The organism is Streptomyces sp. NPDC036822, from assembly GCF_055609145.1.
Window position 1 is genome coordinate 114909 of the sequence record NZ_JBVJPY010000008.1, and the last position, 57671, is coordinate 172579.

Annotated in this window: 33 protein-coding genes and 3 pseudogenes (2 of these 36 cut by a window edge); 16 read left to right on the forward strand and 20 right to left on the reverse strand. The window is 68.8% G+C overall.

Annotation, left to right across the window (positions count from 1 at the left end; genetic code table 11):
- Nucleotides 1–59: the beginning of a TIGR02677 family protein gene (locus ACZ68P_RS20170; RefSeq protein ID WP_471007920.1), read on the reverse strand. The gene continues 1504 nt to the left of window position 1, outside the view; the window shows 59 of its 1563 coding nt (coding positions 1–59); its start codon is at nucleotides 57–59; its stop codon lies off the left edge, out of view.
- Nucleotides 60–302: 243 nt separating this feature from the next.
- Here ACZ68P_RS20170 and pglW point away from each other — a divergent pair.
- Together pglW and pglX are read left to right on the forward strand one after the other, a co-directional pair.
- A pseudogene (gene pglW, locus ACZ68P_RS20175) lies at nucleotides 303–4947 on the forward strand (BREX system serine/threonine kinase PglW).
- Nucleotides 4944–8552 carry a BREX-2 system adenine-specific DNA-methyltransferase PglX gene (pglX, locus tag ACZ68P_RS20180; RefSeq protein WP_471007921.1) on the forward strand — a complete coding sequence of 1203 codons (3609 nt, stop codon included), beginning with the start codon at nucleotides 4944–4946 and terminating at the stop codon, nucleotides 8550–8552. Before pglW ends, pglX begins: the two are co-directional and overlap by 4 nt.
- A 70-nt stretch (nucleotides 8553–8622) precedes the next feature.
- Here pglX and ACZ68P_RS20185 read toward each other — a convergent pair whose 3' ends face one another.
- Together ACZ68P_RS20185 and ACZ68P_RS20190 are read right to left on the reverse strand one after the other, a co-directional pair.
- On the reverse strand, nucleotides 8623–8832 hold the full coding sequence (locus ACZ68P_RS20185; RefSeq protein WP_471007924.1) for a DUF397 domain-containing protein: 210 nt from the start codon (nucleotides 8830–8832) through the stop codon (nucleotides 8623–8625).
- Nucleotides 8814–9656, reverse strand: a complete 843-nt coding sequence (locus ACZ68P_RS20190) for a helix-turn-helix domain-containing protein (protein ID WP_471007927.1) — start codon at nucleotides 9654–9656, stop codon at nucleotides 8814–8816. Before ACZ68P_RS20190 ends, ACZ68P_RS20185 begins: the two co-directional genes overlap by 19 nt.
- A 188-nt stretch (nucleotides 9657–9844) precedes the next feature.
- Here ACZ68P_RS20190 and ACZ68P_RS20195 point away from each other — a divergent pair, with 188 nt between their 5' ends.
- From ACZ68P_RS20195 to pglZ, 4 genes are all read left to right on the forward strand, one after another.
- Nucleotides 9845–10075, forward strand: coding sequence for a hypothetical protein (locus ACZ68P_RS20195; protein ID WP_386561709.1), 231 nt, complete (start codon nucleotides 9845–9847; stop codon nucleotides 10073–10075).
- A complete protein-coding gene (locus ACZ68P_RS20200; protein WP_471007929.1) occupies nucleotides 10072–10314 on the forward strand; it encodes a hypothetical protein in 243 nt (80 codons plus the stop codon). Before ACZ68P_RS20195 ends, ACZ68P_RS20200 begins: the two co-directional genes overlap by 4 nt.
- A 181-nt stretch (nucleotides 10315–10495) precedes the next feature.
- Nucleotides 10496–14392, forward strand: a complete 3897-nt coding sequence (gene pglY, locus ACZ68P_RS20205) for a BREX-2 system ATPase PglY (protein WP_471007931.1) — start codon at nucleotides 10496–10498, stop codon at nucleotides 14390–14392.
- Nucleotides 14389–17283 (forward strand): BREX-2 system phosphatase PglZ, encoded by a 2895-nt coding sequence (gene pglZ, locus ACZ68P_RS20210; protein WP_471007933.1) that lies wholly within the window; start codon nucleotides 14389–14391, stop codon nucleotides 17281–17283. The genes pglY and pglZ overlap by 4 nt, the downstream gene beginning before the upstream one ends.
- A gap of 9 nt (nucleotides 17284–17292) precedes the next feature.
- Here the strand turns inward: pglZ and ACZ68P_RS20215 are convergent, their stop codons facing one another.
- Both ACZ68P_RS20215 and ACZ68P_RS20220 read right to left on the reverse strand, forming a co-directional pair.
- Nucleotides 17293–18339: a CBS domain-containing protein gene (locus ACZ68P_RS20215; RefSeq protein ID WP_471007935.1), complete on the reverse strand. Its 1047-nt coding sequence runs from the start codon at nucleotides 18337–18339 to the stop codon at nucleotides 17293–17295.
- Nucleotides 18336–20159, reverse strand: a complete 1824-nt coding sequence (locus ACZ68P_RS20220; protein WP_471007937.1) for a GmrSD restriction endonuclease domain-containing protein — start codon at nucleotides 20157–20159, stop codon at nucleotides 18336–18338. The genes ACZ68P_RS20215 and ACZ68P_RS20220 overlap by 4 nt, the downstream gene beginning before the upstream one ends.
- Nucleotides 20160–20308: 149 nt before the next feature.
- On the opposite strand from ACZ68P_RS20220, the gene brxD reads away from it, so the two are divergent.
- From brxD to ACZ68P_RS20240, 4 genes are all read left to right on the forward strand, one after another.
- Nucleotides 20309–21643 carry a BREX system ATP-binding protein BrxD gene (brxD, locus tag ACZ68P_RS20225; RefSeq protein ID WP_471007938.1) on the forward strand — a complete coding sequence of 445 codons (1335 nt, stop codon included), beginning with the start codon at nucleotides 20309–20311 and terminating at the stop codon, nucleotides 21641–21643.
- A complete protein-coding gene (locus tag ACZ68P_RS20230; RefSeq protein ID WP_471007940.1) occupies nucleotides 21643–23853 on the forward strand; it encodes a DEAD/DEAH box helicase in 2211 nt (736 codons plus the stop codon). Before brxD ends, ACZ68P_RS20230 begins: the two co-directional genes overlap by 1 nt.
- Nucleotides 23854–23999: 146 nt before the next feature.
- On the forward strand, nucleotides 24000–25871 hold the full coding sequence (locus ACZ68P_RS20235; RefSeq protein ID WP_471007943.1) for a DNA/RNA helicase domain-containing protein: 1872 nt from the start codon (nucleotides 24000–24002) through the stop codon (nucleotides 25869–25871).
- Nucleotides 25872–26138: 267 nt separating this feature from the next.
- Nucleotides 26139–26267, forward strand: a complete 129-nt coding sequence (locus tag ACZ68P_RS20240) for a DUF6408 family protein (RefSeq protein WP_222517947.1) — start codon at nucleotides 26139–26141, stop codon at nucleotides 26265–26267.
- 57 nt (nucleotides 26268–26324) lie between these two features.
- Here ACZ68P_RS20240 and ACZ68P_RS20245 read toward each other — a convergent pair whose 3' ends face one another.
- A complete protein-coding gene (locus tag ACZ68P_RS20245; RefSeq protein ID WP_471008230.1) occupies nucleotides 26325–28442 on the reverse strand; it encodes a DUF2075 domain-containing protein in 2118 nt (705 codons plus the stop codon).
- A gap of 212 nt (nucleotides 28443–28654) precedes the next feature.
- On the reverse strand, nucleotides 28655–28957 hold the full coding sequence (locus ACZ68P_RS20250; protein ID WP_471007945.1) for a hypothetical protein: 303 nt from the start codon (nucleotides 28955–28957) through the stop codon (nucleotides 28655–28657).
- Nucleotides 28958–29798: 841 nt separating this feature from the next.
- Between ACZ68P_RS20250 and ACZ68P_RS20255 the strand changes: the two genes are divergently transcribed.
- Nucleotides 29799–31130, forward strand: a complete 1332-nt coding sequence (locus tag ACZ68P_RS20255; RefSeq protein ID WP_471007947.1) for a DUF1254 domain-containing protein — start codon at nucleotides 29799–29801, stop codon at nucleotides 31128–31130.
- A gap of 90 nt (nucleotides 31131–31220) precedes the next feature.
- Here ACZ68P_RS20255 and ACZ68P_RS20260 read toward each other — a convergent pair whose 3' ends face one another.
- The 7 genes and pseudogenes from ACZ68P_RS20260 to ACZ68P_RS20290 form a co-directional block, all read right to left on the reverse strand.
- Nucleotides 31221–31865: a GAP family protein gene (locus ACZ68P_RS20260; RefSeq protein ID WP_471007950.1), complete on the reverse strand. Its 645-nt coding sequence runs from the start codon at nucleotides 31863–31865 to the stop codon at nucleotides 31221–31223.
- Between the two features lie 542 nt (nucleotides 31866–32407).
- A pseudogene (locus ACZ68P_RS20265) lies at nucleotides 32408–33618 on the reverse strand (PP2C family protein-serine/threonine phosphatase).
- A gap of 141 nt (nucleotides 33619–33759) precedes the next feature.
- Entirely contained in the window at nucleotides 33760–35565 is a 1806-nt protein-coding gene (uppS, locus tag ACZ68P_RS20270) for a polyprenyl diphosphate synthase (RefSeq protein WP_471007952.1), read from the reverse strand.
- 15 nt (nucleotides 35566–35580) lie between these two features.
- Nucleotides 35581–36435 carry an ABC transporter permease gene (locus tag ACZ68P_RS20275; RefSeq protein WP_471007953.1) on the reverse strand — a complete coding sequence of 285 codons (855 nt, stop codon included), beginning with the start codon at nucleotides 36433–36435 and terminating at the stop codon, nucleotides 35581–35583.
- Nucleotides 36432–37040, reverse strand: a complete 609-nt coding sequence (locus tag ACZ68P_RS20280) for an ABC transporter ATP-binding protein (protein WP_471007956.1) — start codon at nucleotides 37038–37040, stop codon at nucleotides 36432–36434. The genes ACZ68P_RS20275 and ACZ68P_RS20280 overlap by 4 nt, the downstream gene beginning before the upstream one ends.
- Nucleotides 37041–37479: 439 nt before the next feature.
- A complete protein-coding gene (locus tag ACZ68P_RS20285) occupies nucleotides 37480–38043 on the reverse strand; it encodes a GNAT family N-acetyltransferase (protein WP_471007958.1) in 564 nt (187 codons plus the stop codon).
- A 25-nt stretch (nucleotides 38044–38068) separates the two neighbouring features.
- Entirely contained in the window at nucleotides 38069–38980 is a 912-nt protein-coding gene (locus tag ACZ68P_RS20290; protein ID WP_471007960.1) for an alpha/beta fold hydrolase, read from the reverse strand.
- Between the two features lie 118 nt (nucleotides 38981–39098).
- On the opposite strand from ACZ68P_RS20290, the gene ACZ68P_RS20295 reads away from it, so the two are divergent.
- Entirely contained in the window at nucleotides 39099–39737 is a 639-nt protein-coding gene (locus ACZ68P_RS20295) for a TetR/AcrR family transcriptional regulator (protein ID WP_471007962.1), read from the forward strand.
- A gap of 761 nt (nucleotides 39738–40498) precedes the next feature.
- Here ACZ68P_RS20295 and ACZ68P_RS20300 read toward each other — a convergent pair.
- From ACZ68P_RS20300 to ACZ68P_RS20310, 3 genes are all read right to left on the reverse strand, one after another.
- Nucleotides 40499–43126 carry an RICIN domain-containing protein gene (locus ACZ68P_RS20300; protein WP_471007963.1) on the reverse strand — a complete coding sequence of 876 codons (2628 nt, stop codon included), beginning with the start codon at nucleotides 43124–43126 and terminating at the stop codon, nucleotides 40499–40501.
- A 39-nt stretch (nucleotides 43127–43165) separates the two neighbouring features.
- Entirely contained in the window at nucleotides 43166–45529 is a 2364-nt protein-coding gene (locus ACZ68P_RS20305) for a non-reducing end alpha-L-arabinofuranosidase family hydrolase (protein WP_471007965.1), read from the reverse strand.
- A 566-nt stretch (nucleotides 45530–46095) separates the two neighbouring features.
- Nucleotides 46096–47667: a sigma-70 family RNA polymerase sigma factor gene (locus ACZ68P_RS20310; protein WP_471007968.1), complete on the reverse strand. Its 1572-nt coding sequence runs from the start codon at nucleotides 47665–47667 to the stop codon at nucleotides 46096–46098.
- Between the two features lie 619 nt (nucleotides 47668–48286).
- Between ACZ68P_RS20310 and ACZ68P_RS20315 the strand changes: the two are divergent.
- Nucleotides 48287–48583: pseudogene (locus ACZ68P_RS20315) on the forward strand (hypothetical protein); the annotation flags it as partial.
- Nucleotides 48584–48965: 382 nt separating this feature from the next.
- Nucleotides 48966–52025 (forward strand): glycosyl hydrolase, encoded by a 3060-nt coding sequence (locus ACZ68P_RS20320; RefSeq protein WP_471007970.1) that lies wholly within the window; start codon nucleotides 48966–48968, stop codon nucleotides 52023–52025.
- 410 nt (nucleotides 52026–52435) lie between these two features.
- Here the strand turns inward: ACZ68P_RS20320 and ACZ68P_RS20325 are convergent, their stop codons facing one another.
- Both ACZ68P_RS20325 and ACZ68P_RS20330 read right to left on the reverse strand, forming a co-directional pair.
- A complete protein-coding gene (locus ACZ68P_RS20325; RefSeq protein WP_471007972.1) occupies nucleotides 52436–53764 on the reverse strand; it encodes a class I SAM-dependent RNA methyltransferase in 1329 nt (442 codons plus the stop codon).
- An 87-nt stretch (nucleotides 53765–53851) separates the two neighbouring features.
- Entirely contained in the window at nucleotides 53852–55900 is a 2049-nt protein-coding gene (locus ACZ68P_RS20330; RefSeq protein WP_471007975.1) for an APC family permease, read from the reverse strand.
- Nucleotides 55901–56135: 235 nt separating this feature from the next.
- On the opposite strand from ACZ68P_RS20330, the gene ACZ68P_RS20335 reads away from it, so the two are divergent.
- Complete coding sequence (locus ACZ68P_RS20335) at nucleotides 56136–56804, forward strand: potassium channel family protein (RefSeq protein WP_471007977.1); 669 nt, start codon at nucleotides 56136–56138, stop codon at nucleotides 56802–56804.
- Nucleotides 56804–57490 (forward strand): potassium channel family protein, encoded by a 687-nt coding sequence (locus tag ACZ68P_RS20340; protein WP_471007979.1) that lies wholly within the window; start codon nucleotides 56804–56806, stop codon nucleotides 57488–57490. The genes ACZ68P_RS20335 and ACZ68P_RS20340 overlap by 1 nt, the downstream gene beginning before the upstream one ends.
- A 159-nt stretch (nucleotides 57491–57649) precedes the next feature.
- On the opposite strand, the gene ACZ68P_RS20345 is transcribed toward ACZ68P_RS20340, so the two are convergent.
- On the reverse strand, nucleotides 57650–57671 hold the 3' end of the coding sequence (locus ACZ68P_RS20345; protein ID WP_471007980.1) for a DUF3159 domain-containing protein. The gene runs 722 nt beyond the window's last position; only the last 22 of its 744 coding nucleotides appear in the window; the start codon falls outside the window, past its right edge; it ends in the stop codon at nucleotides 57650–57652.

Here is a 57671-nt window from a genome sequence, read left to right on the forward strand (position 1 = left end):
TGCGCGAAGGGCCCGTAACCGTCCGGAGGGCCCTCCGGGCGGGAAGAAGTCATGTCCATCGCCTGCCATCCTCCCGGACCGTTCTCCATGATCGGCAGGGACTTGAGTACTTGACCGATTCGCACCGCTCTTGATCGCGCCTGCCCTGCACTCGCGGCATCCGCAACCCGGGCACTGCCCGCTTCGTCGCAGGTGCCCCGGATGTCAAGGCCCACCGTTAGGATCTCCCGAGAGCTTTGTCTACCGCCGGATGGCCGAGCCAATCAGCTCTTCAGCACGCAGCGACGAAGCGGGGGCGGCACATGCGGGAAGGCCGGTGGACCACGGTCACCGAGTCCGAGTACGAGCACGAGCACCGCGGCCTGGAAGCCATCCGCGAGAAGCTGCCGGACTCGGATCCCTGGCGGGCCTGGTCGAACTTCACCTTCACCGCGAACACCGGGCACGTCCGCGAGATCGATCTCCTCGTCATCGCCCCCGGCGGCGTCTGCATGATCGAGCTGAAGAACTGGCACGGCTCCGTGACCAGCGAGAACGGCACCTGGGTCCAGACCGCACCGAACGGTCGCCGCGTCCTGCACGGCAACCCGCTGCACCTCGTCAACAAGAAGGCCAAGGAGCTCGCCGGACTGCTCGGCCAGAACGGCAAGCGCGTCTGGGTCGCAGAAGCCGTCTGCTTCACGGACGACGGCCTGCGCATCCGACTGCCCGCCCATGACGAGAACGGCGTCTACACCGTCTCCGAACTGGTCGCGATGCTGCAGCAGCCCCCGCGTGACGAGCGCCGACGCATCACCGCCGTCGACTCCCGCGAGATCAAGGCCGCCCTGGAGCGGGTCGGCGTCCGCCCCAGCGATGCCAAGTACAAGGTCGGCCCGTACGAGCTGAAGCGGAAGGCCTTCGACTCCGGCGAGACGTGGGCCGACTACCTCGCCGAGCACACCGAGCTGCCCGAGGTCGCCCGCGTCCGCATCTACCTGCGCGAACGCGGTTCGGACACCTCGATCCGGCAGTCCGTGGAGAACGCCCGCCCGGCGCGAGGCCGCGGTCCTGCGCCGCTTCCGGCACCCCGGCGTCGTCCAGCTGAAGCAGTACGACCCGTCCGGGCACTCCTCCGGCCCCGCCCTGATCTTCGACTACCACCCGCACACCCTGCGTCTGGACGAGTACCTCCTCCAGTACGGCGAGAAGCTCGACATCCTCGGCCGCATGGCGCTCGTCCGGCAGCTCGCCGAGACGATGCGGTCCGCGCACTCCAGCCGCATCCACCACCGGGCGCTGGCCGCCCGCTCCGTCCACGTGCTGCCACGCAACCGGGGCCGCGAGGGTCAGGCCGTCGGCGAGGACGCGGCCTGGCTCTCCCCGCACCTGCAGATCTCCGACTGGCAGATCGCCACCCAGCGCAGCGGCACGGGCGGCTCCGGGGAGGGGATGACCCGGTTCGCTCCGACCGCGCTGTCCGCGATGCACCTGGCGGAGGGCTCCGACCCCTACCTTGCGCCCGAGCTGACCGCGCTCAACGCCGACCCGGTGTACCTCGACGTCTACGGCCTCGGCGTCCTCACCTACCTCCTCGTGACGGGCAAGGCACCGGCCGCGAGCCAGGCGGAGCTGCTCACGCGCCTCGAAGCCGGCGAGGGCCTGCGTCCCAGCTCGCTGGTGGACGGCCTCTCCGAGGACATCGACGACCTGGTCCAGGCGGCCACCGCCTACCGGCCCGGCCAGCGCCTCTCCAGCATCGACGAGTTCCTCGAGCTGCTGGAACTGGTCGAGGACTCCCTCACGACCCCCGCCGCGCCCCCGGTCCCGGAAGCCCCCGAGAAGGACCCGCTCGAAGCCGTCGCCGGCGACGTACTGGGCGGCCGCTGGCAGGTCCGCCGCCGCCTGGGCACCGGCTCGACCAGCCGCGCCTACCTCGTGTACGACCAGGACCACGTGGCGCGCAAGACGCGCCCGCTCGCCGTCCTCAAGGTGGCGCTCTCCGACAGCCGGGGCGAGATCCTCGCCCACGAGGCCGCGGTCATGGGGCGCCTGCGCGCCGACTCCCGCGTCATCCGGCTCGTGGAGCCGGAGCCGCTGAAGATCGCCGACCGCACGGTCCTCGTCCTGGAGTACGTGGGCGACGAGCGGGAGGAGACCGGCGAGGGCGAGGAATCCGGAACCCCCCGTACCCGCCGCCGCGAGGAGACGGTCGCCCGCCAGCTGCGCGAGAGCGGCCGGCTCCAGATCGACCAGCTGGAGGCGTACGGCGACTACCTCTTCGGCGCGGTCGACTTCCTGGAGGGCGAGAGCGTCTGGCACCGCGACATCAAGCCGGACAACATCGCCATCCGCATCCGCCCGAACCGCACCCGCGAGCTCGTCCTCATCGACTTCTCCCTGGCCGGATACCCGGCGAAGGACTACGAGGCCGGCACCGAGGGCTACCTCGACCCGTTCATCGGGACGCTGACCCGGACCGCCTACGACTCGCACGCCGAGCGGTACGCGGTCGCGGTCACACTGCACCAGATGGCCTCGGGCGAGCTGCCCAAGTGGGGCGACGGCTCGGTACTGCCCCGGATGACCGACCCGAAGAAGCACCCGCACCCCACCATCGCGAAGGACGCCTTCGAACCCGGGGTGCGCGACGGCCTGGTCGCCTTCTTCGAAAAGGCCCTGCACCGGGACGCCGCCCAGCGCTTCCCCGAACTGAAGCCGATGCGGGACGCCTGGAAGAAGATCTTCCTGGACGCCACGCAGACCGTCCCGTCCAGCCACCGCTCCCGGCACCCGGAGCCCTCCGAGACTCCGTCCGTCGACGCCGGCCAGGCCACCATCGCGGACGCCGAGCCGCTCACCGCGGAGCAGCAGCGCGAGCAGCTCGCGGCGGAGGTCACCCGCGACACCCACCTGTCGGCCGCCGGCCTCACCCCTGCCGCCGAGGCGTTCCTGTACGGGCTGGGCGTCACGACGGTCGGGGAGCTCCTCGACTACAGCCGCCGCAAGCTCCTCAACGCACCCGGCCTCGGCGCGAAGACCCGCAGCGAGGTCCAGCGTCGCCAGCGCGAGTGGGGCGACCGGCTACGCGAGACCCCGATCTCGCCGCTCACCCCGAGGGGCCGGGCCGAGGCCAAGGAGGAACTGGCCCAGCTGTCCGCCACCGAGTCGGCGCTGCTCGGCACCCTGGCCAGCAGAGACTCCGCCGGGGGCCTCACCGGCTCCGCGCTGCGCGCGGTCAGCCTGGACACGCTGGCCACGATCTTCGTACCGGAGCTCAACAACAACCGCTCGAACCACAACAAGGTCGAGACGGTACGCCTGCTCCTGCGTCTTCCCGACGCGCAGGGCGAGCTCCCCGACATCGGGGTCTGGCCCAAGCAGAAGGACGTCGCGGACGCGCTCGGCCTGTCGGCCGGCCGGATCCCGCAGCTCCTGAAGGAGGAGCGCAAGCGCTGGAAGAAGCACCCGGCGGTGCAGGCCCTCCGCGCCGAGATCATGGATCTCCTCTCCGACCTGGGACGGGTCGCCTCCGCCGCCGAGATCGCCGACGCCCTCGCCGTGCGGCGCGGTACGCAGCTGTCCGAGCGCGAGCAGCGACGCGCGCTGGCGCTGGCCGCCGTACGGGCCGTGGTGGAGGTGGAGCAACTGGAGCCCGAGGAAGCCGAGTTCCAGCACCAACCCAACCGCAAGGCCACCGAGGAGGCCCTGGGCGCGGGCCTGCTCGCCCTCGATGTCCGCGAGGACGATGCCCCGGACACCCCGACGGCGCCGGGCCTGCTCGACTACGCGACCCGCCTGGGGAAGACGGCCGACCGCCTGGCCAAGCTCGAAACCCTGCCGACGGCGACGACGGTACTGAGCGAGCTCGGCTCCCTCACCCCGCCGCCCGGCTCGGTGGAGTGGGACGAACGCCGCCTGGTGGAGCTGGCGGCCGCCGCTTCCCTCAACGCGGCGGCGACGCCCCGCCTGGAGATCTACCGGCGCGACCTGTCGCTGGTACGCGCCCTGCGGCTGACCCAGGCCGGTCTGGTCCGGCTCATCCCCGGCGTCCCCGAGGCCCGCCAGCCGGGAGTGACCGGCGAGGACGTCCACGAGCGCGTCCGCGCCCGCTTCCCCGAGCTGGTCCTTCCCGACCCCCGCGGCGGCTTCTCCCACGACCTCCCGACGGCCGGCCCGCTGACGAAGGCCCTGCGGGACGCGGGCTTCGACCTGACCCTGTCCACGCGCGAGGACACCAAGACCCTGCGCTACCTCCCGACCCGGATGGACAGCGCGTCCAGCTACCTGACCACGGGCGCCTGGCGGCAGGCCACGGATGTGGGTGCGGTGACGCGGTACGCGGACGACCCTGCCCTGGCGGGGGCGGTCCGCGCGCAGGAACGCCTGGCCGCTTCGGCCCGCCGCGACGGCTACCGGGTCCTGACCGTGCACCACCACCGACCGGAGGAAGCGGTACGGGCGTTGGGCGCGGCCCCCATCTCCGCCCAGGCCGTCTCGGTGACGGCCCTCTTCCTGGAGGCGATGCACGCGCTGGCTCCGGAGGGGTCGAAGCCGACGTGGGAGACGCTGCTGAAGGCGGACGTGGCGGAGGCGGGCTCGCGGGGCGCGGTGAAGTTCGCGGAGTACGCGCGGACGGCGTGGGGCGCGGTGGAACCGCAGGTACGCAGCCTGCTGGACCGCGCCACCGGCTCGGGCCCGGTCCTCCTGACGGAGGCCGCGGTCTTCGCCCGCTACGACGCGATGGGTGTCCTGGACCGTCTGGCGGAGGCGGCCCGGCAGGGCGGTCGCGGGCTGTGGCTGCTGGTCCCGCAGGGAGACCCGTCGAGGGAACCCAAGCTGAGCCAGGTCGCGGTGGCATACCAGGCGGGGCTGGGTGAGTGGATCGAACTTCCGGACTCGTGGGTCAAGGACGCGAGTACGAGCAGGACAGCAGTGACGGACGGAACCGAGGGAGACACCAAGTGATCGACCGCAAGGCCCTGTTGAACGACCTGAAGCAGCAGGTCAAAGCGGTCGAGACGGACCTCGGCAAGCAGGTCAAAGCCGTCACCGAGGTGGGCACCCGCCTGCGCGCCGAGTACGACCAGGCCCGCAAGCTCGGTCGTACGGCGGCGACGTGGAACTCCTGGCTGGATGAGCGGATCACCCAGGTTGCGGTGGCCTGGGTCCTGGGCACGGTCTTCGTCCGCTTCTGCGAGGACAACGAACTGATCCCGGAGCCTTACCTGACGGCGCCGGACGCGGACCGTCGCGACCTGGCCCTGGCCCGGTACGAGGAGTACGTGGCGAAGGACTCGGACCCGACCTTCCGCGGCTGGCTGGAGCGCGCGTTCGCGGACCTGGGCGCGGGCCAGGCGGGCCGGCTCCTGTTCGACCGCAAGCACAACCCGCTGTTCCAGATCCCGCTGTCGCACGACGGGGCGCGGGAACTGATCGCGTTCTGGCGCGAGCGGGACGAGGCCGGTGTGCTCGTCCATGACTTCACGGACAAGCTCAACGAGGACGGCACGGAGGGCTGGGACACCCGCTTCCTGGGAGACTTGTACCAGGACCTGAGCGTGTCGGCGCAGAAGACGTACGCACTGCTCCAAACACCTGAGTTTGTAGAGGAGTTCATCCTCGACCGGACCATGGACCCAGCGGTGCGTGAGTTCGGCTACGAGGGTCTGAAAATGATTGACCCGACGTGCGGGTCGGGTCACTTCGTGCTGGGCGCATTCCGACGGCTTGTGCGGCTGTGGGGCGAGGGTCAGCCGGGCAAGGATCTTCACGAGCGGGTGGCCGCCGCGCTGGATTCGGTGCATGGCGTCGACCTGAACCCGTTCGCGGTGGCTATCGCGCGGTTCCGGTTGCTGATGGCGGCAATGGCTGCCGGAAACATCCGGACTCTAGCGAAAGCCAACAAGTACAAGTGGCCCGTGCATCTGGCTGTGGGTGACTCACTGATCAAGGACCGGCAGCTGGAGCTGGAACTTATTGGCGAGGAATCTGGGGACCGGCTGGTTGAGTTCGCGTACGCCACGGAGGATGTGCACGAGCACACGAGGATTCTGGAGCAGGGGCGGTATCACGTGGTGGTCGGCAACCCGCCGTACATCACGGTCAAGGACAAGAATCTCAACGAGCTCTACCGCGACCTCTACGATGCCTGTGCGGGAACTTACGCTCTTTCTGTTCCGTTCGCACAACGATTCTTCGAGCTGGCACGGCGAGGCGACTCTGAGGGGCACGGATACGGCACGGTCGGACAGATTACCGCAAACTCGTTCATGAAGCGAGAGTTTGGGTCTAGGCTGATCGAAGGCTACTTCCGCGATCGCGTGGAACTAACGGAGGTCATCGACACCTCCGGTGCATATATCCCTGGGCACGGCACACCAACCGTAATCCTCGTAGGCAAGCGCCGTAGCGGGAGTGGGCGTTCGGAGACTATCCGGACGGTGCGAAGCATCCAAGGCGAGCCTGCCGCACCCGAGACAGGCAAGGAGGGGCTGGTATGGAATGCAATCGTGGACCAAATCGACCGCCCCGGATCTGTCAGCCGGTGGGTATCTGTAGATGACCTTGAGCGTGGTCGATACTTCAACAAGCAGCCGTGGATCCTGGCCGATGGCGGCTTGGAGATGGTGGAACAAATCGGCCAGGTAAGCTCGCGCAAGCTGGGCGAACTCACTGACGGCATCGGACGGACCACGAGCAGCGGAGCCGATGACGCTTACTTTGTACCCGATGCTGCAACAGTTAGACGCCTCGGCCTTGAGGGAAGTTTTCGCGAGTTGGTAATCGGCGAAAACGTGCGCGAGCTGACCATTAAAGACACGGTAATGGTGGCCAACCCTTACGCAGATGCAGCGAATGAGGGCGCATTGAGCGAGGAACACCCGCTAGTCTCCCACTTCCTGTGGCCCATGCGGACACTCCTATCACGACGCATCATTTTCGGCAAGAGGATCACAGAGCGACACCCCTGGTTCGCTCACCTCGAGAATTATTCGAATAAACTCCGCACCCCCTTCGCAATCACGTTCGCCGATGTCGCCACACACAATCATTTCACACTGGAGCGACGGGGAATGCTCTTCAACCGTACCGCTCCTGCGATCAAACTCGCCGAGGGGACAGAAGAGGACTACTTGCGAGTCTTCGGCGTGCTTAACAGCTCGACCGCAGCCCTGTGGCTTAAAATGGTCTGTTACAATAAGGGCGGCAGCGGCATGGGGCGGGGATTTCAGGATCAAGAGTGGGAGAATCGATATCAGTTCAACGGGGCCAACGTTGAAAGACTTCCACTCCCCACCATTTTTCCCACCACCATTGCTCCAGTTCTCGAGCTATTGGTGAGTCAGCTCTCCGCGGCGGCCCCCTCCATGGTCACCTCAAAGCAGACACCCACCGCAGCCACTCTCCGCGAAGCCCGCAACACCTGGAACTCCATCCGCGCCCGCATGATCGCCCTCCAGGAGGAGCTGGACTGGCAGGTCTACTCGCTCTACCACCTGCACGCCGTGGACCTGCGCGTCTCCGAAGATCCCGACTCCATTGACATCCCCGAACTTGCCCTCGGTGAACGCGCCTTCGAAATCGTGCTCGCCCGCCGAGTGGCGGCTGGCGAGGCCAGCGACGAGTGGTTCAAGCGGCACGGGTCCACGCCCGTCACCGAGATTCCTGTCCACTGGCCAGCCCCATACCGCGACGTCGTCCAGAAGCGGATCGACGCCATCGAGTCGAGCCGCGCCATCGGCATGGTCGAGCGTCCCGAGTACAAGCGACGGTGGGCCACCGAAGGCTGGGACGCGCTTCAGGATAAGGCGCTCCGCTCCTGGCTACTCGACCGGATCGAGAACCGTGACCACTGGTTCGACGAGAACGACATGCCCACCCTCGTCAGCCTCTCCCGGCTCACCGACGCCCTCTCCCGCGACGAGGACTTCGTCTCCGTCGCCAAGATCTACGCTCCCCGCAAGGAACTGCCTGCCGTCGTCGCCGAGCTGATGACCGACGAGCACGTACCGTTCCTGCCCGCCCTGCGCTACAAGCCCTCCGGGCTGAAGAAGCGCGAGGACTGGGAAGACGTCTGGGACCGCCAGCGGCAGGAGGACGCCGCCCCGGACGAGCCGGCCAAGCGGAAGATCCGGGACAAGATCCCCGTACCGCCGAAGTACACCTCGGCGGACTTCCTGCGCGCCTCCTACTGGAAGGCCCGCGGCAAGCTCGATGTGCCCAAGGAGCGGTTCATCTCGTACGGGCAGACCAACACCCCCACGCCCGACCTCTACGGCTGGGCTGGCTGGGACCACCGAGAGCAGGCGTACGCACTCGACGCGTACATCGCCTCTCACGAGGCGCTGACCTCCGAGGAACTGACCCCGTTCCTTGCCGGGCTGCTGGAACTCCAGCCCTGGCTTGAGCAGTGGCACAACGAGTTCGACGCTAACTTCGGCGCCTCACCGGCCGCGTTCTTCCGGGGCGACCGGCAGATGGTGCAAGGCGAGCACGGCCTGACCGACGACGACCTGCGCGCCTGGCGCCCGGCCGCCGCCACCCGAGGACGACGCACCACCAAGAAGTAGAGCCACTGATCACGCCGACGGCCTCCGAGAACCCAAAGGTTCTCGGAGGCCGTCCAATTGTGGTCGTTCCTCAGCGGGGCAGTGGACAGTCCCTGACGGCGGCGACGAAGGCCGACCAGCCCCCAGCCCGAAACACGAGCACCGGGCCGTGGAGATTCTTGCTGTCCCGAACGGGAACGATGGCAGCGAAGTCGTCGCAGACCTCGACGCACGCGCCGCCGTCCTGATTGCTGTAGCTGCTCTTGCGCCAGGTCGCGGCGGTCAGGTCGATGGATCGCACGGCACTTCCTCCAACATGCGCAGGACGAATTTCCGCGACTCGGCCGGAGAAAGCGCCAGGTCACGCGTCGCATCGTACGCACGTTGCATGCGCTCCACCGCGGCGTTCTCCTCGATGAGTTCGCCTCCATAGCCGTGCTCGGTGTATGCCACCGTACGCCCGTCCGGCAGGCGCAGAAACCAGACGTCGGTCGTCGACAAACCATGCAACCCGGCGCTCTGCAGGAGCACCTGAACTGTCACGTTCGGCAGCTCAGCCACCTCAACCAGGTACTCAAGCTGCTCCCTCCAAGCCTCCGCATCCCGAAGGGCCGTACGCAACGTCGCCTCCGACAGGATCGTCCGGAATGGCGGCGCTCCCTCCCCCTCCAGCAGTTCCCGCCGCCCAAGTCGCGCCTCTACCTGCTGGGCCAGCGCATCCCCCGTGAACCCGCCCGCAGCCAGCAACTCCGTCGCGTACCCCCGCGTCTGAAGCAACCCCGGCAGCACACTCACCGCAAAGTGCCACAGGCTCACCGCCTCGGCCTCCAGCGTCATGTACCGCCGGTACCGCTCCTTGAACTGCGTCTTGTCCCCTCGCGCCAACTCCCACAACACGAGCAGCATCCCCGACGTCCCGTAGTGCTGGTCCAGCGCCTGGACCACCTCGGGCCCGCCCAGGGTCTCGCCCTTCTCCATCTTCCCGAAGAGCGTCCAGTCCCACCCCAGCCGCTCCCCCAGCTGCCGCAGGCTCGCGCCGCTCCCCGCCCTCAGGTGCCGCAGCTCCTCCGCGAACCTCTGCCGCGGCTCCTGGCTCCGACCCGTCACCACTCGACGTGGCGGCATCGCGGCTCCTCCCCTGATCTCCGTGGAAGGTGTGGAACTACCGCTGCGGGCCGAGGAACCAGACCCCGTCCACAGTGTCGCCAGCCTCCTGCGGGATCCATGCTCGTAGTGCCCGGGCTACGCACCGTAATCCACCTCACACCCTCCGGTCCGGGAAACCAGAGCACGGCCAGCCGAAGGAGTCCGCCATGCCCACCTCCCGCCCCAGCACCCCCAACCAACGCAAGATCAAGGAAGCCATGGACGCCCGCGACGCCCTCGCCACCGCCCTCACCCGGGCCGGCATCCAGTTGCCCGCCATGGACGTCCGTACCCCCTGGGCCGACGAGTCCCGCTACGCCCTCGTCCACCTCGGGCTCTGCTCCGCGCCCGTGGCCCACGCCCTCGCGGAAGTGATCACGAGGGGCGCCTCCCGGTGACGGCCGAACCTCACCCCGGCCGCCCCGCCCTCGGCGAGATCGTCCGGGACACCCACCACAATCGCCTCGGCATCGTCACCGACCACCTCGGCCCGTACCTCCGGCTCCGCCCCCTCGCCGGCGGCCGGGAATGGGACGCGGACCCGGAAGACACCGAGCCCCTCAGCCCACCCGAAGCCCTCCGCGCCCGCCTCGCGGAGGTGAACGCCCGCAGCCGCAAGCCCCGTCCGAGCGGGTGAGCCGGCCTCCCGCCCCCTCGGCCCGTCGTTGTCAGGGCCCGATGCCATCCTGATCCACGGGAGATTTCCGGCCATCAGCCCCGTAACCAGCGATGATGCCGGACAATGTCCCGAGGAACTTGTCCCGGTACCGGCACGGACATCGACGGCGACGGCCGTCAGAAGGTGAGCGAGACGCGCAATGGCCCAGCAGCCGCCCCTCCTCCGCGATGTGATCAACATCAAGGAGTCGATCTCCACGTCCGACTTCGTCCTTCAGCTCTCCGAGGCCACCACCCCCGAGGGTGCCGAGCTCGCGCTCAAGGACTACGTCGTCACGGAACGGCTGCTGGAGAACTTCGACGAGGCCCTCGGCCTCATCAAGGCCTCCCTCGACGGGCACACCTCCAAGGCCGCGTACCTCCACGGTTCCTTCGGTTCCGGTAAGTCGCACTTCATGGCCGTGCTGCACGCCCTGCTCAGCGGCAGCCCGGCCGCCCACCGCCGCGCCGACTTCGACTCCGTGCTGACCAAGCACGAGTGGCTCACCACGGACGGCAAGAAGTTCCTGCTCGTGCCGTATCACATGCTCGGCGCGAAGGCCCTGGAGCAGCGGGTCCTCGGCACGTACGTGAGTCATGTCAAGAAGCTCCACCCCGAGGCACCGACCCCCCGGGTCTACCGCACCGACTCCCTCTTCGCCGACATCCACGCCATGCGCGAGCGGATGGGCGACGAGGCCGTCATCAAGGGCCTCGGCTCCGTCGGCGGGGAGGCGGACGAGGACGACGAGTGGGGCGAGTCCTTCGCCTGGACCTCCGCCCTCCTCGACACCGCGCTCGCCGCCGAGGAGATCCACGAGTCGGGGTACGCGCTCAACCTCGTCGCCCCCTCCACCCCCGTGGAGCTGCGCGCCCGCCTGGTCCAGGACGCCAGCACGAACCTCCTGCCCGGCTTCACCCAGAACGCGCACGAGAACGAGCACGGCTTCATCTCGCTCGACGCCGGCCTGTCCGTCATCGCCGAGCACGCCAAGTCCCTCGGGTACGACGGCCTGATCCTCTTCCTCGACGAGCTGATCCTCTGGCTGGCCACCCTCATCCACGACCAGAAGTTCGTGGGCCGCGAGGCCGGCAAGATCACCAACTTCGTGGAGGGCGCCGACGCCCGCCGCGCCATCCCGATCGTGTCCTTCATCGCCCGCCAGCGCGACCTGCGCGAGCTCGTCGGCGAGGAACTGTCCGGGGCAGCCGAGTCCTCCATCCAGGACACCCTCAACCAGGCTTCCGGCCGGTTCGACAAGATCACCCTGGAGGACCGCAACCTCCCCCAGGTCGCACACGCCCGCCTCCTCCAGCCCAAGAACACCGAGGCAGCCGCGCTCATCACGGCCGAGTTCGAGAAGACCCGCAAGGTCCGCCAGGAGGTGTGGGACACCCTCCTCGGCTCCGACCGCGGGGCCGACGGCGTCGGCGCCGACGAGGAGAGCTTCCGGCTCACCTACCCCTTCTCCCCCGCCTTCATGGACACCCTCGTCCACGTCTCCTCCGCGCTCCAGCGCAACCGCACCGGCATGAAGCTGATGGGCCAGCTCCTCGCCGACCACCGCCACGAGCTGCGCCTGGGCGACCTCATCCCGGTCGGCGACCTGTATCCGCTGATCACAGCGGGCGGCGACAAGCCGTTCACCGACAGCCTCAAGGTCGTCTTCGAGGCGGCGGACAAGCTGTACCGGACCAAGCTGCGCCCGTTCCTCCTCGCCACGTACAACGTGTCGGAGGAGGACATCGAGCAGTACACCCACCGCCCCGACAGCATCACCGACGCGGCCCTGCGCGGCCGGGTGAAGACCTTCGTCGGTGACAACCGGATCATCGGCACCCTCCTGCTCTCCGCCCTCGCGCCGAGCGTGCCGGCCCTCGCCGACCTGACGATCCGCAGGCTGTCCGCACTCAACTACGGCTCGGTCGTCGCCCCGATCCCCGGCCGCGAGTACGGCATCCTGAAGAACAAGGTCGCCGACTGGGCCGGCCGCTTCCCGGAGATCAAGGAGACCGGCACCGACACCAACCCGGGCGTCCGCCTGGAGCTCTCCGGCGTCGACGTCGACTCGGTCATCGCGAACGCCAACGTCAACAACAACCCGGGCAACCGCCTCGCCCTCGCCAAGCGCCTGCTCGCCGAGGAACTCGACGTCAGCCACGGCCAATTGGTCGAAGAGCTGCAGTTCGTCTGGCGCGGTACGAACCGCTCCGTCGAGGTCATCTTCGGAAACATGGCGGACGAGGACGAGCTGCCCGACCACGACCTGATGCCCCGCGAAGACGGTCGCTGGCGCATCGCCGTCGACCTCCCCTTCGACGACGGCGAGTACGGCCCCGTCGAGGACGCCAACCGCATCCGGCGCCTGCGCGAGAAGCAGCAGGGCGAGCGGTCGCGCACCGTCGCCTGGCTGCCCACCCACCTCTCCAGCCAGCGGTACGGGGACTTCTGCCGCCTCGTCGTCATCGACAAGGCCCTCGACGACGACCAGCGCTTCGACAGCCAGTACGCCGGTCACCTGAACGCCGACAACCGTGCCCGGGCCAAGGGGCTCCTGGAGACCCAGCGCGAGTCCCTGCTCAAGACCGTCAAGGCGGCCTTCAAGCAGGCGTACGGGCTCGCCGAGAAGAAGCCCACGGACGTGGAGCTGGGCTTCGGCGACCACCTGGAATCGCTGCGCGAGGTCGACGGGCTCACCCTCTCCTTCGGCCAGTCGCTGCGCGACGGCATCCGGCACATCGCGGGCAAGCTGCTGGCGACGCAGTTCCCGGACCACCCGGACTTCGACCCCGACCAGACCGGCACGGTCGTCAAGGCCGCCGACGCCAAGAAGGTCTTCACGCACGTCCGTGCCGCGGCAGAGGCACGCGACGGCCGCGCCGAGGTTCCGGCCGGCGACCGGGCGCTGATGAAGCGGATCGCGGGGCCGCTGCGCCTTGGGCAGCAGAAGGAGGCGTACTTCGAGCTGTCCCCGTACTGGGCCGACCACTTCCGCCAGCTCGCCCGCGAGAACGGCGCAACCGGCGACCTCACCCTGATCACGCTCACCGACTGGACCGACAAGCCGGCCGCGCGCGGGCTGCCGGACTTCCTCGGGCGGCTCGTCGTGGCGGCCTTCGCCGAGATGGACGACCGGGTCTGGGTGCGCGAGGGCATGCCGCTCGACCCGGCTCCCGAGCTGGCGCAGATCAAGGACCGCGACGCCCTGCGCAGCCAGCCGCTGCCCTCCCCCGAGGACTGGGAGTCCGCCAGGCAGCGCTTCGCGGCCGTCTTCGGGCAGTCGGCGCCCACCCTGCTGCGCGGACGCATCGTCAACCAGTTTGCCCGGCAGATCACCGAGCAGGCCCGCGGAGTTCAGGAGGCCGCCGCCGAGCTGGCGGAGCGGCTGGACGAGCACGCCGGTTTCCTGCACCTCGACCAGACGGCCGAGACCGGGCGCCTCGCACTCGCCCGGCGGGCCGTGGAGCTGCTCAAGGCCCTGACCGGCACGGCCGGCCAGGGAGCGGCCGGAGCGAAGAAGACGGTGGAGGCCCTCGCCCGTTTCGACCTCGGCGCGATGACCGCCGAACAGTACGGGACCTCGGTCAAGCAGGCGCGGAAGGTGGCCGAAGCGCTCGCCGCGACCTCCTGGAGCACTCTGGAGCTGGCCTCGGCCGAAGGCCCCGAGGGCGAGGCGCTCCTCGACTCCCTGCGCAATGTCGCCCGCAGCGACCAGCAGCGGACGGACAAGCTGGAGGAGGCCCTCGTCCGCACCCAGCGCGAGGTGCTGGCTCTGCTCAAGCGGAACCGTGCGGTCTCCCCGCCGCCGGTGGCCCCGAGCCCCGGCCCTCAGGGCCCCGCCGATGTTCCGCTGGACACGAAGACCAGCGATCCGCGGATTCCCTACGAAGGGTCTCCGACGGAGCCGTCCACCCCTGCCCGGAAGCACCGCACGAGCGGGGCGCGTACGACGACGGCCTCGCACGCGGTGGCCGAGCTCCAGGCGGAGCTGGCCGAGCTGGCCGCTGCCGAGCCCGGCGTCACCGTGGAGATCACGTGGCGGGTGGTCGGCCGATGAGCGTCGCCTCCCCCGCCGTCGCCGTGCGCCTGAACCTCGCGACCGTCACCCAGTACCTGTCGTCCCAGAGCTCCCTCACCGCGTCCCTGAGCGGCAACGACCGGCGCCGTGCCGTGCTGTTGCGCTCGGCGCCGCAGTGGGAGGGTCCGGCCGAGCCTTCCTGGGGGGACGGGCTGACGGCTCGCATCGCAGCTGCGCCGTCGCCACTGGCCGTGCACGAGCTGCTGCTGAACCATCTCGACGGCACATTGCCCGGGCCGGCCGTACTCGTCGTCCTGACCGACCGCGAGCAGAACGAGCTGGATCCCGCCATCCTGGCGCGCGCACACAAGAAGCGCGTCGACACCGTCGACAGCTGGGACGTGGTCCGCGACGCGTTCCGCGCCCAGCAGGTCGATCCCCGGCTCAAGGATTCCAACTGGGCCGCTGAGGCACTGTTGGACGCCACCCCGCCGAAGGGCGGCTGGCCGCCCGTCGCCGGCGGCATACTCTCCCGGCGCACCGCCCTCACCTCCCTGGCCCTGCGCAGGTTGCGGCTGGGCCGGTACGACAGCGAGGCGGAGTCCTCGGGCCGGGCCCCGGCCGGCGACACCCTGGACCCGCAGACGCTGTTCGGCTGGTCCCTGACCGCCGGCGGGCCCGAACTCCTGCTGAAGCTCCGCCGTCCGGAGCGGGAGGGGCTGTCCGCGTTCCTCGGCGAGGAGGACCAGGCGGGTCACGCCGGACGGGCACTCCTCGCGCTGGTCGAGGCCGAACACGGCCCCGACGCGGTGGCCTTCGGGCTCGTCTGCGCCGCGCTGTGGGTCCACTGCGAGCCGGACGCCGCCGTCTACCGGGCTCGCGGGCGAGCCGAACGGTGGTTGGGCGAGCAGCCCCTCGCCAAGGGTGAGGAGCTCGACCTCGTCGTGTCCCGGTTCGGGATCGCCTCCGAGGAGTACGTGGCCGCGCTGCTGACCTCCGCGTCCCGCGCCGGCGGCGACGCGGAAGCGGTGCGCGAGGCCCGCCGACTCAGTGACACCGTCCTGGACCGGGCCTCCGCGCTGGTCCGCCAGTTCGGCGCCGAGGATGCCGCCAAGGCCAGCGCGCTGCTGGCCGCGGGCCTCGAAGCACGTTTCGCAGCAGTGGGCCGGGCTCTGGCCGCCGGGGAGCCCCACGCCGTCGCGGACGCCGTACGCACCCTGGGCGAGCACAGGCAGGCCGACGGGCCGGAGGCACGGGCCCGGGTGGAACGGGCCCGGATGGGTCGGCGGCTGGCCCAGTGGTTGGCCGGTGACCCGGCCGTCACCTCGGACACGGTGGCCGATGCCCTGCAACGCCACATCACCGAAACGGGGTGGGTGGACCGGGCGCTCGAGCACATCGAGGCGGGCGGCGACCCGGACCCCGTCCTGAAATCGGCGTACGACACGCTCGGCCGTCAGGTGCGCCGCAAGCGCCACGAGATCGACGGTGACTTCGCTCGCGCCTTGGCCGGATGGACCGCTGCCGGTACCCGACCCGGCACGATGCTGACCGTGGAGACCTTCCTCGACCGCGTGGTGAAGCCGGTCGTACGGGGCGGGGCCGACCGCCGCGTGCTCCTGCTGGTCCTGGACGGGATGAGCGCCGCGATCGCCAGTGAGCTTGGAGAGGAACTGCGGGCCTCATGGGCCGAGTTCGATCCGCTGGACGAAGGTGCACCCCGCCGTCGCGCGATGGCCGCGGCTCTGCCCACGCTGACGGCCGTCTGCCGGACGTCCCTGTTCGCGGGCCGACTGCTGAAGGGCACACAGGCGGAGGAGAAGAAGCTGTTCCCCGCCCACGCCTTCTGGGGCGGGGAGCCGGCGGCGGTCTTCCACAAGGACGATCTGCGCGCCGACGGCTCAGGGGACACGTTCGGTCCGGCACTCACGGAGGCCCTCGCTGACGGGCGCACGCACGTCGCGGTCGTACTGAACACCATCGACGACCGGCTCGCGAAGGAGCAGAAGCTCGGTGACGGGGCCTGGCACCTCGACGAGATAGGGCGGCTGCGCGATCTGCTGCGGGTCGCCGCGGCTCAGGGCATGGCGGTGATCCTCACCAGCGACCATGGCCACGTCGTGGACCGGCGCGGGGTCAAGGTGGATGCCGGTGCCCCGGAATCCGCCCGCCACCGCTCCCCCGGCGGCCCCCTGGAAGCCACGGAGGTCGCCCTGTCGGGCCCCCGCGTGGTCTGGCCCGAGCCGGGCGGCTCGATCGTCGCCCTCTGGGACGCCGACTCCCGCTACACCTCGCTCAAGGCCGGCTACCACGGCGGCGCGGCCCTGCGTGAGTTCACCATCCCCGTACTCGCTTTCCTGCCCTTCGGCGCCACTCCGCCCGGCGGCTGGCGAGAGCTGGGTGATCAGCGTCCGGCATGGTGGTTGCTCGACGGGCACACGCCCCTCCAGAACGCCGTTCCGGGCGCGGCATCGACTGTTGCCCGTCCGGAGAAGCAGAACCGGCACAAACCGACGAAGGCGCAGGCCGAACTGGCCCACACGCACGACTCCCTCTTCGATGTCGCTCTGGTTCCGGCGGCCGAACACGAGGGCGCCCTGGTCACACCGGTTCTGGTCGCGCCGGACGATACGCTGCTCACGGCACTGCTCGCGTCCGAGGCGTTCCAGGACCAGGTCGGGCTACTGGCCCGCAGGCCGCCCCTGGACAAGCTGGAGAAGGCGATCCGGGCACTCCTGGAGGCCGGAGGCACCCTGCCCGTGACGGCTGTGGCGCAGCGCGTCGACTACCCGGCCACCCGCGCGGACGGCTTCGCCGCGGTGCTGCGGCAGGTCCTCAACTACGACGGAGTTCAGGTCCTGCAGACCCTGCCGGACGGACGGACGCTCCGTCTCGACAGGAGTCTGCTGCAGCTGCAGTTCGGGGTGTGAAGCGGTGGGTCAGCCGACGTAGTCCCGCAGCAGGGTGGTGAAGGCCGTCAGCTCCCGCATCGACGCGAGAGGCAAAGGCTCCGCATCGAAATGAGCGATGCGGTTCCGAACATCCTTCACACGCTGCAGATGACGGACGAACTGGCCGCGGTCCAGGGATTCGCACTGGAGCGCGGCCCAGTTGTGGTCCGCCTGCTGCGCCATGGTCTGCTTCTTCTGCTCCCCGTCGAGGAGATAGACGTAGTCGCCGAACGTCAGATCCTCGACCCTCCCGGAGCGGTGCTCGGCCTTCTTGTTCGTCTGAACCGCCCTGATCGCTTCTTCGTTGAGCTTGGCTCCCAGCCACCGACGCAGGAGCGATTCGATCTCGCCGAGCAGGAAGAAGGGGCGGGCAGCACTCTCGAAGCGGTGGACCACATGGGCCTGGGTCACGATGCCGGACAGACTTCCGTCCTCGCCTCGGACCAGAAGGTAGCCGTGCTCCGAGAGCATGGGCAGGCACGCGAAAAACTCCTGCCGCGCGTCGGCCACCGGCAGTGACTCCTGCTGCATGGCGTTCTCCAGGCTGCTCTCCTTACCCACCTCGTACATGAGGGCCAGGGAACGCCAGGTGATCACTCCGTGCAGGGTCGTCATGCCCGTCGTTACGGGGATCTGGGCGTACCCGCGTTGGCGCATCAGGTACGTCGCTTGAGAGAGCTCAGAAGTGATGGACACGCACCGCACCCCGCCGCGTGCGGAGGGCAGGTCACCGATCCGGAGCCGCTGCGGCAGCGCGGCCGACGGGAGCGGATCCCTCTCTGCATCGTCCGCGTCGTCAGGCTCGGGCGTGGCCTGCGCAGCAGTCGCGAAGGCGACGATCTGGACCCGCTCGCCCGGAGCGCAGTTGGCGAAGTCCGGCAGAGTGGCGAGTCCTGCGTCGGTCAGTGCTTGCGCGATGTCGTGCACGTTCCACGGCCGGCGCACCCGCACATCGAACAGGTCCAGCAGTTCCCGGAGGGGGATCTCTGTGCCCTTGAGCGCGAGAAGGTCTTCGGTGCTCGGCTTCTGGCTCACTTGACCGCCTTGCCGTCGGTCATGTCGCGCAGGATCGTCCGCTTGCCCATGGCTGCGTACGCCATGTCCTCAAGCTGCTTGGCCCGCGCCGTGTAGAACGCCTCGTAGTCGTTCGTCCTCAGGAAGTACGGATCGATCAGATGCGTCGCGATGACGTCATCGAACCACTCACGGCGCATGTCGGAGGCAGCGGCGAGTGAGTCGAGATAGGTACCGGGTGCGCCGGTGAGGGCCTGGGCCGCGCGCAGAGACAGCGGTGTCTTGTTGACGATGGAGTTGGCTGGGAAGGTCTTGGCCCCGCCGTACTGCCGGCGCACCCAGGCGCGGGGGAAGATGTGCCGGACGTCTACGCCGTACTCGTCCATCAGGCCGGGCTTCAGCGGCGTCTCCGTGTAGTGCCAGTCCACAGCGCCCTGTTTGATGAGCAGGGCATAGATTCCCTTGTAGGCAGCACTGTTCCGGGTGGTGAGCGTGTCCAGCCGCTCCGGGAAGAAGTAGGCGTCGGTGACGGTCTCCGGGGCGGGCCCCTCACGCCGGACCCATGCCACCAGCTGTTCGACGTCCCTCGTGAAGCGGGTCTCGGTGGAGCCGCCGTACATCTCACCGAGCACGCCGCACCAGTACCACTGCGTGATCATGTCTTCCGCGCCGAGCGTGTCGGTCGCCTCCCCGAGGATGGCCCTGACCGCGGCGAGCGGTACCAGCTGGGTGCGGTAGGGCAGCTCGGCAGCGCGCACGATGCACTGCCTCTCGAGGAAGGCGCCCGCCCATGCGAACGCCTGGGCGAGCCGCGGCGCGAGCGACTCGAAGTCAGCCAGAGGGAGCTCAAGGAGGTCACGGCGTTTGCAGGAGACGCCTGTGCCCTGCCCGTCCTGTTTCCGGGACCATGTGCGCACCAGCGCCACGGCCTGCAGGAAATCGCTGCTGCTCAGTCCGTCGTCGATGCCCGCCTCGAGCCGTCCGAACACGGGATGGCGGCCGGCCAGATCCTCCTTGATCGCCCGCCAGACCTGCGGCAGCTGGTAGTAGTCGCCGGTCCGCTCGCGGTAGGCCCGGTCACCGGCGTAGGTCGCCGTCAGGAGCTCGAAGACGTTGAGGGGCACACCCCCTGTGTTCACTCGCTCGAAGACGGCGCACACGGCGTCCATGGAAGTGGAGGCGGCCAGTTTGATCATGGGCACCTGGAAGGAGCGCACGGGTTCGAGAACCTGCTCCTCGAACCGGCTCCACCGGTCGAAATGACCGTCGTCCATCTTCTCGTACGCTCGTCGCCAGGCATTCACCTTCGCGGTGTCGAAGACGATGCTGAGGGGGAAAAGTCCTGCAGCGCACTCGCCTTCGGCGGTGGTCAGGTCATGAACGACGTTTCGGGCGAAATTGGACCGCTGGACCTTGTCCTCCGGCACGGACACGATGGCCTCGTCGCGATCCGCGGGCGAGCCGATGGCGTTCTTGATGTCCACGTAGTACCAGCGCCTGACAGGGTTGCCACGCGCATCAGTGGTCTCGACGGGACTGTCCTGGAACAGAGCTTGGAACAGCGAAGTGAGACGCTGCTGTCCGTCGAGGAGCAGCAGGCCGGGCGCAACGTCCTCCGCCACCTGCGCGCCGGTGAGGGCACGAGCGCGGAAGGGTGAGTCACCCCCCGTCTCCAGCGTCATCACCACGCCCAGGGGGTAGTCGAGCGTCACCGTCGCAACAATGGCGCGAATTCGATCGTCATCCCACTTCCAGTCCCGCTGGAAGTCCGGAAGTTGAAGGGAGCCTGACGCCACATCGGCCAGGAGCGCCTTGAGTTTCACATTGTCGAGTCCGGCCACGTGCTTGTTCCCCACCCTCGCAGTGCTGCGCGTTCTTCACGCGAGCGGCGATTAGACCAATCACGCGACATGGCGGTCAACGAGATCGGCTGCATCAGTAGTCGACTTCGGCCAACCGCTTGGCGCCACTGGAATGGGACACTGGTGACGTGAGTACCGCTGCTTCCTCCCGTCCCTCCCCGGCCAGTGCGGCGCGTCGCCGTGCGGTGATCGACGCCCTGCGTCGCGGCGCCGTCCCCGAAAGCGGGCTCGACCTCCTGGCTACCGGCCTGGACCGGTTCGAGGCAGCACTCGATGCCGAGCTCGACACGGTCGCCTCCGGTTCGTCGGTGTTCAAGGCCGTCCGAGGTGAGTACGGGTCGGGCAAGACCTTCTTCACCCGGTGGCTGGGTGAACGGGCCAAGCGGAGGGGCTTCGCGTTGGCGGAGATTCAGATCTCCGAGACGGAGACCCCCCTCCACAAGCTGGAGACCGTCTACCGGCGCCTCACCGAGCGGCTGACCACCGCGAGCTTCCCCCCGAGCGCGCTCCGGCCGGTCGTGGACGCATGGTTCTACACCCTGGAAGAGGACGCCCTCGCTGACGGCGCGGAGGAGGAAGATCTCCCGCAGGCGGTGGAGAAGCTACTGACGGCACGATTGACCGAGGTGTCCCGGCACGCACCCTCGTTCGCCACGGCACTGCGCGGCTACAAGTCAGCCCTCGCCGGGGGCGACGAGGCGACGGCAGCGGCCGTCCTGGCATGGCTGGGCGGTCAGCCCCACGTCGCAGCGGCCGCCCGACGCTCCGCCGGAGTCCGTGGCGACCTCGATCACTTCGGGGCCTTCGGCTTCCTGCAAGGGCTCCTGACCGTACTGCGCGACTCCGGACACAACGGCCTGTTCGTCGTCCTGGACGAGGTCGAGACGCTGCAGCGCGTCCGTTCGGATGCGCGGGACAAGGCGTTGAACGCCCTTCGACAGCTCATCGACGAGGTGCACTCCGGCCGGTTCCCCGGCCTCTATCTCCTGATCACCGGAACACCGGCGTTCTACGACGGCCAGCAGGGGGTTCAGCGGCTCGCTCCTCTCGCCCAGCGCCTCGCCACCGATTTCACCACCGACCCACGCTTCGACAACCCACGTGCGGTGCAAGTGCGACTGACGGGCTTCACACAGGAGTCACTGGTCGGCCTCGGAGTGACCATTCGTGACCTCTACGCGGCAGGTGCCGCTTCGCAGGACCGCGTGAAGTCACTCGTCGACGATACGTACGTTGCCGACCTCGCCCGCGCAGTGGGCGGTGCCCTCGGGGGGAAGGCAGGTGTGGCGCCACGGCTGTTCCTCAAGAAGCTGGTCGGTGACGTCCTGGACCGTGTCGACCAGTTCGAGGACTTCGACCCTCGTCAGCACTACCGACTGACCGTGACGAGCAACGAGCTCACGGACGTGGAGCGCAATCACGCAGCATCCGGCTCGGCCGGCGACATCGACCTGGACGTGTGATGAGTGGAGACGAAGCGGGTGGAGGGTCCGCCCATGCCGGCGCCCACCGAGTAGACACGGACCCCGTCGACCGACTCGACCCCGTCATCCTCCACCATGTCGTGAACACGCTCGGCTGGCCCGACCTCAGGCCTCTGCAACGGGCCTCGATCGACCCACTCATGGACGGCGAGGACGCCGTACTGCTCGCGCCCACCGCGGGCGGCAAAACCGAGGCAGCATGCCTGCCCATCCTGTCGGCCATGTCCCACGAGCGCTGGTCCGGAACGTCCGTTCTCTACCTGTGCCCGCTCAAAGCACTCCTGAACAACCTGGTCGTCCGCGTCGACTCCTACGCTCAGTGGCTCGGCCGCCGAGCCGAGCTGTGGCACGGAGACACGAAGGAGTCTCAGCGCAGGCGCATCCGTACGGACACACCCGACATCCTCCTCACCACTCCTGAGTCCCTTGAGGCCATGCTCATCGGAGTCAAGACCGACCACGCGCACCTCCTGGGCGGGGTCCGGGCAGTCGTGGTGGACGAGGTGCACGCGTTCGCGGGGGACGACCGGGGCTGGCATCTGCTCGCGGTTCTGGAGCGTCTGGAGCAGGTCACGGGACGCCCCATCCAGCGGGTCGGTCTCTCTGCAACCGTCGGGAACCCTCAACAGCTCCTCACCTGGCTCCAAGGTTCCGGTGCAGGCAACCGCCCGGGGCGGGTCGTAGCCCCCGACCTCACCCTCACCCCGGATGCCGCCCCGACCGCCGCCCCCACGACCGGGAACCTCCGGCCGCCAGGCGACGTGGAGCTGGACTACGTAGGGTCGCTCGACAACGCGTCCAAGCTGATCGCCGCCTTGCACCGCGGAGAGAAGCGGCTGGTGTTCTGCGAGTCCAGACGACAGGTGGAGGAGCTGGGAGCCGCCCTGCGGGCGCGCGAAGTGACGGTGTTCCTCTCGCACGCCTCACTCTCGGCCGACGAAAGAGCCAGGTCGGAACAGGCCTTCGCAGAGGCAAGAGACTGTGTCATCGTCTCCACCTCCACACTGGAACTGGGCATCGACGTGGGCGACCTGGACCGCGTCATCCAGATCGACTCGCCCCGCACCGTGGCATCGTTCCTCCAGCGCATCGGCCGTACCGGCAGGCGCCCGGGGACCACTCGCAACTGTCTGTTCCTCGCCACCGGCAAGGACACCCTGCTGCAAGCCGCCGCTCTCCTGCTGCTCTGGGGCCGCGGCTGGGTCGAACCGGTAACACCGCCTCCAGAACCTCGCCACCTCGTGGCGCAGCAGCTGCTCGCTGCCACGCTCCAGGAGCACCGCATCGGTGACCAGACATGGCAAGGAATGTGGAACGGGCTGGCCCCATTCGACCGGTCAGCGGCGCCCATCCTGCGACACCTGGTGAACGAAGGGTTCCTCGACGAGGACGCCAGCATGCTCTTCATCGGCCCCGAGGCGGAGCGACGCTTCGGCCGGCGTCACTTCATCGAATTGACCGCTTCCTTCACCGCTCCCCCGCAGTTCACGGTTCTGTCCGGTCGTACCGAGATCGGGCAGACGGACCCTTCCGTGCTGACGGAAGAGCGGCCGGGCCCGCGCCGGTTGCTGCTCGGCGGACGCAGCTGGCAAGTGACGTTCATCGACTGGGGGCGCAAGCGGGCCTTCGTCGAGCCGGCCGACGGTGGTGGCGTCGCCAAATGGACGGGCGGGTCCCTCGCCGGTCTCTCGTACGCCTTGACCCGCTCGATGCGCGACGTACTTCTCGGAGCAGACCCCTTGGTTTCTCTGACCCGTCGGGCCGAGGCGTGCCTGACCGAGTGGCGTGAGGAAGATGCTCCACAGATCACGGATGTTAACGGCTCCCTGATCACCCGCCTGGGAACGGATGTGCGTTGGTGGACGTGGGCCGGCTACCGAGCGAACGCGACACTGGCCGCCACCCTTCCGTCGATCAGTGACCCCGTTCAACGACCGACGGACTGCTACGTGCGGCTGAGGGAAGACCTGACACCCGACATGTGGCGAGTGGCGCGTGCGGATGCCGACGGCGGAAACGCGCTGGTGTTGCCTGATGTCGATCACCGAGCCGTACACGGCCTGAAGTTCTCAGCAGCGCTCCCCCAGCGTCTCGCGGTGGCCACCGTTGCCGCGCGACTGGCCGACTTCGACGGCGCGCGAGCGGCCTTGCACGACACCGTACGGTTCCACACCGCTCCCACCAGTTGAGACTTGGGCCCAGGCTCTTGATCCACTGCCTGTTCTAGAATGGCCACGACAGACTCAGCGGCCCGACAGGCTTCCGCTCCGCATCCGCGGAACCAGGACATGCCCCCACCCGCACGAGCTACTTCGTGCTGCCTGGGGGCATTCTCTTGCTGTTCCGTGAGTCTGCGGCGTCACTGGCCACCCGCACCCACGTCGAGGGTCGGTTGGCGCGGCTCCTGACGGAGAACTTCCTGCACCAGCACCGTCACCGGCCCCAGCCGGCAGAGGTTCGGGCTTGGGAGCGCAGCATCCCGGCACTCACCAACGTGCTCGTGGAAGCCGGGCTCGGCGAGGTCGAGATGCTGCTGGAGTACGGGCTGCCGCTGACCAGCAAGCGCGCTGACGTGATATTGGCCGGGGTACATCCAGCCACCGGTGAGGCGTCGTACGTGGTGGTCGAACTGAAGCAGTGGAGCGAAGCCCACCCCGAGCCGGAAGATCCGCTGCTCTGCCATATCGACGCCTACGACCATCCGATCCTCAATCCGATCGAGCAGGTGCGCGGCTACTGCGACTACCTGGTCTCGTTCAACGGGGCTCTGGAGAACAATCCGAAGTCGGTCGTCGGCGTGGCATACCTGCACAACGCGGCGGAGTCCAAAGTGGCGGGCCTGCGCCATGTCGCAGAAGACGATCGCGGCCGGATGTTCACGGGTGATCAGCGTGGCGCCTTCCTGAGCTACCTGCGTTCGCGTCTGGCCGCGAAGCCCGGTGCAGATGCGGCCGATGCCTTGCTGCAGGCCAAGGTCCGGCCGTCGAGGCAGCTGATGGCCGTTGCTGCCGCAGAGGTGCGCGACCGGGAACAGTTCGTCCTGCTCGATGAACAGCGGCTCGCCTACGAGACGGTCATGGCCGCAGTGCGGCGGGCGCGACAAGCGGATCACAAACAGGTCGTTGTGGTGACCGGGGGGCCGGGCTCCGGCAAGAGTGTGATCGCCCTGTCTCTCCTCGGAGACCTCTACCGGCGCGGGGTGCCCGCCCTGCACGCCACCGGCTCGCAATCGTTCACCAAGACGATGCGCAAGATCGCCGGCACCCGCAAGCCCGAAGTGCAGCGGCTCTTCCGCTATTTCAACAGCTTCATGGAAGCCGAGCCCAACGATCTCGACGTCCTTGTCTGCGACGAGGCACACCGCTTGCGCAAGACCTCCGCCAACCGCTACACGAAGGCGACGCTCCGCACGGGCCGACCGCAGGTGGCGGAGCTGATGGCAGCGGCTCGGGTTCCGGTCTTCCTGCTGGACCAGCACCAAGTGGTCCGGCCGGGCGAGATGGGGACGAAGGAGCAGATTCGGGAAGCAGCCGCCGCATTGGGGCTCGCATGCACCGTGGTGGAACTAGACAGTCAGTTCCGATGCGGTGGCAGCGACGCATACTTGCGATGGGTCGTTGACCTTCTGGGGCTCGAAGGTCAAGCTCCCACCGTGTGGGAGCCCGACGACAAAGTCCGTTTGATGACCGTCGACACCCCGCAGGAGCTCGAAGACTTCCTGGCCGCTCAACGGGCGCAAGGCTACGGCGCCCGCATGTCCGCGGGCTACTGCTGGAAGTGGACGACGAAGATTACTTCCAGCATGAACGCATTGCCCACCGACGTGGTCATCGGTGACTGGGCGAGGCCATGGAACCTCTACGGTGACCGAGCCCTGCTCGGCGCACCGCCGGCGCCACTGTGGGCCACCGCCCCCGAGGGGTTCGGGCAGGTCGGATGCGTGTACACCGCGCAGGGCTTCGAGTACGACTGGTCGGGTGTCATCATGGGCCCGGACCTCGTCTGGCGGACCGACCGCTGGGTGGTGGACCGCACAGCGTCGAAGGATCCCTCGTTCACGAAGGCGACATCGGACGACGACGTGGATCGCCTCGTGCGCAATACGTACAAGGTGCTTCTCACCCGGGGCATGATCGGGACGGTCGTCTATTCGACGGATCCCGAGACCCGCGAGAAGCTCCGCACGCTGATCCCTCCGACGCCTTGAGCACCAACCGCCTTCGAGGCGCCGCGGAAATCAGGGCGCTCTCGGCCACTGGAGCACTGCGAAAACCACGACGCGCGGGCCGGGCCGCGAGATAGCATGATCGCGCTGCGCACCTTCCCGGAGGGTACGAGGCAAGGGTCGGTACGCCTGCCCCAATGACCCGTGAGCGACGAATGGTTGTGCCCGTCGTGTGGCGACACACGACGCGAGCGTGGATGCCCGCAGGGCGTCCCCCTGCCATTCCGATCTCACTGCATTGGAGCGGCCATGACCTCGGTCGAGTACAAGCCTGCGCGTCGTGAACGGATCCGCGAGATCCTGATCGAGATCGCCGTCGGAGTCGTCACCAATCTTGTGGTGACGGCCTTGCTGTCGATTGCGGGTCTGCTCTTCTAGAGCGGGCGGGTGGCGGGCCCGGTGAGCCCGCCACTCACACCGAACGCGAAAGCGCGTTCAGAACAGCGTCAGATCGGGCCCCTGCGACTTGCGCGCCTTCCGATTCCTCTTGCCACGTCTTCCCCTGCTGGGCCGGGGCAGGTGCGGCTTGCGCGCCTCCGCAGGCAGATTCTCCCACGTAGGACGCAACGCGTGGATCTCGACCGGTCCGACGAGTTCCTTGAGGTAGGTCCGGGTCTCCTCGTCTGTGGAATAGAGCACTGTTGCCCGGCTGGCCCGGGTCATCAGCACGTGATAAGCGTGGCGGACGAGTCGGGCGAATTCCTCGTCGTCGACACTGCCCGCCTTCACCTTCGGGTCGAACGAGCCGGGGCGAGCCACTCGCTTGGCGTCGGACTCCTCGTCCTTGCGCTCCTTGCCCCGACGGAACACCCATTGGCCGTCTCGGCGAACCATGTCCTCGCCCATGATGACGCCGCACCAGTCCCATTCGAGGCCCTGCGCCGTATAGACACAACCGATCTGGCCGAGGCCGTTCTCGTGCACGGACCATATCTTGGACGGGGGCACGTCGTCAGCGCAGAAGGTGTCGCTGTCCGCGTTCCACGGCCGGTGCCAGTCGCCGATGCGCACATCGGCCTCCAGCCGCCTCTCCTTGCCGAGTGGCTTGGTCCAAGGCCAGCAATAGCCGGCGACCATGCGCGCAGACGCACCGGCCAGCGCTTCGGCACGGATGATCCGTTCGAGTTCCTCAGGGGTGTCCGCCACTTCGACGTGCATCAGGCCGTCCGGGCGCCAGCACTCGGTCTCCTCGTCCGTCACACCGAGCACGGCGCGCACCCAACGGGGGTAGGCGTCGCTGCCGCCACAGCGGAACTGCTCGCGAAGCCCGACCTCAACAAGGCGGGCATCGTGGCGGGCCGCAGCCTCCTTGATCAGCTGTACGGTACCGACCTCGTTCGGCCTCACCGACTGCCCTTCATCCATGAAGAAGACCGTCAGTCGCGACGCGGCGAGGAGCTCGTCCACCTGCGGCCCCGTGCCCCAGTCCTCGGGCTTCCAGAATCGATTCGTCGAGCGGTCGCGAAGTCGGTGTGCCTCATCGCAGATCAACACGTCCAGGGGTGGCTCCGGTGGTCTGACGAAATTGCTGAAGTACGTGAACGACTCCCTGAACTCCCGGTCTCCGTATCCGACGTGCTCTTGAAGCGCGCCGTTGAACGCCCTACTCCCGCTGGCGTATTTGACCGTGCGGCCTTGTGCCTCCAGCTCCGCTTTGATCTGCAGTCCGATCGCGCTCTTTCCCGTTCCGGCGCCACCGGTCACCAGGAAGATCACCCGTTGCTCGTCCGGGACCAAGGTGGGACGCTCGGGATCCGGTAGGACCTTGGCGGCCGATTCCAGGACCTGGTCGGCCACTGCCTTCTGGCGCCCACGGAGGGTGAAGACGGTGTCGGCCCCGCGGGACCAGATCATCGCGTCGAGCAGCGGGGTGTTGCGCAACCCCATGTTCTGCAGCATCCTCTCTGCCTCTGAGGCCGCGCCTTCAACGGCGAAGTGCCGCTGGAGGTCGGACAGCAATTGTGCGCGCCGGTCGCTCGTGTACACGCGGGCGTAGGCACCTGTCGGCGCATCCACGTCGATCAAGGGCCGAACCGAATCATCCGCGGCGTTGTGCAGGTAGGCGAAACCTCCGCATTCGAAGTCCGAGCGCCGGAAGGGGCCCCTGTCACTCGTGAACGCCTCGTAATACGAGCGCAATTGCAGTGCCGGGTGCTGCTTCACCTCGTCCATGGCCGGCACGTAGAGCAGGTCTGCCGTGGCCTGCTCCACCCTGGTCACCGTCGACCAGCGCTTCAGCTCGACCAACTGGACCGAGGGCACGTTGCGTTCCGGGTGCCGGCCCACCAGAACGACGTCGATGAGGCGTGGGTTCTCGGAACGGTTCACCTCGTCGAGCGTGGCGGCACATTCGACGATCATCTCCACGTTGCCTCGCTCCGCCGCGACCAGGTCGTTCGCCAGGCTCACCAGGCTTTCCGCCCAAGCGGAACGTTCCGACAACGAGGCGTCCGCGCCCCTGAAGTGGCGCCATCGGGCAGCAAGGTGCGGAACCATTCTGCGACGCGAATTCAGAGTGAGCAGATCCTCCGCCGACAGTTTCAGCAGGAGCATGGACACGAGGTGGTTCCCCCAGGGCACGAGTGACTCGTGCGGGTGGGGGCATGTCCTGTTCAGGAAGCCCGTCGGGCCGCAATCGGTTGGAGTAATCCTAGTAAGGCCCGACCTGCCGAAGAACGACACCTCGGCTGTCGGCGAGAACTGCGTCGATCATGGCTGGATCACGCAGTACGGGTCATGGACCCTAGATCTCGAGCCGGCAACTGTCAGCTCATTCTCGGGGCACCGACTGCGCGGACCGGAAACTCCCGGGCGACCGCCGCCAGCTCCCCACCGCTGTTCCCGGCGGGCTCCGTCGACCCCGTCGCGGGCAGTCCGAGATCCGCCCACCAGTCCGACGGCAGCATGCTCTCGGGCCACGGGCCGCAAGTCCTGAAGCCGGCGAGCAACGTCTTAACGGACAGGACCTCGAAATCCAGCAGCCGCTCGTCGAAAATTCCTTTGGTCAGTGACGCTGAGATACCGCTACTGGGGCCGCCACCCGGCGACGAGTGAGCGTCATCAGCCATGGGACAGGCTTGGCATTCGGGATGTCATAGGGCCAGCGGCTTGCGGGTCGGCGACCAAGTCGTTGGCCCGGTCGCGTCCGTGGACGCGGCCGGGCCAACGTGATGGGGCTTCAGAACGTGCGTCAGTTGAGCGTCAACAGCCCGAGGAGAGCCCTGATGCCGCTAGCTAGGACCGCGACGTCCCGTACTGAAACTGCAGGTCAGGTTGCTTTCAGCAGGACCGACGCGCCTTCACGCGTTGCTGGCCCGGAAACAGGTCGAGCAGCTGACGAAGACCAGGAAACCCCAGCTCAGGCGTCCTTCTTCACCGGCTCAAGGATCGCGACGCACCCCACGTGGTGCGTCACAAGAAACAGGTCCACTCAAGACACGTCAAAGAAGACCGCAGGTCAGCGGCGCGCGGATCAATGAACAGACTCGAGATCAATGTGCACTACGTGCGCTATGGGCGCTAGGTGCGACCTCTGACGCACGTCCGAGGGGCAGCTGAGACTTCGCGCGGCCGAGAATCGAATCGCGCAGTGCGGCATTCGCCATCCGTACAAGTCCCCAGATCCGACAGCAGTTCGACCTTGCTTTGCTCGGGCGGACCGGCTGGTGGCCTCTGCGGCACAATCGCCGCCCGCGGTGCTCGGGCTGCTGCCTGGTGCTGATCGGTCCATATTCACCGCGCGATCGGTGAGATGCGTGCGTCGTCGGCCGAGCGTGGATATGCGGTGTGCCGGTCGGGTTCGCCAATTCCGTCCGCGCCACCCGTTCGGCGGACTCGCCGCGCGGGAGGAAGGTGGCGCTCGTAGCGTCGGGCCCGGATGAGATGCGCCGTAGCACCTGGGAGAAGCCGATGACGGATGAGTCGATGGAGAAGCTGGCCACGGAGGCATGGCTCTACGGGTATCCGCTGGTCACAGCAGCGATGACGAAGCGCTCCATGACGGCGGTCCCGGCCCGGGACGACGGGCGTCGGAAAGCCCCGGTCAACCAGTTCTGCTATATGCGCTCCACCCCGGACGCCTCCTTTACCGAGGTCGTCTCGCCGAACGCCGACACCCTGTACTCCAGTGCCTGGCTGGATCTGTCCGACCAGCCCCTGGTGCTGGCCCTGCCCGAGTTCGGTGAACGGTTCTGGATGGTCCCCATCCTCGACGCCTGGTCCGACGTCTGCGCCGTCGTCGGCCGGCGCAAGAACGGCCCGTCCGCCGGCCCGTTCCTGATCGCCGGGCCGTCCTGGTCAGGAGCGACTCCGCCTGGCCTGACCCTGTTGACGTCGCCCACCGCCGTCAACTGGATCATCGCCCGGTACGCGACCAGCGGCCCGTCGGACTTCCCGGCCGTCAACCGGCTCCAGGACGCCACGCGACTGATTCCGCTGTCGGAGTGGACCGGCGACCCCGACGACTACTCCCCTCCCTCCGACGTCCCCGTCCCCGCCGGCACCGACACCACGACGCCGCCCGTCGACCAGGTCCACGCGCTCAGCAGCCGCGACTACTTCTCCCTCCTCAACCAGATGATGGTCGACAACCCCCCCGACCCCGCCGACGCACCGATCCTGGGCCGCCTCGCCAAACTCGGCATCGCCCCCGGCGCGAGCCTGGACGGCCTGTCCCCCGAGCAGCTCGCCGCCCTGGAGGCGGGTGCACGCCGCGGCCCGGAGACCCTGCGCGAGCTGCTCGACCGGGCGGAGTCCGCGAACACCGGCGGGTGGACCGTGCACCGAGGCTTGGGGGACTACGGCACCGACTACACCAAGCGCGCGGTCATCACCCGGTTCGGGTACGGGGCCAACCTCGACGCCGACGCCCTGTACCCGCACGCCACCACCGACGCCGACGGCCGCCCGCTCGACGGTGCCCACGCCTACGTACTGCACTTCGACGCCGGAAAGACGCCGCCCGTCGACGGCTTCTGGTCCCTCACGATGATGAATGAGCGCCAGTTCTTCGTCGACAATCCGCTGAACCGATACGCGATCGGCGACCGCAGCGGTATGCGGACCCACCCCGACGGCTCCTTGGACATCTACGTCCAGCACGAGAACCCGGGGCCCGACCGCGAGCGCAACTGGCTCCCCGCGCCCACGGGCAGCTTCAACGTCTTCCTCCGCCTCTACTGGCCCCAGCAGCCCGCCCTCACCGGCGACTGGACCCCGCCGACGCTGCAACGCACCAGCTGAATCCTGCAGGCCCTGGTACCTCCCCAAGGGTTTCTCGTCGAAAACTATCGAGCCGGACGAGGGTGGGGATCGCCGCTGGGGCCGCCTGCGTCAGGCGACCAGCTCGTAGATGCTCACGGCCGTCAGCCAGAGGCCCACGACGAGGGAAAGCGTGACGATCAGCTGCTCCTGGTGCCGACCCAGCCAGTTCCGCAGGGCGGTCAACCGGGCTTCCGCGGCCGCAGGTGCCCAGACCGTGTACATCTCCATGACGATGAGGCTGAGAGTGGCCAGCAGGCAGTAGCCGGTCAGCGCGAGCCAGTCGCCGGCGGTGGAGAGGTTCGCCTCAAGGGCCGTAGCAGCACCCGCGCCGACCAGTCCCCAGGGCTGCAGCAGCCACGCCAGACCGGCTGCCGAAACCCAGGAGGCGTCGTCGATCCGGGCGGCCCAGCGCGGCGGGCCGTGCGGACGGGGCGGCCGACGCCGCCGGTAAGCCCCGTACACCACCAGCGCCAGACCGATGGCGAGTTTCGCGGCGATCGCGGCGGTCGAGGGCGCGCTGTGCCGGGCCGGGGGCTGACCGCCGGTCAGCAGCACCACGACGGCGATCACCGTGATCAGGTTGGCCAGCCACGACAACAGGAATGCCAGACCCTTACGGACGCCGCGCCGCGAGGAGAGCAGCAGGATGAAGGCGCTGTTGTGCAAGGGCCCCAGGGTGATGGCCGTACCGATCACCACCAGGTCGAGGACCATCGGACCAGTCGCTCCTGGGCGTCAGGGCCGTCCGCCACCCATGGAGTAGGGACCGGCCTGCGGAGGGATGCGGCGCTGCCACGACGCCGCCCCCCGACTGTGCAGGCGGCAGCCTGGCGGGTCAAGCAGGCCACGCCCTGAAGCCCTGCCGGGCCGTTTGGAAGCACATCGCCGGCCTACGTCTGCCTCGACTTCAACGGCGGCCGCTGAAACGCGGTCCTGGACGCCCCAGCATTCCCTCGCATCCCGGCCGTCACCCCCTGGGCGGCCCCGGGACACGCCTCTCCGACAGCGCGGCGGTGGTCCGCCTACCGGCCATGAAGAAAGCGTGCCCCCTGCCTGCTGCGTGCGCCACCCCCGCCCCTGGTGCGGCCCTTGCGCGGCGCCGGCGTGTGGCCACGGCTCGCCAGTGCCCGTACTGGAGCGGCGGGGAGCAGGAGAGGGGCCGGGGGTGGACGGCCGGTGGGGTACCGATCGCTCCCGCCGCCACTCCCGAGCGCACGCCGCCCGGCCGGGGAACGCGGGCTCCTTCGAAGAGCCACTCAGGGCGGCGGCTCACGGCGGGGGCGGGCTTCGACGTTCGCGCTGTGGTGTGCGGGGCCGTGCCAGTCCAGGCACAGGACGGTGGCGTCGTCTCTGACGTGGCCTTTGCAGGCGTCGGTGACGGCGGTGACCATGGCGCGTACGGCTTCGCGGGGGTGCTCGGCGGCGGTGTCGTGGATGATGCCGGGCAGGTCCACGTTGCCGGCTTGGCGTTCTTGCATGCCGTCGGTGTAGAGCACGATGCGGTCGCCGGGGCGCAGGTCGATGTCCTGTACCTGGTAGGGCCCTGTGCGGGGACGCCGAAGGGGAGGTTGATGCGCAGAGGGATCTCGCTGACGGTGCCGTCACGCAGTCGCAGGGGTCAGACGTGGCCGGCGTTGACAAGCTGAGCCCCGGACCCGTCCAGGGCGATACGCAGGAGCTGTCCGGTGGCGAAGGTGCGGCGCCCATGGTCGAGGAGGGCCTGGTGGGTCCGGCGGGCCTGCTCGGCCAGGTCGGTGCCGGCGCGGCGGGCACCGCGGGAGGCGTTGACCAGGAGGGTGGCGATGAGTGAGGCGTCGACGTCGTGGCCCATGGCGTCGGTGATGGACAGGTGCAGGGTGTCGTGGTCGAGGCTGTAGTCGTAGGTGTCGCCGGCGATGTCGGAGGCCGGGACCAGGGCACCGGCGAGAGCGAACTCGTCGGCATCGCAGGAGGGCGCCGAGGGCAGGAGCTGGCGCTGGATCTCCGCGGCCAGGCTCACCGTGGACGTGCGGTTGCCCCAGTAGTAGCGGTCGGTGAAACGGCGGTCGGTGACGATGATGTACGCCAGCGAGTGCGCGGCCTCTTCGACCTGCTCCAGCACGTCCTGGCTGACGTAGGTGAGGGAGAGCTCCAGGATCCCGATGGCGTCGCCGCGGTTGGTGACCGGGGCGAGCACCCGCTGCCCGCGCGCACCCTCCGACACCTGCACCAGTTTCTGACCGCGCAGCACCTCGTCGTAGACACTGCCGATCAAGGGCACTTGATCGGTGCCGTGCTCACGGCGCGGCGCTTTCTCCTCGTAGACGCGCAACAGTCGTCGGCCGACGACATCGACGAACAGGAACGACACAGAACGCGCACCGAACCGCTCGCGCAGATTGTGCGCCACGACATCCAGGGAACGCACCGGCGCTGCAGCCTCCGCCTCCGCCAGCACCCCGGCCAACCCGATCCGATCACGCTCCACCACAGCCTCCCTCGGTCACAGACACTCCATTCCCCACCGAGCCCCAAGCACCACAGCCGCCGCGCTTGCATCAGCCCGTACTGCTCCGCGTGAGCGGGCTGCCGAGGCCGACCCGGGCACCGATCGTGGACACGCGTGCCGTTACTGCGTGGCGCCGCCGTGGCGGCGTTGGCGTCGGCCGTACTCGGTGATGGCCCGCCACAGGTCACGCCGGTCGGCATCGGGCCAGTAGTCGGGGGTGAAGTACAGCTCGGCGTAGATGGTGTGCCAGGGGAGGAAGTTGGAGATGCGCTGTTCGTTGCCGGTGCGCCACAGCAGGTCGACGTCCGGCATGTCAGGGTGGGGCAGGTGGCGGGCGAAGTCGTCTTGACCGATGAGGTGGGGGTCGATGTCGCCTGCGTGGGCTGCCTCGGCGAGGGCTGCGGCTGTGCGGGTGATCTCGTCGCGGCCGCCGTAGTTGATGCAGACCGTGAGGGTCAGGCCGGTGCGGGTGCTGGTGCGCCGCTCCTCGCGCAGGAGAGCCTGGACGAGTTCCTGGGGTAGTTTGTCGGGGTGGCCCAACCAGCGTTGGCGTACGTCGAGGTCACGGATGGGTCCCTCGTCGAGGTCGCGTCGGATCGCTTCCAGGATCGTGGTGATCTCCTCAGTGTCGCGTTTCCAGTTCTCGGTGGAGAACGCGTAGAGGGTCAGGTGGCGCAGGCCGATCTCCAGGGCGCCATAGACCATCTCGTGGGCGGCGGCGGTGCCGGCGCGGTGGCCTTCCGGGCGGGGCAGGCCACGCTGCTCGGCCCAGCGGCCGTTGCCGTCCATGATGACCGCCACGTGGGCGGGCATTCGGTCGGCCGCGATCCGCGGGGGCCGCACGCCGTCACTGTGCGGTGGCGGAGGCCGCAGTGCGGTGTCGTCGGCCGCCGGGCTCGGCTCGCTCGCGGCCACGGTGGGCCGTCGGGGTCCGGGCACGGCCAGGGGCGTCAGGCTCCAGGCCAGTTTCGAGCGGATGCGGGCCGGGGCGAGGATGCGGGTGCGGGCCGCGAGAGACGGGCGCGGGGCTCGCTTGAGCAGGGCGTGGCCGGCCGCGTCGACGGCATCGAGCTGGGCGCGCATCAGGCTGGCGGCCGTGTTGAGCACGGTGGCAGCGCCCGGGTGCATACCTGTGGTCATCGCGGGCCTGGTCACCCATTGACGGGCCAGAGCCGTCAGATCCCGGACCAAAGCCGCTGTGGCCGGGCTCCAGCTCCCTTGCCGTAGATCGTCCTCGGCGCCGGGGAAGGCGTCCAGGGCCTCCTGCGGCAGGAGCATGTCACCCTGGGCGAGGTCGGCGCTCAGGTCGGTGAGGATGTCGGTGAGCCGGGCGCCGTCGATGAACCGCTGGTAGTCCTGCTGCCGGTCCAGCCGGAGCGTCATCGGCGCTCCGGCCCGTTCGAACAGGTGCCGTACCTGGTCGACCCAGGGTGTGATTGACCCGTCGCACCAGGCCCGCCACGCGGCCCAGTCGGCGAAGTGCCGGCCGCAGGTGTCATCGCGCGTGCTGATCATGGCGCCTCGTAGGCTGGACAGGTCCAGGCGCCAGCGCAGGGCACTGTCCACCAGGGCGTGCCGTACCGGATCCCTGCTCGTGCCGGCCGCCAGGTCGCAGTGCAGGGCCTGGGCCCACGCTTCGACCCGGGCCGCGCGTTCGGCCGGCTCCGCATCCCGCTGGTCGGCCACGTCGTCCAGGACAGTCGCTGCGGCCCATAAGGCCCACCCGGCCGGGCGCAGCACGGTCGGCATCAGCTGGATGAGGGCGTGGATCCCGGGATCGTGCACTCGTGTGGTGCGCCGGCACAGCCGGTACGCCGCCCGCAGAGACGGGTCTTCGCCGGTGGGCGAGCGGTGGGCGGGTCGCCCACGTTGTGCCGGCAAAGCGGCATCGAGGTCTGCCGTGGTGGAGTACGTGGTGGTGCGCATGTCGGGAGCCGGACCTCAGTGTGCTTCCGTGGCCGATGGCGTGGCGGCTTGGGGCTGTGTGGGAATGCCGGCCTCGCTGTCCTCCTGCCCGGGCGGAGGAGTGGGGGCGGTCGGTAGGCAGTTGCGGGTGCTGTGGCGGAAGCCCAGCAGAGCGACAAGGGCGGCCAGCCCGAACCAGGTGAGCTGGAGGGCCAGATGCCCGGGGACCGGGCTGGTGGAGAATCCGGCCGTCGTACTGGCCTGCATGGCCCCGTACGAAGGCAGATAGCGCATGACGGGGTTGTCCGCCCCGGAACTCGTGATGGGGTTCTGCAGGGCGAGGTCGATGATGCTGGTCATCACGATGGCGAACATCCCCTCGACCTCCCGGCGTAGCAGGGACCCGAAGACGACTCCCAAAGCGCCGTAAGTGAGTCCGGCGCAGAACAAGGAGGCGGCGAGCAGGAGTGGCTGGCGTGGGGTCCAGGCCAGGCAGATGACCGCGGTGGCATACGTGGCCACCGCCGCCGAGACCAGAGCCAGAGCGGTGACTTTCGCCAGGACGAGGTGGGCGCGGGGGTAGCCGGCCATCGCCAGGCGGCGGTCGAAGCCGCTGCCGGAGAAGGTGGCGGCGAACATCATGAAACCGGCGATCAGGGTGACGGCATTGAGCGCGCCGCTGATCGCGGTCAGTTCATTGCCGTGCGGGGTCAGTGCTTCCCCGGTGGCGCGAAGCCGCATCCGGGCCGGGGTGTCGGGCATCGCCAGGTACGCCAGGGAGGTCCATACCGGGACGAACAGGATCACCAGAATCATGGCGAACCGGTTGCGGCCGTGTTCGATGAGCGTGAACCTGGCGGCGACGGCGAAGCGGGTCAGGTGAAACCTCATGTGGCGGCCCCCGCCTTCTCCGCGCGCAGCGTTCCGCTGTCCAGGCGCCACAGCTCGTCCAGGCGCTCGGTGTCGTACGTTAGGTGAGAGACGACCAGGACCGAGCGTCCCGCATTCCGCAGCCGCGCGGCCAGGTCCCAGAACCGCTGGTAGGTGTCCCAGTCGAAGCCCTGATACGGCTCGTCCAGTAACAGGACCTGCGGATCGTGCATGAGCGCCAGCGTCACGTTCAGCTTCTGCCGCGTGCCCCCGCTGAGTACCCCGGCCCGCTCGTCGATGTACCCGGTGAAGCCCAGCACGTCCATGATCTCTTCGGCGTAGCGCGCATCGGAGAGGCGGTAGGCCGTCTGAAAGAACGTCAGGTGCTGCCGGACAGTCAGCGCGTCATTGAGGACCACGTGCTGTGGGCAGTAGCCGAACCGGCCGCTGTGACGCACCGATCCATGCGTGGGCCTCAGTTCGCCGGACAGAATTCTCAGCAGCGTGGACTTGCCGGCGCCGTTCTCCCCGACGATCCCGCACAGAGTTCCGGCCCGAAGGCGCAGGTCCACGCCCCGCAAGACCGCACGCCGACGGTAGGTGTGATGGACGCCTTCGACCTCCACGCCCGCCTCCTCCTGCCGACTTGACACGACCGTGCCCGAACGGCCTAACGATCAAGTGGTCGAACAGACACGAGCCTCACGTCCCCGGCGTACCCGTTTGATCACAGCCCGCGCCCAGCCCACCGCACGATCACGCATGGGATGGCGCTGAACCACACCGAGCCCGCACCAGCCGCTCCGACACCTCCTGTGATGGACCCCTTCTCGCGGGAACAACCGGCCAACCAGTCTTCCGAGTGGTGAGGGGGGCTTACCTCATGGGCCCGAGGCCGCTTCGCCCTCAAAGTTTGGATGACCCTGTCGCCTTCGCGGGCGAAGTCCACCGTCCAGTCCGGGTCGAGGTCGTCGACACGCGCCCAGCCCTCCGGTGCCAGCGGCGGCCAGGCAACGTGCTATTCCGAAGCCCCATCGGCAGGTCTATGAGGGGCGACACTCCTTTTCACCGATGGCTTCCTCCTGTCGAGGGAGAGTGCGGCCTCGCCGTGTAGATCCAGTCGAGGCCGTCGTATCCGGTGGCGTCGAGGTGTTCCGCCCGGATCAGGCCGGCACGGATCGCCACGCGCTGGGAGGCGATGTTGGCCGGCCGAACCCGCGCTATCAGCGGGAGGTCGGGCACGTGGCGGGAGGCCCAGTCCGTGACCTCCCTTGCGGCTTCGCCGGCGAATCCCTGGCCCCAGGCCGAGGTGGCGAAGCGGTAGAAAAGGTTGAGGATCCTCATGTTGTTCAGTTCCATGGGCTTGATCCCGCAGAACCCCAACTGCTGGTCAGAGTCATGGCGCCGGATGACCCAGTACCCGTAGCCGTACCGCTGCCACTGGTCGTTCCAGCGTCGATAGAGCGCCTCCGCTTCCTCGAAACGGGCCAGCGCGTCGGAAGGATTGTGTTCACAGGTCCGGGGATCGCGATGGATCTCGAAGATCGCTTCGATATCGTCTTCGGTCGGACGCAGCAGCGACAGCCGGGCGGTTCGCAGCTCCTCGGCTGCTGGGCTCCAGTGGCTCATGGGAAGAAGAATCGCACGTCGTCTGTCAGGCGACGGAGGCCATGAAGTCCAGCATCCGGCGGTTGACCTCCTCCGCGTGGTCGATCTGCGGTCCGTGGCCGGTGCCGGAGATGATCTCGGCCCGGGCGCCCGGTATCAGTTGCGGCACGCGCTCCACCTGCCGCTGGGGGTGCACGAGAAGGCTGCGCTTGCCCAGCACCAGGTAGAGCGGGGTGCGAATGGTGGACAGTTCGTCCTCGGACAGGGGCAGGGGAGCCGGGCGGCGGATGCGGTAGGCGCGGACCGCCGTCCTGATCATCGTGCGCAGCTCCGGCACAACGAGGACCGGCTGTTCCAGCCAAGCCGCCAGGCGCGGGCGCAGGGCTTTGGGCGCGAAGGTCGCGAAGAGACTGACGAAGATCCAGACGAAGAAGCGCAGCCCCACCTTCTCCAGGCCGCCGGGGTCGAGCAGCGTGACCGAGGCGAGGCGGTCGGGCCTGCGGTGGGCCTGGTTCAGGGCGAGCCAGCCGCCATAGGAGGTGCCCACCAGATGGACACGGTCGAGGCCGAGTCCAGCCAGCGCCTCCTCGAGCCACTGGGCGGCGTGTTCAGGCTGATGAAGGGGGGCCCGCTGGACGCTGCGTCCGGGGTCGCCGGGGGTGTCGAGCGCGTAGACGGGGCGGTCGGCGCTGAGGCCGGGGGTGTTCGGGTACCACATGGCGGAGCAGGAGCCCGCTCCGTGGACCAGGACGATGGGCGTACGGGACTGGGCCGCCGGCTCTGTGGGGCCGTAGCGGTAGACGTGGGTGGGGCCGAAAGCGGTCTCCACGTCCCGCTCCGCCAGGGCGGGTACTCCCAGCGCGTAGACCGCATCGCAGGCCGCGAAGTAACGGTCGCGCCAGGCGTCGCTGACGTAGCGACCGACGTCGGACGGGGTACGGGCAGTGGTCGCGGGCACAGCCACCTCCAGGGTGTCACGGTTTTGTGATACGAACGTACCACGATGGTGGTACGGCTGTATCATCAAAGGGTCCGAGGGATCGTGCGAGTGGGAACGAGGAGTGGAGGACCGGTCGATGCCCAAGCGCGTGGATCACGCAGTACGGCGCACCGAGATCGCCGAGGCACTCGTGCGTGTCGCCAGGCGACGCGGGCTGCATGCCGTGGGGATGCGTGATGTGGCAGCGGAGGCAGGGGTGTCACTGCGGCTGGTGCAGTACTACTTCGAGACGAAGGAGAAGCTGCTGTTCTTCGGACTGGAGCATCTGGCGGAGAGGCTCGGAGAACGGGTCTCCGCCCGGGTCCGGGCCGTCAGGGACAGCCCGGACCAGCGCGCCATGGTGGAGGCGCTGCTGATGGCGGCCCTGCCGGCCGACGAGGAGAGCCGCACGTTCCACCACCTCTACACCTCATACGCTGTTCTGGCCGTGACCGACCGGGCGCTCGCCGCCCAGCCCTTCATCAAGAACCCAGATGCCGCCGAAGACACCGTGACCGAACTACTCCGGCGGGCCCACGAGGCAGATCTGCTCGAACCCGGCCTGGACGCGCGGTTGGAGGCTGTCAGCCTGCTTGCGATGTCGGCAGGACTCGGCACCAGCGTCCTCGTCGGTCAGCGCAGCTCGGAGTCCGCCGCCGCGGTCCTGGAGCATCACCTCGACCGGATCTTCCGCACTCGTGGTGGCGGCGCGTCGACACGTGGGGCCCAGGGGTGATCATTTGCTCTTGAGGATCTCGCCTCCCAGCGGTGTAGACACGTGTCGGCCCGCCGTCGCCGGTACGCAACTCCCCGAGTAGCGGGGGGCCCGCTTACCGACCGAGCACGCCGGCGACGCCGACCCGGCGAAGTCCCCAACCGTAGTTCGGAGTTACGACGCACCGAAGCTCGGATCTGCGCGTTCACTTCGCATCGAGCAGCGACACTGCGCACCCGAGCTGCGGGTCCTACAACGGGACGGTCTTCAAGGATTCACCTGCTCACCTGAGAAGTGCCTCGCCGGCGCGGGAAGCGACTACCTCGACAAGCGTGATGCTCGCATGCACGGCGCGTCATGCCACAGCCTGAAGCGGGACGATCCTCGGTCATCCGGCGATCGGCGGGCGCCCCCGCCACATGGCTGGAGCCGCCGCACGAGGTGTGACCGGAGCGACCGAAGCCGGCGAAGGAGGCGTTGTCGCGACGCCGGAGCCGAGGGTCAGCCCCTGCGGCGGCATCGCGATCAAGGATCGCACCACCGTCTGCGTCCGCCTGAGGGCTGACCCTCTGGCGGATGCTGTGGCGCCGCCGGCCGTGCTCGGCTGCCGCCTTCCCGAACGAGAGCCGTCAGCGGAGAGGAAAGCCACGGTCGAAAGGGAGGCTGGGTCCTTCGGGAAGCCGCCCTCCAACCGACATCTCTCATCGGTCAGGAGGGCGGCCTCTTGTTACTGCTAGCACGTCAGCTCATACGTGGGACGTGCGTCCGCTCCGGCGTCGGGGTCAGGACGGGTCGCCGTACTGGAGGCCGCGTCCGTTGGTGCCGACGTACACGCGGCCGAAGGTGTCGGGGTCGCCGGTGATGACGCCGACGCCGCCGATACTGCCCCACTGGTGGGCGTCGTCGTTGACGCGGAGCCAGGTGGCGCCCTTGTCGGTGGAGCGGAAGACGCCGGTGACGTCCTTGACCGTGCCGATCATGTACAGAGCCTGGTAGGAGGCGTCGGGTGCGGCCTTTCCGAAGCCGAGGGCGGAGGCGGACTTCACCGTGGTGAGCGTGGTGAAGGTGCGGCCGCCGTCGGTGGAGTGCAGCAGTCCCTGACCACCGCCGGCGATCCACAGGTCCCCCGCGACGCCGGGGACGGCCGTGAGCCGGCCGTCGGCGGGAAGGCCGGTGGATCGGGCGGTGAAGGTCGCTCCGCCGTCGGTGCTGGCGTGGAGCGTGCCGCCTGCCAGCGAGTAGAACGTCCTGGCCGCGGCGCGGTCGGCGACGACCGTGGCGTTCGAGCCCAGGCCACCGACCCTCGACCAGCTCGTCCCCTTGTCGGTCGAGCGGTACGGGAGCTGGCCGGCCTGGGTCCAGACGATGGTGGAGCCGTCCGCCGAGAGCGCGACACGTCCGTCCTGGGCGCCTGTCACCGGCTCCGCCTTGAAGCCGTTCCAGCTGATGCCGCCGTCGGTGGAGTAGGCGCCGTCCTGCTCGCCGCCACGGCCGACACGCACCATCACCGAGGGGTTGGACTGGGCGAAATCGATGTCGGTGCTGTTGGTCATCGTCGGGTTGCTCAGCCGCCCGGCGGGCACCTTGGTCAGGTCGTCGTGGCGGAAACCGCCTTGGTCACCCATGGCGGTGACGACGGTGGCGCCGCCGGGAGGGGCGATCGCGTCCAGCAGCGCGGTCTCCTCCAGCCCTCGGGCACCCATGCTCCAGTGGCTGGTGCCGCCGCTGTCGGAGGCATGGGCGTCCTTGCTGCGCCAGATGCCGTTGCCAGTGCCGTACAGCACATGACCGGAGTCGAAGGGGTCGATGACCAGGGCCGTCATCCAGTGCCCCGTGTGGGTGCCGACGTAAGGAGCGCCGGAGGCATCCCGTGCCGACCTGCCCGACAGTGCCTTCCAGGTCGTGCCGCCGTCGGTGGTGCGGTAGAGCTCGTCCTCGGGCCACCAGCGGTCGAGAGTGGTGACCATCACCGTGGACGGCTTGCGCGGATCGACGGCCAGGCCGGAGAACCCGTAGCCGCCCTGCGAGGGGGAGATGTTCTTCCACGCCCCGCCCTGCGGCGTGTACTTCCACACCGAACCCGCCGTCACGCCGTTGGGCCCGAGGGCGTTGGTGTACGTCAGGTACAGCGATCCGTCACCGGAGACCACGCCATGCTGCGGCAGTTGGCCCGCGGGCTGCCCGGAGACGGCCTGCCAGGTGCTGCCGCCGTCGGTGGAGCGGTACAGAGAGGTGGATCTGTCGGCGACGCCGACGTAGACCGTCTTGCTGCCGGCCGGGCCGTACGTCACGAAGGAGATGCCGCCGCCGCTGCTCGCCCCGTCCTTGACGGGGAACGATGAGACCTGGCTCCATGTGACGCCGTGGTCGGTGCTGCGCCACAGGCCGTTCTTGCGGGTGCCCAGCAGCAGCGTGCGGTTGTCCGAGGGGTCGATCACGAGCCGCTCGCCCGCCCCGCGGCCGTCCTCGTTGCCGCCCAGCTTGAACGGCAGCTCAGTGCGCTGGAAGGTGCGGCCCCGGTCGGTGGAGCGCAGGATCGCGCCGTTGCCGGCCCACTCGTTGGTGTAGGTGCCCGCCGCGAGGTAGAGGCGGTTCGAATCCACGGGGTCAGTGGCCAGCGCGTCGATGCCGAGCAGGTTCCAGTCCTTCTCGCCGAGCCAGTCGGTCAGCGGGATCCACTGCTCGGCACCGGCGTCCCAACGGTAGGCGCCGCCCATGTCGGTACGCGCGTACAGCAGACCCTTCTCCCGCGGGTTGAACACCAGCCCCGTGACGTAACCGCCGCCGACCACCTGGGCGTTCCGCCACGTGTACGGTCCGGCCGCAGCTGACGGGGCAGCGGCCGCCTTCACCAGCTTCCACTGCTGGTTGGTGCTCCCCCTGCCGGGATACTGGATGATCGCCGCGCCCTGGGCCGTGGAGCCTCCGGAGACGTCCAGGACCTGGCCGCTGGCGCGGGAGGTGAAGGTGACGGCGTCGGCACCGCCCACCGTTTCGATCCGCCACTCCTGGGAGGCGGAGGAGCTGTCGGTCTGCTGCTCGGCGGCGGCCGCCTGTGCGGTCGAATCGCCCGCTATGCCGAGCACCTTGCCGCTGTTTCGGTTCACCAGTTCGTAATAGCCCTCGCCGGTGGACCTCAGCCTCCATTGCTGGTTGGCGGTGTTCTGGTCGGTCCACTGCTGGATGCGCGTGCCGTCGGCGGTGGAGAAGGCGTTCACGTCGAGCGCCTTGCCACTGCGTACGGAGACGAGCCGGTAGTAGGCACTGCCGTCGACCGTCGCGGCCTGCGAGTCTTCCTGCACGAACAGGAGGTACGGCACGACGGTGGCGGGCACACCGAGCAGCAGGGCGGTGGCGGTCCTGCGACGGCGGTGGCGTCCGCGACGCCGGCCGTTCGTGGGGTTGTTCATGGGGGGTGTTTCTCCTTGTGCAACCGTGGGTCGGGCAGGTCAGCGCTGAAGGGTGAGGACGCCCGGCCGGTACGGAAGCTGGTCGTAGGGTCCGCCCGCCTGCGGGGACTTGCCCTGGTAGAGGAACTGCAGGTTGCAGGGGTCGATGGTCATGGTCTGATCGGGGTTGGTGCGGATCAGATCACCGTGGCTGATGTCGTTGGTCCAGGTGGCACCGCTGTTGGCCTTGCCCGCGAAGGGGTTGCTCTCGGTGGCGGCCTGCGGGGTCCACGAGCCGCTCAGGCCGGTGGCAGTGAAGGAGCGGAAGTAGCGCTGCTCGTTCGCACCCCGGGCTTCGACGATCATGAGGTACTGGTTCCGGCCCTGGACCTTGTAGACCTGCGGCGCCTCGAACAGGTTCTTCGCCGTGTCGCTCATGATGGTCGTGTACGACGAGCCGAAGCTGCCCGGGAAGTTCCCTATCGGCATGCTGGCCCGGTAGATCTTGCCGTTGTCGCCGGCGAAGAAGAGGTACATGTTCTGGTCGTCGGCGATCAGAGTCTGGTCGATCGGGCCGGTGCCGGAGTCGGTGCGGGGGATGCTGCCGGTGAACAGCGGCTGCGGCGCGGACCAGCCGTTGGGGTTGGCGGGGTCGCTCGACGTGCGGTAACTGAAGGGCGATGCCCCCCACTGGTACGCCAGCACCCAGATCTTCTTCGGCGCGAAGTAGAACAGTGTGGGCGCCACCGCGTTCTGGCTCATCCTGGTCTGCCCGGCCGCCGCCATGTCCGGCCAGTTCGTGAAGGGGCTGAAGGCCATCGAGCCGTAGGAGGTTCCCGACGCGCTCGACGCGTAGACCAGGTGCTTGCCGCCCAGCGTCACATGGGTGAAGTCCTTCAGCGCGGCCCACCCGTTCGACGGCTGCGCGAGGGGACCGGTCGAACTCCACTTGTACGTCGACGGAAGAGCACACGTACCGCCGCCCGTCCCGGACGGGGCGGTCCACTTCTGGTTGCCGACGGACGCGCAGGTGTACAGCTGGATCCGGGTGCCGTTCGCGGTGGCCGCCCCGATGGCGTCGAGACACAGCCCGGACTGGACGCCGGTGATGGTGCCGTTGGCGTTGATGTTCCACTGCTGGTTGGCGCCGCCGTTGCAGTCCCAGACGACCACCGGGGTGCCGTTGGTGGTGCCCTTGCCCTTGGCGTCCAGGCACTTGTTCCCGTGGACCTTCAATTGCTTCTCGCCGGTATAGGTCCAGCGCTGGTGCGTCTGCCCGCCGCAGTCCCACAGGTGCGCCTGGGTGCCGTTGGCCGTGGCGGAGCCGGGGATGTCGACACAGCGGCCCGAGGCCGCGCCCTTGATCTCCCCGGTACTGCCGGCCGGGTTGACCGGAGGGTTGCCTGAACCGGAGTCGAACGCACGCAAGACGGCGCTGTACGCGGGCTTGGGCTTGCCGTCGTTGTCGAACAGCAGGGGCTTCTCGTCGCTGCGCCAGGAGTCGCTGTCACGGACGCCCCACACCGTGATGCCGGTGCACCGTGCCACGGACAGGCAGGCGCTGACCGTGTTCGCGTAGTGGGTGGGTGACGCCTGGGCGATGTCCAGCTCGGTTATCTGGACGTCTACGCCGAGGGCGGCGAAGGTGGCCAGGGTGTTCCTGAAGCTCGCCGGCGGACCGCCTGCGCCGAAGTGGCTCTGGAAGCCGACGCAGTCGATGGGCACGCCGCGGGACTTGAAGTCCTTGACCATGCGATAGACGCCCTGGGTCTTGGCGTCCGACCAGTTCTCGATGTTGTAGTCGTTGTAGCAGAGCTTGGCCGAGGAGTCGGCCGCCCGAGCGGTGCGGAACGCTTCCTCGATGAAGGTGTTGCCCAGGACCTTCTGGAAGACCGAGTCGCGGAGTTGGCCGCTGCCGCCGTCGGCGAAGGCTTCGTTGACGACGTCCCAGGCATAGATCTTGCCCTTGTAGCGGGTCATCTGGGTGGTGATGTGGCGGTTCATCACGCTGCGCAGCGTGCCCGCGTCGCGGATGGCGCTGACCCACGCGGGAAGCTGCGAGTGCCAGACCGTGGTGTGGCCGCGCAGGCGCTGGCCGCGTGCGAGGGCATGGTTGACGATCCGGTCCGCGGGGCCGAACTGGAAGTTGCCGGGGGACGGTTCGACGGCGTCCCACTTCATCTCGTTCTCCGGGGTGATCATGTTGAACTCCCGGCCCGCGATGGCGGTGTACGTCGGATCGCCGAGCCTGCCGGCGGCTACCGCGGTGCCGAAGTACTTGCCCGAGGAGGCCGCCTGGGTACCCAGGCCCGCGGCTCCGGCGGAGCCGGGGAGGAACGTCACGACACCGGCCACCAGCGCCGTGGCCGACAGCCCTATCGTCAGTGTCCGCCGACGCCGACGGAGCCGGTGCAGGCCCTTCATGATTCTCCTCGGGGGGTGCGGGCCAGCCCGGGTGCCGTGATCGTGCGGGCGTCGGCCACGGCGGCCCGATCTGCCGCACAGTAGGCGCGGTGCGGGACGCGTGGCCGTTCCTGCGCACCGGTCGCCTCGGGTGCGTCGGTGTGTCGAGTCATGGAAGTGACTTTCTTCAGGGGACAGGTGCGTGGGGGAAGCCCGGAACCCGCCGGACCGTCTCGTCGAGGTGAGCGGCGGGAAGGGAACCCCTGAAGTGGAGGCTTGAGGACTCGCGGTCTCGTAACGGAAAAGTCGCGCCGTCCGGACGATCGCTCGGTGATGCATCTCGCAGGTAAAAAGCGTTATGCCAGGCCCCGCAATCTGACGTCCCTTGGGGAACGACGCACCGCACCGCTCATCACTGACGGAATCCGCTCATGGCGAGGCAGCCGCCGACGCCATGAGGATCGGAGCCGGTTTCGGGCGCGGCACCCGGCTCACCACCGGGTGAAGAAGGCGCGGTGCGGGACCGTACTGCGGGATCACCCGCTGTCTCTGAGACGGCCTGATCCCTGCTGAGCGGGGAGCGGTTCTCAGGCCAAGGGCCGGCGCATGATGAAGGAAGCCTGGCCGGCGAAGGCACGAGTGCCGTCGGAGCCATCGAGCCAGATACCGCCGTCGCGGTGACGGATGACCGACCCGGGATAGTTGTGCGCGTGCAGGGTCACCGACCCGGCGACTGCCCCGGGGCGCGGACAGAAGGTGGCGTCCTCCCGGAACAGTTCGCTGCCGTCGTCGGCGCTCAGCCGTAGCCGCAGGTAATGGTGGCGGAGATACCGGCCGTCCGCGGCGCGGAAGGTGACGCACCGTGTGTCGGCCAGCCCCCTGACGACCGTGAAGGTGAGCCGTTGCCGTGTCCGCTCGCCGCTTGACGCCGAGACCGGGCCGAGCGTTGCGAAATCACCGTCATACGTGACGAACAGGCCGGGCTGGTCCACGGACTCCAGCGACTGCGCGCCCAGCGGAACCGTGTCGGTGACGGCGGACGGACCCACCGGGGACGGTGTGGCCGGCGGGGTGGTGGGTGACAGGATCGGCGTGGGAGTGGCGACCGTGGGAGCACCGCTCGTAGAGGCGGTGACCGTGGGAGCGGCGCTGACGCCGGGCACCCGAGGCGCCTGTTCGGGCCATACCGCATAGGTGGCGGTCCCGACGACGAGCACCGCGCCGGTGGCGAGGCTGAGCATCGGATGGGCGGTCACCGCGTGGAGTTTGCCGAGCAGCGAGCCGTGCAGACCGCCTCCCCCTGTCGCCGCGCCGGCGGCGAGGTGTGCCGTGGCCAGCCCGGCGGCGCTCGCGGCCGTACCCGACAGCAGGCCCTTGGCGGTCAGTGCGGCGACGAGTGCGGCCGGGACGGCCAGCGGTGTGAGGCTGAGGAGCAGCAGTTCGGCCGGAACCCGTTCTGTCGTCGTCGACGCACAGATGGGGCAGTCGCGGGTGTGCCGCGCGATCCGCTTGCGCCACACGGATGTACGCAGACCGTCCCAGCCGACGACGGTCTCGTTCAGCCCCGGACAGCGCGGGTCCGCCTCCAGCGCGGCGACGATCGTCCGGCTCAGTTCCCATTGCTCGCGCATGCGCTGCAGGCGGACTCCGGCGTGGGCGACACTGAGCCCCATCGCGTCGGCGATGTCCTGGCGGCTCAGCAGGCCGGCGCATTCCTGCCACCACAGCGACAGCAGCACCCGATGATCCGGGTCGAGCCACCGGCCGGCTTCGACCGCATGACGGCGTTCGTCCGACATGTGCAGACGCAGGATCGTCACATCCTCGAGCGCGCCGCCGACGTTCGGTACCCGGAGTGCCTCGTCGATGACCGTGGTCCTGTCGGCGAGAGTGCGCTGCCGGTGCCAGTGGGTATTGATCTGGCGGAGCGTGATGGACACCAGCCAGGACCGGAAGCTTTCCGGGGCACGCAGAGCCGGCAGGTCGCGCACCACGCGCAGCAGGGTCTCCTGGACGACGTCGTCGACGTCGGCATGTCCGCTCAGCGCTCGCCCGACGATGTTGTAGAGCAACGGCAGGTATGCGGCGATCAGCTTCTCGCGCGCGCGATCGTCACCGGCCTGCGCCGCGACAACCAGCTCCGCGTGATCCGCGTCCATGAGCCCCATTCCCACCTCTTGAAAAGAACGATCTGCCGAGTACGGCGCCATACCTTAGCGTCGGCGAAGGCATGCGGCCCGAGCCCGGCCGAAGTACGGCGGCAGTGCGGCCTGCCGCCGCCGTCAACGGCGCTCCGGCCGGGCTCCCTTCGAGCTCAGGCAAGACCAGTCCTCAGGAGCGCGCCTCGCAGCACCCGCACCATGCACGATCGACGTCCGCCCGATGCCTCGCCCGGCATCGCGGAACGTCACTCCTGAAAGGCGAACCAGGAGGTCGGCCACCGGCTCACCAGCCGGCCTCCTCACCCCTTCGGAGGGCCCACCGCCACCCGACTGTGGGCTCCTCCGTCCGCAGCAGAACCAGGCATGACGACTTATCAGAATCCGCACCGCCCGTGCGTCAAACGTGCGTCAGAGCCGAGAACCCGTCCTGCTCAGGGATGAACAGCCTGCGGCAACTCACCCGGGGATCCGCCTCCGCTCGCTCCGGACACCGGCTCGCCCATCATGGCCCTCGCAGTGTCCCCGGCCGCCATAAACGAGTCATGCCCTCCAGTCCCCGGCATCCCCCCGAAGGACGTCCCAGGCGCGGACGCCGAGGACTTCGCACCGTACCGGCAGCCAGGACCTCGACGTCGCCACCGATATCCCGGCGCCCATGGCCGACGTCGCCGCCACGCCCCGCGCCAGCCTGGAAGCCCGCTGCTGGAAGGTGCACGCACTGGAGACGGCGCCGCAGTCCGCCCGCTTCACCATGACCGAGCCGGCCACCGGGCAGGAATGCGAAGTCGGCATCCTCAAGGAGATCTTCTTGCGGCCGGTCGCCCGGAGCCCGTACGGGCCCGTTCTCGCAGAGGAGGACGTGATCGGGGCGAAGGTCCGCGCACTCGCCGACCCCGGAGCGCCCCGCGACCTGCGGAAACGAGGTGTGCCACAGCCGCTCGCGCACCTCCCCTGTTGGTGCAGTCCACGTAGGGCGGCCACCGAAACACGTACGGCTTGCGTCAGAGCGCTCCCAGGACCGCCGGGCGGCCCTCGTCCCAAGTACAGCCCCGGCGCGATGACGACCTCCCGTCGCATACGAGACGACGCGAACAGCCATGAGCACGCAAGTGCCGTGGACGGCTTCTTCGCACGTCGGTGGGCCGGAGGCCGCCGTACGCCCAGCAACGCTGCGGAGCGTTCAAGCCTTGAAGGGGCGCGACAGCCCGTAAAGGATTTCGACTCGAAGTGTTGACCGCCTTACGGAGCCGCCCTACGTTGTCGGCGACTTGAGAGCGCTCTCAAAGGAGCTGTGCATGAAATGTCGAAGAAACCTGTCGTTGCTGACAACAGCGACTCTTGCCGCCACCGCCCTCGGTACGCTGGGCAGCGGCGTCGCCTCGGCCGCCACCATCGAGGTGGGGAAGGGCAGTTACAGCGACGTCCGCCCTGCCGGCCGCCAGGGGCCGTCGAACAGCGGTGGCCAGGCGGTCAAGCCGAAGGTCACTCCCGCCATGGCGGACGTCCCCGTCCCGACGAACGACTGGTGGTCGTCGCTGGCCTTCCAGCGCTTCTCCGGCAATCCGTGGTCGGAGAACATGTACGGCCATCCCCTCACCTACAAGGCGGTCTCCGGTGGCCTGGAGGTCGGCTACCCGACCGCGCACCAGATCGTGGGCGGCGGCCGCCAGTACGAGTTTCCGCACAAGGCCGACCTGACCCTGGGGCTCACGGGTCTCAACTCGCCCGACGCGAAGGCGGACGGGTGGAGCGACTGGACCGTCAGCCCGTACTGGAACGACGGTGCGCGCAGTCTGCGGACGACCATCGGCCACGGCCTGCCGTACGTGTACGCGGAGGGCACCGGAGGGGCGGCGCAGATCAGCGCGGCGGCTCCGCCGACCGTCTTCGCCGACCAGGGCAACGTCCTCGGCGTCACCATCTCGGGTCACGACTACGCGCTGTTCGCCCCGAGCGGCAGCGACTGGACCGTCTCCGGCAACGAGATCCGGGCCGACCTGGGCTCCAAGGAGTATTTCTCCCTGGCGGTCCTCCCGGACGAAGCAGCGCTGACCGACTTCAAGAAGTACGCCTTCAGCTTCGTGACCGGATCGAAGGTGGACTGGGAGTACAGGGAGGGCGACGGCGAGGTCACGGCGACCTACTCGCTGACCACCGAGCCGAAGGAGGGGACCGAGACCGGCACCTTCCAGGCGCTCTACCGCCACCAGTGGCTGCACAGCAGCGACCCGCTGACCGCCTACCGCTACGTCTCCTCGCGCGGTGAGATCAAGGTGCGCGAGGGCACGTCCTTCACGACCACCCAGAAGGTGAACGGCGTGCTGCCCGGCCTGCCGAGCGCGGCGGGCGTCGACAAGGCGAAGCTCAAGGGCTACATCAACGAGGTGCTGACCCAGGGTGACCCGTTCAGCGGCGCGATCGACACCTACTGGACCGGCAAGGCCCTGGGCAAGCTCGCCATGCTCGTTCCTCTGGCGGACCAGGTCGGAGACACCGCCAACCGCGACAAACTGCTGAGTTTGATCAAAGGCCGTATGGAGGAATGGTTCACGGTCGGTGGCCCCTCCGAGTTCTCCTACGACAAGGAGTGGCGCACCCTGATCGGGTACCCGGCCTCGTACGGGAGCGACCAGGAGCTCAACGACCACCACTTCCACTACTCGTACTACGTGATGGCCGCGGCCGTCGTGGCGCAGTACGACCCGCAGTGGGCCGCCGACTCCGAGTGGGGCGGCATGGTCAAGGAGCTCATCAAGGACGCCGCCAACCCGGCGAGGAACGACGGCAAGTACCCGTTCCTGCGCGGCTTCGACGTCTACGCCGGCCACAGCTGGGCCGCCGGCCACGAGTCGTTCGCCGCCGGCAACAACCAGGAGTCGTCCTCGGAGTCGATCAACCTCAGCGCCGGCCTGATTATGTGGGGCTCGGCCATGGGCGACAAGGCACTGCGTGACCAGGGCGTCTACATGATGATGACCGAGTCCGAGTCAATCGCGCAGTACTGGTTCGACGCCGACCAGCAGGTGTACCCGCAGGACTTCACCCACGACGTCGTGGGCATGGTCTGGAGCAACGGCGGCGCCTACGCGACCTGGTGGACCGCCAACCCCGAGGAGATCCATGGCATCAACTTCCTGCCCATGACCGGCGGCTCGCTCCACCTGGCCCGCGAGAAGGCCATGCTGAACCGCGGCGTGGCCGAGATGGAGCGGGAGAACGGCGGCCCGGCCGTCGAGTGGAAGGACATCTTCTGGCAGGTCCAGGCCCTCTACGACCCGGCCAAGGCCATGAGCTACTGGAACCAGTGGAACGGCGGCTACGTCCCCGAGGCCGGCGAGACCAAGGCCCACACCTACCACTGGGTCGCCACGATGAACTCCATCGGATCGCCGGACATGACCGTCACGGCCAACTCGCCCACCGCCGTCGCCTTCGACAAGAACGGCACCAAGACGTACGCCGCGCACAACTACACCGGCGAGGCGTGTTCGGTCCTCTTCTCCGACGGCGGCGTGCTGAACGTCCCGGCGAAGTCGACCGCGTCCGGAGCGGGCGACGACACCGAACTCGGCACCCGGTGCGGCGCCCCCGGCGACGACAAACCCAGCGCGCCCGGCACCCCGGTCGCCGGTGACGTCACCGACGACTCCGTCAAGCTGACCTGGAGCGCAGCGACCGACGACAAGGGCGTCAAGGACTACGACGTCTACCGCGGCACCACCAAGGTCGCCACCGTCACCGGCACCACCCACACCGACACCGGCCTGACCGCCGGCACCAAGTACAGCTACAGCGTCAAGGCCCGGGACACGGCCGACCAGGTCGGCCCGGCCAGCGACACGGTGACCGTCACCACCTCCGGGCCCCCGCCGGTCACGGGCGACACCTTCTACCTGCGCTCCGGCGGGCAGCTGAGCACCGAGGCGGCTGCGTCCGGTTCCTCGGACACCATCCCGTCCGCGGGCGGCGCCAACCATGACGGCAACCCGTACAACCCGCTCGTCTACGAGGTGAAGAACGTCAACGGCGCCCTGAAGGCGGGCTCCAGCACGGCCTTCACCTTCAAGGTCGACGCTGGCACCCACGTCGGCTACGCCCAGCAGGCCCGGGTCTCCTACGACCTGACCGGTGACGGCACCTTCGACCGTGTCGAGACGTTCCGCTACTTCGCCACCGATCCGATCACCGGCTGGGAGGCCTACACCTCCGCCCGGCAGGGGACGCATTCCGTGTCGGGCACCCTGGGCGACCTGGACGGCGGCACCGTCCGCGTCGAGGTCTGGAGCGCCCTGGGCAACGGTCCGTCCACCCTCCAGGTGGGCACGGGATCCGTCCTGACCATCCCGTTCGACTGACAGCCGATCGGGCCCCGCCCGGCCTGTGGAGGATCGTTCCGCGGGCCGGGCTCGTCCGGTGGAACGGCCGTCGAGGAACCCGCTACCCCGTACGACCTCGGAGCGGACATGTCCACGGGCCGCCAGGGCCGGGCCGACGTCAGCGGCTCCTGCCACCCCTGGCCGACGGAACCGTCCCGCCCGTTCCGGCGCCGGACGCCTCGTGGGCCGAGCCTGCCGTCATCGAACGGACCCAGGCCCAGGGACGAACCGAGCACGAGATGCGCGAGGCCATCAGCGCGGTCGACGCCTCCACCCGGTCACTTGCGCCTGACACACCATCAGAACGTGCGTCAAATGAGCGTCACGAGCGTCAGGGTATCGCCCGTAACGCCCGCACCGCGCATCATATGAACGCTCAAAACAGCAGGTCAGGAGCCCTTTGAGGCGGGCTCAAGGATCGCGACGCACTCCACGTGGTGCGTCATCGGGAACAGGTCGAACGCCCGCAGCGTCCGTACCCGGTAGCCGCCCTCCGCGAAGTACGCGATGTCGCGGGCCAGGGCCGCCGGGTCGCAGGCGACGTAGGCGATGCGGCGGGCGCCCAGGCCCGCCAGGTGCTTGACCGTCTGCTTGCCGGCGCCCGCCCGCGGGGGGTCGAGGACGATCAGGTCGACCTCGCTGATCCGGGTGCGCGGGAGGACCGTCTCGACCTTGCCCTGTTCGATGCGGACGCGGTCGTAGGCCTCCAGGTTGTGGCGGGCGTCCTCGACCGCGCGCTTGCCGGACTCGATGCCGAGGACGGCGCCCTGGTCGCCGACGCGGTCGGCGATCGCGCCCGCGAAGAGGCCGACTCCGCAGTAGAGGTCCAGGGCCGTGTCGCCCTTGCGGGGCATCAGGCCCTGCATGACGGCGAGGACCAGGGTCTGCGCCGCCTTCGGGTGGACCTGCCAGAAGCCGCCGTTGCCGACGCGGTACGTGCGGTCGTCGGCGCGCTCGCGGACGAAGGGGCGGCCGTGGACGCGGTGCACGCCGCCGTCGTGCTCGTCGACGCGCAGGACCGAGACCGGCTTGTCCAGCTCCACCAGCGGAAGGCGGGCGCCCGGCTTCGGGGCCAGGATCACCTGGCGGTCGCCCGAGCCCGAGGCGGCGATCGCCTCGACCGAGGCCATGCCCTCCCAGGTGCGCTTCTCGATGCCCAGCTCGGAGACCCCGGCGGCGGCGATCATGCAGTGGTCGATCACCTCGACCTCGTGCGAGCGGTGCTTGCGCAGACCGGCGTGACCCTCGGCGTCGACGGCGTACTGGACGCGGGTGCGCCACTGCGGCACCTCGCCCGCCGGAAGCTTGTCGCCCTCGGCCGGCATGACGGTGCCGTCCCAGCCCGCCTCCTCGGGCGTGAGCCCGGCCAGGCGCTGCAGCTGCTCGGCGATCACCTCGCCCTTGAGCCGCCGCTGCGCGCCCGGCTTGGCGTGCTGCCAGTCGCAGCCGCCGCACTTGCCGGGGCCGGCGAACGGGCAGGGGGCCTCGACCCGGTCCTTGGAGGGTTCGAGCACGGTGACCGCGTCCGCGCGCAGGAAGCGCGAGGTCTCCTCGCCCTCCGTCACACGGGCGACGACCCTCTCGCCGGGCAGGGCGTGGCGTACGAAGAGGACACGGCCCGCCTCGGTGCGGGCGATGCAGTGCCCTCCGTGCGCGACGGGGCCGATCTCGACCTCGTACTCCTCCCCGACCAACGAAGAAACAGGTGCGTTCTGCATGACGGGGGGACTCCAGAGAAAGAGAGAGGTGGGCTACCGCAGCGCGGCAGCCCACCAGTCTACGTGCCCGCGCGGGCACGGCACGCCTCAGCTCTTGGCTGTCGGCTCCTTGGGGCGCTTCTCGACGGGGCCGCGGCGCACCGAGCCCGGGGCGTTCCAGTCCTGGCGCTTCCTGGCCCGCTTCTTCGCGGCCTCGGAGGAGCGCAGCTGGTACGGCACCGAGGTGACCATCACACCGGGGGTGAACAGCAGCCGGCCCTTGAGGCGCAGGGCGCTCTGGTTGTGCAGCAGGTGCTCGTACCAGTGGCCGACGACGTACTCGGGAATGTAGACGGAGACGGCGTCGCGGGGGCTCTCGCGGCGGATGCTCTTCACGTAGTCGATGACGGGGCGGGTGATCTCGCGGTAGGGAGAGTCGAGGATCTTCAGCGGGACGTTGATGCCGCGCCGCTCCCACTCCTCCTTCAGCGCCTTGATCTCCACCGGGTCGACGTTGACGCTGAGCGCCTCCACCTGGTTGGGGTGGAGCAGCTTGGCGTAGGCGAGCGCCCGCAGGGTCGGCTTGTGGAGCTTGGAGACGAGGACGATGGAACGGACCCGCGAGGGTCGTACGTACTCGTCGGGGCGCTCCTCGGCGGCCGCGATCTCGTCCGCCACGGAGTCGTAGTGCTTGCGGATCGCGGTCATCGTTCCGTAGAAGATGACCATGCCGAGCAGCGCGACCCAGGCGCCGTGGGTGAACTTGGTCGCGAGGACGACGACCAGGACGAGGCCGGTGAAGAAAGCGCCGAAGGCGTTGATCGCGCGGGAGCGGATCATGTGGCGGCGCTTCGCCGGGTCCCGCTCGGTCTTCAGGTGCCGGTTCCAGTGCCGGACCATGCCGATCTGGCTCAGGGTGAAGGAGACGAAGACGCCGACGATGTACAGCTGGATCAGCTTCGTCGAGTCGGCTCCGTAGACCCACACGAGCAGCGCGGCCGCGCCGGCCAGGAGCACGATGCCGTTGGAGAACGCGAGGCGGTCGCCGCGGGTGTGCAGCTGGCGCGGGAGGTACCGGTCCTGGGCGAGGATCGAGCCGAGGAGCGGGAAGCCGTTGTACGCCGTGTTGGCGGCCAGGAAGAGGACGAGCGCCGTGGCCGCGGCGAGGACCACGAAGAGGAACGTGCCGTCGCCGAAGACGGCGGCCGCGACCTGGGAGATGACCGGGTCCTGGACGTAGCTCTCGCCGACCGGGACGCCGTCGAGCAGGAGGTCCTGGGCCGGCTTCTCCGCCATCCGGACGTCGGTGGCCATGGCCAGGAAGATGATGCCGCAGAACATGGTGACGGCCAGGCCGCCCATCAGGGCGAGCGTGGTGGCGGCGTTCCGCGACTTCGGCTTGCGGAAGGCGGGGACGCCGTTGGAGATCGCCTCGACGCCGGTGAGGGCGGCACAGCCGGAGGAGAAGGCGCGCAGCAGGAGGAAGACGAGGGCGAAGCCTGCCAGGCCCTGGTGTTCGGGCTTGATCTCGAAGGCCGCGGTGGGCGCCTTCATGGTCTCGTCGAGGACGATTCCGCGGTACGCGCCCCAGGCGATCATCAGGAAGACGCCGGCGACGAAGACGTACGTCGGGATGGCGAAGAGGCTGCCCGACTCCTTGACTCCGCGCAGGTTCATCACGGTCAGCAGCACGATGACGCCGACCGCGCACAGGACCTTGTGCTCGACGACGAACGGGATGGCCGAGCCGAGGTTCTCGATCCCGGAGGAGATGGAGACGGCGACGGTCAGGACGTAGTCGACGAGGAGGGCGCTGGCGACGGTGAGCCCGGCCTTGGGGCCGAGGTTGGTGGTCGCGACCTCGTAGTCGCCGCCGCCGCTGGGGTAGGCGTGGACGTTCTGCCGGTAGGAGGCGACGACGGTGAACATCAGGACGACGACGGCCAGTGCGATCCACGGGCTGAAGTGGTAGGCCGACAGACCGGCGATGGACAGGACGAGCAGCACCTCGCCCGGCGCGTACGCCACCGAGGACAGTGGGTCGGACGCGAAGACGGGGAGTGCGACGCGCTTGGGGAGGAGAGTCTCCCCGAGCCTGTCGCTGCGCAGGGCCCGCCCGATCAGGATCCGTTTGGGCACGTCGGTCAGTTTGGACACGCAGAGGATCGTAAGCGTTCGAAAAGCGCCACGCTCACCGGCACCCCCGATGCTTACGGAATCTTGTTGCGCACCACCTCGGATGAGGTCCCGGCAGGCGTTGCCACATAAGCTCGGTTCGGACAGCACGGCAGAGCGCTGTCCGCCACGGCCCGGGCAAAGTCGGGTGAGGAAAGTTGTGAGCAGGGTGTATTCGCAGGTCAGCAAGACGATCAGGAGTGCGGGGTAAGGGGACGTGCACATCGTCATCATGGGCTGCGGGCGAGTGGGAGCCGCTCTCGCGCAGACCCTGGAGCAGCAGGGGCACACCGTCGCCGTCGTGGACCAGGACCCGACGGCTTTCCGCCGTCTTGGGTCGAGCTTCGGCGGTCGACGTGTCACGGGCGTCGGGTTCGACCAGGACACGCTGCGCGAGGCGGGCATCGAGGAGGCCGGCGCGTTCGCCGCGGTGAGCAGCGGTGACAACTCCAACATCATCGCCGCGCGGGTCGCGCGCGAGATGTTCGGCATCGAGAACGTGGCGGCCAGGATCTACGACCCCCGGCGCGCCGAGGTCTACCAGCGCCTGGGCATCCCGACGGTCGCGACGGTCCGCTGGACCGCCGACCAGATGCTGCGGCGGCTGCTGCCGTCCGGCGCGGAGCCGCTGTGGACCGACCCGAGCGGTGGTGTCCAGCTCGCCGAGGTGCACACGTCCCCGGCGTGGATCGGGCACAAGGTCAGCAGGCTGCAGGACGAGACGGGCGTGCGCGTCGCGTTCCTCACCCGGCTGGGCGAGGCGGTCATCCCGTCCTCCCAGACCGTGCTGCAGGAGGGCGACCTCGTGCACGTGATGATGCGTACGGACGAGATCGCGAAGGTCGAGGCGGCCTTCGCCGAGGGCCCTGAGGAGGGCGGTCACTGATGCGTGTCGCTATTGCGGGCGCGGGTGCGGTGGGCCGTTCCATCGCGGGCGAGCTCCTGGAGAACGGCCACGAGGTGCTGCTCGTCGACAAGGCGCCGACCGCGATCTCGGTGGAGCGGGTCCCTCAGGCGGAGTGGCTGCTCGCCGACGCGTGCGAGATCACGTCGCTGGACGAGGCGGCGCTGCAGCGCTGCAACGTGGTGATCGCGGCGACCGGCGACGACAAGGTGAACCTCGTCGTGTCGCTGCTCGCGAAGACCGAGTACGGCGTGCCTCGCGTGGTCGCCCGGGTGAACAACCCGAAGAACGAGTGGCTCTTCAACGAGTCGTGGGGCGTGGACGTCGCCGTGTCGACGCCCCGCCTGATGTCGGCCCTGGTCGAGGAGGCGGTGAGCGTCGGCGACCTGGTCCGGCTGCTGCGCTTCAGCCACGGCGACGCGAACCTGGTGGAGCTGACGCTGCCGCCGGAGTCGGCGATCGCGGGGACGTCGGTGGGCGATGTGGCGTGGCCTCAGGACACCTCGCTCGTCACGATCATCCGCGGCTCGCGCGTGCTCACCCCGAGCCCGGAGGAGACCCTGGAGGCAGGCGACGAGCTTCTCTTCGTGGCCGCGCAGGCCCGTGAGGAGCAGCTGGAGGACCTGCTCTCGGTCCGCCGCGGCCAGGAGGACACGCCGGCGGTCTGAGCCCGTCACGGCATCGAGGAGGGCCCGGACCGTGGAAACGGTCCGGGCCCTCCTCGTGCGCGGCGACGGGGCCGTGAAGAGTCCGGGCCCTTGGAGCTCGTCGACGAGGGCGACGGCGGGTCTCCTGGCCAGGACCCTCGTGCGCGGGGTGCGGAGCCGCTACGCCTCCGGCTGCTGGGCC

Bases quoted from the DNA above. Each gene is read 5' to 3' on its own strand.
- ACZ68P_RS20190 (WP_471007927.1), bottom strand. From the start codon at position 9,656: ATGCCGCCACGTCGAGTGGTGACGGGTCGGAGCCAGGAGCCGCGGCAG.
- ACZ68P_RS20195 (WP_386561709.1), top strand. From the start codon at position 9,845: ATGCCCACCTCCCGCCCCAGCACCCCCAACCAACGCAAGATCAAGGAA.
- pglY (WP_471007931.1), top strand. From the start codon at position 10,496: ATGGCCCAGCAGCCGCCCCTCCTCCGCGATGTGATCAACATCAAGGAG.
- pglZ (WP_471007933.1), top strand. From the start codon at position 14,389: ATGAGCGTCGCCTCCCCCGCCGTCGCCGTGCGCCTGAACCTCGCGACC.
- ACZ68P_RS20230 (WP_471007940.1), top strand. From the start codon at position 21,643: ATGAGTGGAGACGAAGCGGGTGGAGGGTCCGCCCATGCCGGCGCCCAC.
- ACZ68P_RS20240 (WP_222517947.1), top strand. From the start codon at position 26,139: ATGACCTCGGTCGAGTACAAGCCTGCGCGTCGTGAACGGATCCGCGAG.
- ACZ68P_RS20245 (WP_471008230.1), bottom strand. From the start codon at position 28,442: ATGCTCCTGCTGAAACTGTCGGCGGAGGATCTGCTCACTCTGAATTCG.
- ACZ68P_RS20250 (WP_471007945.1), bottom strand. From the start codon at position 28,957: ATGGCTGATGACGCTCACTCGTCGCCGGGTGGCGGCCCCAGTAGCGGT.
- ACZ68P_RS20255 (WP_471007947.1), top strand. From the start codon at position 29,799: ATGACGGATGAGTCGATGGAGAAGCTGGCCACGGAGGCATGGCTCTAC.
- ACZ68P_RS20260 (WP_471007950.1), bottom strand. From the start codon at position 31,865: ATGGTCCTCGACCTGGTGGTGATCGGTACGGCCATCACCCTGGGGCCC.
- uppS (WP_471007952.1), bottom strand. From the start codon at position 35,565: ATGCGCACCACCACGTACTCCACCACGGCAGACCTCGATGCCGCTTTG.
- ACZ68P_RS20275 (WP_471007953.1), bottom strand. From the start codon at position 36,435: ATGAGGTTTCACCTGACCCGCTTCGCCGTCGCCGCCAGGTTCACGCTC.
- ACZ68P_RS20285 (WP_471007958.1), bottom strand. From the start codon at position 38,043: ATGAGCCACTGGAGCCCAGCAGCCGAGGAGCTGCGAACCGCCCGGCTG.
- ACZ68P_RS20295 (WP_471007962.1), top strand. From the start codon at position 39,099: ATGCCCAAGCGCGTGGATCACGCAGTACGGCGCACCGAGATCGCCGAG.
- ACZ68P_RS20300 (WP_471007963.1), bottom strand. From the start codon at position 43,126: ATGAACAACCCCACGAACGGCCGGCGTCGCGGACGCCACCGCCGTCGC.
- ACZ68P_RS20305 (WP_471007965.1), bottom strand. From the start codon at position 45,529: ATGAAGGGCCTGCACCGGCTCCGTCGGCGTCGGCGGACACTGACGATA.
- ACZ68P_RS20310 (WP_471007968.1), bottom strand. From the start codon at position 47,667: ATGGACGCGGATCACGCGGAGCTGGTTGTCGCGGCGCAGGCCGGTGAC.
- ACZ68P_RS20320 (WP_471007970.1), top strand. From the start codon at position 48,966: ATGAAATGTCGAAGAAACCTGTCGTTGCTGACAACAGCGACTCTTGCC.
- ACZ68P_RS20325 (WP_471007972.1), bottom strand. From the start codon at position 53,764: ATGCAGAACGCACCTGTTTCTTCGTTGGTCGGGGAGGAGTACGAGGTC.
- ACZ68P_RS20340 (WP_471007979.1), top strand. From the start codon at position 56,804: ATGCGTGTCGCTATTGCGGGCGCGGGTGCGGTGGGCCGTTCCATCGCG.